Annotated in this window: 49 protein-coding genes (1 of these 49 running past the window's edge); 15 read left to right on the top strand and 34 right to left on the bottom strand. The window is 69.2% G+C overall.

Annotated features, from left to right (window positions below):
- On the bottom strand, positions 1-1,951 hold the 5' portion of the coding sequence (gene fusA / locus AC1D1T_RS01940) for an elongation factor G (protein ID WP_477824462.1). Its footprint begins 86 nt before the window's first position; only the first 1,951 of its 2,037 coding nucleotides appear in the window; its start codon is at positions 1,949-1,951; its stop codon lies beyond the left edge, outside the window.
- 421 nt (positions 1,952-2,372) lie between these two features.
- Here fusA and AC1D1T_RS01935 point away from each other — a divergent pair, with 421 nt between their 5' ends.
- Positions 2,373-3,110 (top strand): NAD-dependent epimerase/dehydratase family protein, encoded by a 738-nt coding sequence (locus tag AC1D1T_RS01935; protein ID WP_047503715.1) that lies wholly within the window; start codon positions 2,373-2,375, stop codon positions 3,108-3,110.
- A 350-nt stretch (positions 3,111-3,460) separates the two neighbouring features.
- Here the strand turns inward: AC1D1T_RS01935 and AC1D1T_RS01930 are convergent, their stop codons facing one another.
- Both AC1D1T_RS01930 and AC1D1T_RS01925 read right to left on the bottom strand, forming a co-directional pair.
- Positions 3,461-3,793: a hypothetical protein gene (locus AC1D1T_RS01930; RefSeq protein WP_047503712.1), complete on the bottom strand. Its 333-nt coding sequence runs from the start codon at positions 3,791-3,793 to the stop codon at positions 3,461-3,463.
- 10 nt (positions 3,794-3,803) lie between these two features.
- The gene (locus AC1D1T_RS01925; RefSeq protein WP_477824461.1) at positions 3,804-4,799 is read right to left on the bottom strand and encodes a threonine ammonia-lyase; all 996 of its coding nucleotides are present in this window, start codon (positions 4,797-4,799) and stop codon (positions 3,804-3,806) included.
- 58 nt (positions 4,800-4,857) lie between these two features.
- Here AC1D1T_RS01925 and AC1D1T_RS01920 point away from each other — a divergent pair, with 58 nt between their 5' ends.
- Entirely contained in the window at positions 4,858-6,042 is a 1,185-nt protein-coding gene (locus tag AC1D1T_RS01920) for a class I SAM-dependent methyltransferase (RefSeq protein ID WP_477824460.1), read from the top strand.
- A gap of 6 nt (positions 6,043-6,048) precedes the next feature.
- On the opposite strand, the gene AC1D1T_RS01915 is transcribed toward AC1D1T_RS01920, so the two are convergent.
- From AC1D1T_RS01915 to queA, 4 genes are all read right to left on the bottom strand, one after another.
- Positions 6,049-7,644, bottom strand: coding sequence for a GMC family oxidoreductase (locus AC1D1T_RS01915; protein ID WP_477991291.1), 1,596 nt, complete (start codon positions 7,642-7,644; stop codon positions 6,049-6,051).
- A 17-nt stretch (positions 7,645-7,661) separates the two neighbouring features.
- Complete coding sequence (locus AC1D1T_RS01910; RefSeq protein ID WP_477824458.1) at positions 7,662-9,983, bottom strand: putative bifunctional diguanylate cyclase/phosphodiesterase; 2,322 nt, start codon at positions 9,981-9,983, stop codon at positions 7,662-7,664.
- A 177-nt stretch (positions 9,984-10,160) separates the two neighbouring features.
- Positions 10,161-11,321, bottom strand: coding sequence for a tRNA guanosine(34) transglycosylase Tgt (gene tgt, locus AC1D1T_RS01905; RefSeq protein WP_477824457.1), 1,161 nt, complete (start codon positions 11,319-11,321; stop codon positions 10,161-10,163).
- Entirely contained in the window at positions 11,308-12,417 is a 1,110-nt protein-coding gene (gene queA / locus AC1D1T_RS01900; protein ID WP_477824456.1) for a tRNA preQ1(34) S-adenosylmethionine ribosyltransferase-isomerase QueA, read from the bottom strand. Before queA ends, tgt begins: the two co-directional genes overlap by 14 nt.
- An 81-nt stretch (positions 12,418-12,498) precedes the next feature.
- Here queA and recG point away from each other — a divergent pair, with 81 nt between their 5' ends.
- The gene (gene recG / locus AC1D1T_RS01895; RefSeq protein ID WP_477824455.1) at positions 12,499-14,583 is read left to right on the top strand and encodes an ATP-dependent DNA helicase RecG; all 2,085 of its coding nucleotides are present in this window, start codon (positions 12,499-12,501) and stop codon (positions 14,581-14,583) included.
- 102 nt (positions 14,584-14,685) lie between these two features.
- On the top strand, positions 14,686-15,897 hold the full coding sequence (locus tag AC1D1T_RS01890; protein ID WP_477824454.1) for a Yip1 family protein: 1,212 nt from the start codon (positions 14,686-14,688) through the stop codon (positions 15,895-15,897).
- Positions 15,898-15,979: 82 nt separating this feature from the next.
- On the opposite strand, the gene AC1D1T_RS01885 is transcribed toward AC1D1T_RS01890, so the two are convergent.
- Complete coding sequence (locus AC1D1T_RS01885; RefSeq protein WP_047503692.1) at positions 15,980-16,555, bottom strand: hypothetical protein; 576 nt, start codon at positions 16,553-16,555, stop codon at positions 15,980-15,982.
- Between the two features lie 174 nt (positions 16,556-16,729).
- On the opposite strand from AC1D1T_RS01885, the gene AC1D1T_RS01880 reads away from it, so the two are divergent.
- From AC1D1T_RS01880 to AC1D1T_RS01870, 3 genes are all read left to right on the top strand, one after another.
- On the top strand, positions 16,730-17,650 hold the full coding sequence (locus AC1D1T_RS01880; protein ID WP_047503690.1) for a LysR substrate-binding domain-containing protein: 921 nt from the start codon (positions 16,730-16,732) through the stop codon (positions 17,648-17,650).
- A 62-nt stretch (positions 17,651-17,712) separates the two neighbouring features.
- A complete protein-coding gene (locus tag AC1D1T_RS01875; protein WP_047503687.1) occupies positions 17,713-18,246 on the top strand; it encodes a Dps family protein in 534 nt (177 codons plus the stop codon).
- 31 nt (positions 18,247-18,277) lie between these two features.
- Positions 18,278-18,895: a DJ-1/PfpI family protein gene (locus AC1D1T_RS01870; protein ID WP_465110791.1), complete on the top strand. Its 618-nt coding sequence runs from the start codon at positions 18,278-18,280 to the stop codon at positions 18,893-18,895.
- 376 nt (positions 18,896-19,271) lie between these two features.
- On the opposite strand, the gene AC1D1T_RS01865 is transcribed toward AC1D1T_RS01870, so the two are convergent.
- The 5 genes from AC1D1T_RS01865 to AC1D1T_RS01845 all read right to left on the bottom strand — a co-directional run bounded on the left by AC1D1T_RS01865 (position 19,272) and on the right by AC1D1T_RS01845 (position 25,981).
- Positions 19,272-20,828 (bottom strand): SpoVR family protein, encoded by a 1,557-nt coding sequence (locus tag AC1D1T_RS01865; protein ID WP_047504089.1) that lies wholly within the window; start codon positions 20,826-20,828, stop codon positions 19,272-19,274.
- Between the two features lie 47 nt (positions 20,829-20,875).
- On the bottom strand, positions 20,876-22,153 hold the full coding sequence (locus AC1D1T_RS01860; protein ID WP_047503684.1) for a YeaH/YhbH family protein: 1,278 nt from the start codon (positions 22,151-22,153) through the stop codon (positions 20,876-20,878).
- Positions 22,154-22,187: 34 nt separating this feature from the next.
- Positions 22,188-24,110, bottom strand: coding sequence for a PrkA family serine protein kinase (locus tag AC1D1T_RS01855; protein ID WP_047503681.1), 1,923 nt, complete (start codon positions 24,108-24,110; stop codon positions 22,188-22,190).
- Between the two features lie 381 nt (positions 24,111-24,491).
- A complete protein-coding gene (locus AC1D1T_RS01850) occupies positions 24,492-25,385 on the bottom strand; it encodes a ParB/RepB/Spo0J family partition protein (protein ID WP_477824452.1) in 894 nt (297 codons plus the stop codon).
- A 17-nt stretch (positions 25,386-25,402) separates the two neighbouring features.
- Positions 25,403-25,981 carry an RBBP9/YdeN family alpha/beta hydrolase gene (locus tag AC1D1T_RS01845; RefSeq protein ID WP_477824451.1) on the bottom strand — a complete coding sequence of 193 codons (579 nt, stop codon included), beginning with the start codon at positions 25,979-25,981 and terminating at the stop codon, positions 25,403-25,405.
- A gap of 54 nt (positions 25,982-26,035) precedes the next feature.
- Here AC1D1T_RS01845 and argC point away from each other — a divergent pair, with 54 nt between their 5' ends.
- Complete coding sequence (gene argC, locus AC1D1T_RS01840; RefSeq protein WP_477824450.1) at positions 26,036-26,977, top strand: N-acetyl-gamma-glutamyl-phosphate reductase; 942 nt, start codon at positions 26,036-26,038, stop codon at positions 26,975-26,977.
- A 16-nt stretch (positions 26,978-26,993) separates the two neighbouring features.
- On the opposite strand, the gene AC1D1T_RS01835 is transcribed toward argC, so the two are convergent.
- Genes AC1D1T_RS01835 through mnmG form a run of 4 tightly spaced genes read right to left on the bottom strand, consistent with a single transcriptional unit; the run spans position 26,994 to position 31,036 of the window.
- A complete protein-coding gene (locus AC1D1T_RS01835) occupies positions 26,994-27,773 on the bottom strand; it encodes a ParA family protein (RefSeq protein ID WP_477824449.1) in 780 nt (259 codons plus the stop codon).
- A gap of 26 nt (positions 27,774-27,799) precedes the next feature.
- Positions 27,800-28,417: a LysE family transporter gene (locus AC1D1T_RS01830; protein ID WP_477824448.1), complete on the bottom strand. Its 618-nt coding sequence runs from the start codon at positions 28,415-28,417 to the stop codon at positions 27,800-27,802.
- Positions 28,414-29,067, bottom strand: a complete 654-nt coding sequence (gene rsmG, locus AC1D1T_RS01825; RefSeq protein ID WP_477824447.1) for a 16S rRNA (guanine(527)-N(7))-methyltransferase RsmG — start codon at positions 29,065-29,067, stop codon at positions 28,414-28,416. The genes AC1D1T_RS01830 and rsmG overlap by 4 nt, the downstream gene beginning before the upstream one ends.
- Positions 29,054-31,036, bottom strand: coding sequence for a tRNA uridine-5-carboxymethylaminomethyl(34) synthesis enzyme MnmG (gene mnmG / locus AC1D1T_RS01820; protein WP_477991289.1), 1,983 nt, complete (start codon positions 31,034-31,036; stop codon positions 29,054-29,056). The genes rsmG and mnmG overlap by 14 nt, the downstream gene beginning before the upstream one ends.
- Positions 31,037-31,165: 129 nt before the next feature.
- On the opposite strand from mnmG, the gene AC1D1T_RS01815 reads away from it, so the two are divergent.
- The 3 genes from AC1D1T_RS01815 to AC1D1T_RS01805 all read left to right on the top strand — a co-directional run bounded on the left by AC1D1T_RS01815 (position 31,166) and on the right by AC1D1T_RS01805 (position 34,668).
- A complete protein-coding gene (locus tag AC1D1T_RS01815) occupies positions 31,166-31,441 on the top strand; it encodes a YkgJ family cysteine cluster protein (RefSeq protein ID WP_477824479.1) in 276 nt (91 codons plus the stop codon).
- A 76-nt stretch (positions 31,442-31,517) separates the two neighbouring features.
- Positions 31,518-32,501, top strand: a complete 984-nt coding sequence (locus AC1D1T_RS01810; protein WP_047503661.1) for a Bug family tripartite tricarboxylate transporter substrate binding protein — start codon at positions 31,518-31,520, stop codon at positions 32,499-32,501.
- Positions 32,502-32,712: 211 nt separating this feature from the next.
- A complete protein-coding gene (locus tag AC1D1T_RS01805) occupies positions 32,713-34,668 on the top strand; it encodes a diguanylate cyclase domain-containing protein (protein ID WP_477824445.1) in 1,956 nt (651 codons plus the stop codon).
- Between the two features lie 287 nt (positions 34,669-34,955).
- On the opposite strand, the gene AC1D1T_RS01800 is transcribed toward AC1D1T_RS01805, so the two are convergent.
- The gene (locus AC1D1T_RS01800; protein ID WP_156154782.1) at positions 34,956-35,114 is read right to left on the bottom strand and encodes a hypothetical protein; all 159 of its coding nucleotides are present in this window, start codon (positions 35,112-35,114) and stop codon (positions 34,956-34,958) included.
- Positions 35,115-35,242: 128 nt separating this feature from the next.
- A complete protein-coding gene (locus AC1D1T_RS01795; RefSeq protein WP_047503655.1) occupies positions 35,243-35,938 on the bottom strand; it encodes a helix-turn-helix transcriptional regulator in 696 nt (231 codons plus the stop codon).
- Positions 35,939-36,126: 188 nt separating this feature from the next.
- Here AC1D1T_RS01795 and AC1D1T_RS01790 point away from each other — a divergent pair, with 188 nt between their 5' ends.
- The gene (locus tag AC1D1T_RS01790) at positions 36,127-36,498 is read left to right on the top strand and encodes a DUF4902 domain-containing protein (RefSeq protein WP_047593816.1); all 372 of its coding nucleotides are present in this window, start codon (positions 36,127-36,129) and stop codon (positions 36,496-36,498) included.
- Between the two features lie 28 nt (positions 36,499-36,526).
- Here AC1D1T_RS01790 and AC1D1T_RS01785 read toward each other — a convergent pair whose 3' ends face one another.
- The 5 genes from AC1D1T_RS01785 to AC1D1T_RS01765 are packed head-to-tail and all read right to left on the bottom strand — an operon-like array spanning position 36,527 to position 40,801.
- Positions 36,527-37,009, bottom strand: coding sequence for a GNAT family N-acetyltransferase (locus tag AC1D1T_RS01785; RefSeq protein WP_047503650.1), 483 nt, complete (start codon positions 37,007-37,009; stop codon positions 36,527-36,529).
- 9 nt (positions 37,010-37,018) lie between these two features.
- Complete coding sequence (locus tag AC1D1T_RS01780) at positions 37,019-38,191, bottom strand: ABC transporter permease (protein ID WP_477824443.1); 1,173 nt, start codon at positions 38,189-38,191, stop codon at positions 37,019-37,021.
- Positions 38,188-38,958, bottom strand: coding sequence for an ABC transporter ATP-binding protein (locus tag AC1D1T_RS01775; protein WP_477991286.1), 771 nt, complete (start codon positions 38,956-38,958; stop codon positions 38,188-38,190). Before AC1D1T_RS01775 ends, AC1D1T_RS01780 begins: the two co-directional genes overlap by 4 nt.
- Entirely contained in the window at positions 38,955-40,436 is a 1,482-nt protein-coding gene (locus AC1D1T_RS01770; RefSeq protein WP_477991284.1) for an alpha/beta hydrolase, read from the bottom strand. Before AC1D1T_RS01770 ends, AC1D1T_RS01775 begins: the two co-directional genes overlap by 4 nt.
- Entirely contained in the window at positions 40,433-40,801 is a 369-nt protein-coding gene (locus AC1D1T_RS01765) for a glutaredoxin domain-containing protein (RefSeq protein ID WP_047503641.1), read from the bottom strand. The genes AC1D1T_RS01770 and AC1D1T_RS01765 overlap by 4 nt, the downstream gene beginning before the upstream one ends.
- Before the next feature lie 128 nt (positions 40,802-40,929).
- On the opposite strand from AC1D1T_RS01765, the gene gstA reads away from it, so the two are divergent.
- Positions 40,930-41,535, top strand: coding sequence for a glutathione transferase GstA (gene gstA, locus AC1D1T_RS01760; RefSeq protein ID WP_477824440.1), 606 nt, complete (start codon positions 40,930-40,932; stop codon positions 41,533-41,535).
- Complete coding sequence (locus AC1D1T_RS01755) at positions 41,532-41,894, top strand: hypothetical protein (RefSeq protein WP_477824439.1); 363 nt, start codon at positions 41,532-41,534, stop codon at positions 41,892-41,894. Before gstA ends, AC1D1T_RS01755 begins: the two co-directional genes overlap by 4 nt.
- Position 41,895: 1 nt before the next feature.
- Here AC1D1T_RS01755 and AC1D1T_RS01750 read toward each other — a convergent pair whose 3' ends face one another.
- From AC1D1T_RS01750 to pabB, 3 genes are all read right to left on the bottom strand, one after another.
- Positions 41,896-43,515, bottom strand: a complete 1,620-nt coding sequence (locus AC1D1T_RS01750; protein WP_477824438.1) for a thioredoxin family protein — start codon at positions 43,513-43,515, stop codon at positions 41,896-41,898.
- Between the two features lie 84 nt (positions 43,516-43,599).
- The gene (locus AC1D1T_RS01745) at positions 43,600-44,331 is read right to left on the bottom strand and encodes a hypothetical protein (RefSeq protein ID WP_477824437.1); all 732 of its coding nucleotides are present in this window, start codon (positions 44,329-44,331) and stop codon (positions 43,600-43,602) included.
- The gene (pabB, locus tag AC1D1T_RS01740) at positions 44,328-45,737 is read right to left on the bottom strand and encodes an aminodeoxychorismate synthase component I (protein ID WP_477991282.1); all 1,410 of its coding nucleotides are present in this window, start codon (positions 45,735-45,737) and stop codon (positions 44,328-44,330) included. The genes AC1D1T_RS01745 and pabB overlap by 4 nt, the downstream gene beginning before the upstream one ends.
- A 27-nt stretch (positions 45,738-45,764) precedes the next feature.
- Here pabB and AC1D1T_RS01735 point away from each other — a divergent pair, with 27 nt between their 5' ends.
- The gene (locus AC1D1T_RS01735) at positions 45,765-46,292 is read left to right on the top strand and encodes a chorismate--pyruvate lyase family protein (RefSeq protein WP_465110059.1); all 528 of its coding nucleotides are present in this window, start codon (positions 45,765-45,767) and stop codon (positions 46,290-46,292) included.
- A gap of 3 nt (positions 46,293-46,295) precedes the next feature.
- Here the strand turns inward: AC1D1T_RS01735 and AC1D1T_RS01730 are convergent, their stop codons facing one another.
- The 7 genes from AC1D1T_RS01730 to AC1D1T_RS01700 all read right to left on the bottom strand — a co-directional run.
- Positions 46,296-47,153: a 2OG-Fe(II) oxygenase gene (locus tag AC1D1T_RS01730; RefSeq protein WP_477824435.1), complete on the bottom strand. Its 858-nt coding sequence runs from the start codon at positions 47,151-47,153 to the stop codon at positions 46,296-46,298.
- Positions 47,150-47,767 carry a hypothetical protein gene (locus AC1D1T_RS01725; RefSeq protein ID WP_477824434.1) on the bottom strand — a complete coding sequence of 206 codons (618 nt, stop codon included), beginning with the start codon at positions 47,765-47,767 and terminating at the stop codon, positions 47,150-47,152. Before AC1D1T_RS01725 ends, AC1D1T_RS01730 begins: the two co-directional genes overlap by 4 nt.
- Positions 47,764-49,122: a cytochrome-c peroxidase gene (locus AC1D1T_RS01720; RefSeq protein WP_477991280.1), complete on the bottom strand. Its 1,359-nt coding sequence runs from the start codon at positions 49,120-49,122 to the stop codon at positions 47,764-47,766. Before AC1D1T_RS01720 ends, AC1D1T_RS01725 begins: the two co-directional genes overlap by 4 nt.
- Positions 49,123-49,187: 65 nt before the next feature.
- Positions 49,188-51,497: an alkaline phosphatase family protein gene (locus tag AC1D1T_RS01715; RefSeq protein ID WP_477824432.1), complete on the bottom strand. Its 2,310-nt coding sequence runs from the start codon at positions 51,495-51,497 to the stop codon at positions 49,188-49,190.
- Between the two features lie 178 nt (positions 51,498-51,675).
- Positions 51,676-52,590, bottom strand: coding sequence for a hypothetical protein (locus tag AC1D1T_RS01710; RefSeq protein ID WP_477824431.1), 915 nt, complete (start codon positions 52,588-52,590; stop codon positions 51,676-51,678).
- Positions 52,562-53,680, bottom strand: coding sequence for a type IV toxin-antitoxin system AbiEi family antitoxin (locus tag AC1D1T_RS01705; protein ID WP_477824430.1), 1,119 nt, complete (start codon positions 53,678-53,680; stop codon positions 52,562-52,564). Before AC1D1T_RS01705 ends, AC1D1T_RS01710 begins: the two co-directional genes overlap by 29 nt.
- Before the next feature lie 99 nt (positions 53,681-53,779).
- The coding region (locus tag AC1D1T_RS01700; protein WP_477991278.1) for an ATP-binding protein at positions 53,780-55,862 on the bottom strand (2,083 nt) is incomplete at its 5' end.

Here is a 55,862-nt window from a genome sequence, read left to right as displayed (position 1 = left end):
ACAGCGCCCGCAGGCTGCCGATGTAGCCGAACATCTCCTTCAGCGGCACATGCGCCTCCAGCGCCGTCGCGTTGCCGCGCGGATGCTGGGCGCGCACGTGGCCGCGCCGGCGGTGCAGATCGCCGATGCTGTCGCCGAGGTAGTCGGCCGGCGTGACGACTTCCACCGCCATCACCGGCTCGAGCACCACCGGCGCTGCACGCGCGACGCCGTCGCGGAAGGCCGCGGCCGCCGCCAGCTCGAACGCCAGCACCGACGAGTCGCGCTCGTGGAAGCTGCCGTCGAGCAGCGTCACCTCGAGGTCGACCACCGGGTAGCCCGCCAGCACGCCGGTCTCTGCCGCGCGCTTCACGCCGGACTCGACGCCCGGGATGAACTCGCGCGGGATCGCGCCGCCCGTCACCTGGTTGACGAAGCGCAAGCCCTCGCCGCGCGCCAGTGGCGCGATGCGCAGCGTGACACCGGCGAACTGCCCGGGGCCGCCGCTCTGCTTCTTGTGCAGGTGGCTGACCTCGACCGTGCGCGCGACCGTCTCGCGGTAGGCGACCTGCGGCCGGCCCACCGTGACCTCGACGTGATGGCGCGTGCGCAGCTTCTCCAGCGTCACCTCGAGCTGCAGCTCGCCCATGCCGGACAGGATGGTCTGGCCGGATTCGGCGTCCTGGCGGATGCGCAGGCTCGGGTCTTCCTTCGCGAGCGCGCCCAGCGCCTTGCCGAGCTGCTGCTGGTCGGCCTGCGTGCGCGGCTCCACCGCGACGTGGATCACCGGTTCCGGGATCGAGATGCTCTCCAGCACGACCGGGTGGCGCTTGTCGGCGAGCGTGTGGCCGGTCGTCGTGTCCTTCAGGCCCACGAGCGCACCGATGTCTCCCGCCTGCAGGGCCGGGACTTCCACATGCTTGTCGGCATGCACTTCATACAGGCGCGCCACGCGCTCGGTGCGGCCGGTGCTCGCATTGAGCACGCTGTCGCCCGGCCGCAGGCGGCCGCGGTAGACGCGCACGAAGACCATCGCGCCGTGGTCGTCGGAGACGACCTTGAACGCGAGGGCCGCGAGCGGGCCGTCGGCATCCGACTCGGGTTGGCCTTCGGTGGCGATGTCGCCCGGCGCCGGCAGGTAGTCGACGACGGCGTCCAGCAGCGGCTCGACGCCGCGGTTGCGGAACGCCGAGCCGGCCAGCACCGGCACGAAGGCACCGGCCAGCGTGCCGGCACGCAGGCCCGCGCGCAATTGCTCGACCGAGGGTTCCTCGCCTTGCAGCCAGGCCTGCAGCAGCGCATCGTCGCGCTCGACCACCGCCTCGACGAGGCGGGCGCGCGCGATCGTCGCCTGCGCCTGCAGGTCGTCGGGGATGGCTTCGACGAGTGGCGGCTGGCTGGCATCGGCGGCCGGCCAGACGAGGGCGCGCCGGCCGAGCAGGTCCACGACGCCGCGGAACGAGTCCTCGGCGCCGATCGGCAGTTGCAGCGGCAGGGCTGTGACGCCCAGGCGCGACTCCATCATCTGCACGACGCGGGTGAAGTCGGCACCCACTCGGTCGAGCTTGTTGATGAAGGCGAGGCGGGGCACGTGGTACTTGTCGGCAAGGCGCCAGTTGGTCTCGGTCTGCGGTTCGACGCCGGCGACGCCGTCGAACACGACCACCGCGCCGTCGAGCACGCGCAGCGAGCGGTTCACCTCGATGTTGAAGTCGATGTGTCCGGGTGTGTCGATGACGTTGATCTGCGCACCATTCCAGAACACGGTGGTGGCCGCGCTGTTGATGGTGATGCCGCGTGCCCGCTCCTGCGGGTCGTAGTCCATCACGGTGTTGCCATCGTTCACATCGCCGATGCGGTGGTTCGCGCCGGTGTAGAACAGGATGCGTTCGGTGGTGGTGGTCTTGCCGGCGTCGACGTGGGCGATGACGCCGATGTTGCGAAGGAGCCGGGTGTTGTTGTTGCGGGTCATGACGAATCTTTCAAACTGGGGCGGTTTCGGCCGGCCCCGGCGAAGATCCGCCTGGGCTAGCCCGTAACTTGCATGGCTGGGGTGTTGTCGACGGACACGCCAAAGGACGAGCGCAAGCCTCCCGTGCTTTGGCGGTCCTGAATCGTGGCGATCAACTTGTCGTAGGTGCGCATGGCAGTAACGTGCAGACTGAAAAGCAAAAACCCCGGGGGCAGTGCCGACCGGGGTTTTGGGGACCGGAAGGCGCAAGGCCTTCCGATGTGGCGAAAGACCTGGAACTACACAGCGAACAGCAACACGTCGCCACGCGACGGTGCTGCTTGCGAAATGGCTTCAAGGTTCTTCAACATGGTTGCGATTGTCCTACCGACGCAGAGCACCTGTTGCCGGTGGGGCTACCGCTTTGGTGTGGAATGAGTTCATGACTGCTCAGAAGATTCTTCTCGCCGGTGCGACGGGTGTCGTCGGACGCCGGCTCGTTCCGCTGCTGGTCGGCGGCGGCTACAACGTGTTCGGCATGACGCGCAGCCAGGCGAAGGCAGCGTCGATCATGGCCGCGGGCGCCGAGCCGATCGTGCTCGACGTGTTCGATGCGGCCGCGGTGCGCGCGACGGTGTTGCGCCTGAAGCCCGACGTGATCGTGCACCAGTTGACGGATCTCGCACTGCTGAACGATGCGGCGACGCGCGACGAGGCGCTGGTGCGCAACGCGCGGCTGCGCACCGAGGGCACGCAGAACCTGGTCGATGCGGCGCTTGCCAGCGGTGCGAAGCGGATGGTGGCGCAGAGCATCGCCTGGATCTACGCCGCGGGGCGCGAGCCGCATGCCGAGAGCGATCCGCTGGACCTGAAGGCCGAAGGGGCGCGGGCCACCACGGTGGAAGCCGTGGCAACGCTGGAGCGGCTGGTGACGCAATCGCCGGGGCTCGAGGGCGTGGTGCTGCGTTATGGCCACTTCTACGGGCCGGGCACCGGGGTCGAGACGGCGGCGGGCAAGCCGTCTGCCTTGCATGTCGACGCGGCGGCGTATGCGGCGCTGCTGGCGGTCGACCGAGGCGCGCCGGGCATCTACAACGTGGCCGAGCCGAGCTGGCAGATCACGGGTGACAAGGTGCGGCGCGAACTCGGCTGGGATGCCGCGTTTCGTTTGCGGAGTTGACCGTCGTCTTTGGGCGCGAGCAAAGGCTCGGGTAGGCAGGGTGTGGCTCGCCGGTCGGTGCGGTCATCGCCCTGGGGGCGATGACTCCCCTGCGCTGACTGGTTTCATGGCCCGTCGTCGAAACTCCCTCCACTCACTTCGTTCGTTGTGGTCAAACAGTCGACGACAGTCAGTTGACGAAGCGTGCTGGCGCACGCGGGCCATGAAACCAGCCAGCTCCGGCGCCCCGCCCTGATTGGCGCTCCACACCCTGCCTACCCGAGCCTTTGCGGCCACCGTCCGTCTGTGTTTGGGGGAAAAGATTGAAGTGACCGACGAACGCGCGGACGCTCGCATACTTGTCGGTCACTTTAAGCCTGCCACACCCCGAACCCAGCCTCCCGAAGAGCAATCCCGAGCTCCACTTCCATGTCGCGCGCCCCGTCGTACGGCATCGGGTTGTAGACCTCGTACAGCTTCGGCAGCAACCGCAGCCCATAGGTCGTGACGAAGCGGTTCGCCTGGATGCCGGCCTTGTGCTTGTCGAACCTGACATCCGGGTCCAGGCCCGTCATGCCGACGTAGACGAAGGGCTTGCCCAGCTGGTAGTCGGGGTTCGCCTTGCGGAAGCTCGGCTCGTTCCACACCTGATCGGCCAGCTCCACCACGTAGACGCTGTAGTGATGCTTCGGCCGGCGCGGCATGTCCCGTCCGTCAGGCCGGCTTGCCGCGCGCCACCAGCTCGGCGTGGCGGGCCGCGTCGATGTTGCTGCCGCACATGACCAGGCCGACGCGGCGGCCGTCGAGCCGGTCCTTCAGCGGGCCGAACAGCGCGGCCACCGCGGCCGCCGGCGCCGGCTCGACCGCCAGCTTCATGTCGATGAACAGGTCGTGCATGCCGCGGCACATGTCGTCGTCGGACACGCGCACGATCTCGTCGACGAAGCGGCGGCACACGCCGTAGCTGTACGCCAGCGCATACGGTGCGCCCAGGCTGTCGGCGATCGTGTCGACCGCGTCCAGCTTCACCGGCTCGCCGGCCTGGAAGCTGCGGTACATCGCGTCGGCACCCAGCGGCTCGACGCCGTAGACGCGGCAGTCCGGATTGATCTGCTTGACGGCGGCGGCAATGCCCGAGATCAAGCCGCCACCGCCCACCGGCACCACCACCGCGTCGAGCTGCGGCACCTGCTGCATGAATTCCAGCCCGACCGTCGCGGTGCCTTGCGAGGTCAGCGGGCCGTCGAACGGGTGGATCATCGTGCGGCCTTCGTCGGCCACCAGTGCCTGCGCGCCGGCGAAGGCCTCGTGCACGTTGGCGACCAGCACCACCTTCGCGCCGAAACCCTCGCAGGTGGCGATGCGCAGCGGGCTCGCATGCTTCGGCATCACGACCGTTGCGCTGGTGCCGGCGATGCGCGCCGCGTACGCCACGGCGATCGCGTGGTTGCCGGCGCTCGCGGCGACGATGCCGCGCCGCTTCGCGTCGGCATCCAGCGCCTCGATGCAGTTCAGCGCGCCCCGCAGCTTGAAGCTGCCGGTGGTCTGGAAGAGCTCCAGCTTCAGCCAGACCTCGGTCACCGGCGCGAGCCGGGTCGCGACCGCGCCGCTCTGCCAGCGCCACGCGGGCGTTTCTCGCACCTTGCCGGCCAGGCGATCGGCGGTTGCGCGGATGTCATTCAGGGAGGGGAAGGGCGTGTCGGGGTTCATGGAGATGGATTGTCCGCGCAAGCGCTGCGGTGGCCGAGGGCCCGGGATAATGCGGCCGATGACGAGCAGCACGAGCGACGGCGACAGATTCTTCAAGCGGCTGGCCGACAGCCTGGACGAGCACAGCTTCGTCAAGCTGGTGCTGGCCAAGTACCGCGGGCCCGAGCCCGACCTGCTGCGCGCCACGCTGCGCCGCATCCAGGTGCGCGACGCCGACACCCTCAGCTTCGTCTACACCTACCGCACGCGCGACGTGACCCGCAACATGCCGCTCGCCGACGGCCTGCAGAGCCTGCGCGAACGGGCCGTCGAGCTGTTCGGCCACCTGCACCTGATGACCCGCAGCGAGGACGTGCAGCTGATGGTCAGCAAGAAGGGGCAACAGACGCTGCGCGTGGCGGCCGCCGAACACGAGGCCGACGACGCGGCCGGTGCCCACGACCGCGAGAAGCACCGCTTCGTCGACATCGCCCGCCCGTTCCTGACCGACCTCGGCGTCACGACGCCACAGCACCAGCTGGTGCCGGCGATGGCGCGCAAGTGGAAGCAGATCAACAAGTTCGTCGAGGTGCTCGACAGCGCGCTGAAGGCCTCGCCGCTGCGCGACGCGAAGGACGTGCGCGTGCTCGACTTCGGCGCCGGCAAGGGCTACCTGACCTTCGCGATGCACGAGTACCTGCACGCGACGCGCGGCATGAACGCGCAGGTCACCGGCGTCGAGCTGCGCGAGGACATGGTGCGCCTGTGCAACGCCGCCGCGCAGCGCAACGGCATGGCCGGGCTCGCGTTCCGCCACGGCGACGTGCGCACCCATGCGCGCGAACCGGTCGACGTGATGATCGCGCTGCACGCCTGCGACATCGCCACCGACTACGCGATCGACATGGGCATCCGCGCCGGTGCGTCCATCATCATGTGCTCGCCGTGCTGCCACAAGGAGATCCGCCCGCAGCTGCTGAGCCCGCACCCGCTGCGGCCGATCCTGCAGCACGGCATCCACCTCGGCCAGGAGGCCGAGATGCTGACCGACGGCCTGCGCGCGCTGCTGCTCGAATCGCAGGGCTACGACACGCAGGTGTTCGAGTTCGTGGCGCTGGAGCACACCAGCAAGAACAAGATGATCCTCGCGGTGAAGCGCACGCAACCCAGACCGGTCGACGAGGTGCTGGCGCAGATCCGCGAGATCAAGGCCTTCTACGGCATCCGCGAACACTGCCTCGAGACGCTGCTGGCCGCTGCTTGAACGGGTTCAGCCCGCGGCCAGGATCAGGTCGGCCGCCTTCTCGGCAATCATGATCGTCGGCGCATTCGTGTTGCCGCCGATCAGCGTCGGCATCACCGAGGCATCGACCACGCGCAAGCCTTGCACCCCGTGCACGCGCAGCGACGGGTCGACCACCGCCATCGGGTCGGTGCCCATCCTGCAGGTGCCGCTCGGGTGGTAGATGGTGTCGGCGCGGTTGCGGATCACCTCGCGGATCTCGTGGTCGCTCGAGACACCCGCCGTGAACATGTCGCGCTTCAGGCGCGACGCGATCGCCGGGGCCTGCAGCAGCCGCTGCGTCAGCTTCCAGCCTTCGACCAGCACCTCCAGGTCGTCGGGATCGTCGAAGTACTTCGGGTCGATCAGCGGCGCGTCGCGCACGTCGCCGCTTTGCACCAGCACCGTGCCGCGGCTGCGCGGCCGCAGCAGGCAGACATGGCATGACAGCCCGTGCCGCAGGTGCAGCTTGCGCGCGTGGTCGTCGACCAGCGCGACGACGAAATGCAGCTGCACGTCCGGTGCCGGCGAATCCGGCGACACCCGCAGGAAGCCGCCGCCCTCGGCGAAGTTGCTGGTCAAGAGGCCGCTGCGCTCGCGCCGATAGCGTGCGTACTCGCGCAGCGCGTTGATGCTGCCGGCCGGCGAGAAACCGAACAGCGAGGTGTCGGGCACGCGGTAGCCGAACGTGAAGTCGATGTGGTCCTGCAGGTTGCGGCCGACGCCCGGCAGGTGGTGCTTCAGGTGGATGCCGGTGCGCTGCAGGAAGGCGCCGTCGCCGACGCCCGACACCTGCAGCAGCTGCGGCGTCTGCAGCGCACCGGCGCACAGGATCACCTCGCGCCGCGCCATCAGCCGCTCGACATGGCGGCCGCGTGCCATCTCGATGCCGATGGCCCGCTTGCCGTCGAACAGCACGCGCAAGGTCTGCGCCGTCGTCAGCACGTGCAGGTTGTCGCGCGCGTCCATCACCGGGTGCAGGTAGGCGCGCGCGGCGCTCCAGCGTTCGCCGCGGTGCTGCGTGACCTGGTAGATGCCGATGCCGTCCTGGCTCGCACCGTTGAAGTCGTCGTTGAGCGCGAAGCCGGCTTCGCGTGCCGCCTGCAGCCAGCGCTGCTGCCACGGGTTCGCGCTGCGCAGCTCGCCGACGTGCAGCGGGCCGTCGCGGCCGTGGAACTCGTCGTGCAGGCGCTCGTTGTTCTCGGCCTTCCTGAAGTACGGCAGCACCTCGTCGTAGGACCAGCCCGCATTGCCGAGCGCGGCCCAGTGGTCGTAGTCGCTGCGGTGGCCGCGGGTGTAGATCATCGCGTTGATCGCCGACGATCCGCCCAGCGCCTTGCCGCGCGGCTGGTAGCCGCGGCGGCCGTTCAGGCCGGGCTGCGGCACGGTCTCGAAGGCCCAGTTGTTGAGCCGCGTCGGCAGCATCGTGACCGCGCCGACCGGCATCTCGATCAACGCGCCGCGGCCCTCGCCGCCGGCCTCGATCAGCGCGACGGCGGTCGACGGATCGGCACTGAGCCGGTTCGYGAGCACGCAGCCGGCCGAGCCGCCGCCGACGATCAGGYAATCAACCTCTCCCGTCATGCTGCCTCCCGTGTTCTTCAGATGAGGCTGTGACCGAACTGCGGGGGACCCGGCAACATCAGGTCCTCGATCGACGGCAGGCCGCCGAGCAGCATCGGCGTCCAGTGCTCGGCCGGCGCCGGCGCATGGAACAGGAAGCCCTGGTAGGCGTCGACGCCCAGCATCTGCAGGAAGCGCAGCTGCGCGCCGCGCTCGACCCCTTCGGCCACCACCTGCAGGTGCAGGTTGTTGGCCAGCGTGACGATCGAGCGCACGATGCGCTCGCGCCGTGCATTGCCCGGCAGGTCGAGCAGGAAGCTGCGGTCGATCTTCAGCACGTCGATCGGCAGGTCGGCCAGCTTGGACAGCGACGAGTAGCCGGTGCCGAAATCGTCGATCGAGATCTTGAACGACCATTCGCGCAGCAGCTTCAGCTGCGCGAGCGCCCGCTCGGGCCGCTCGGCGAGGAAGGTCTCGGTGACCTCCAGGTCGAGCGCGCCGACCGGCACGTCGTAGCGGCCGACCGCGGCCAGCACCGTCTCGAACAGGTTGTCGCGGTCGAGGTCGCGCGCCGACAGGTTCACCGCGACGCGCGGCGCCTGCGCGCCGGCCGCCATCCACAGCGCGAGCTGCCGGCACACCTCGTCGAGGATGTAGTCGGTGATGCGCGACACGCAGCCCATCTGCTCGGCCACCGGCACGAACTCGGCCGGCGACACCGCGCCCAGCGCCGGGCTGTTCCAGCGCACCAGCGCCTCGAAACCCAGCAGCTGGCCGTTCGAGCGCACCTGCGGCTGGTAGACGACATGCAGCTCGCGGTCGTCGATGGCCTGCTCGAGCGCCGATTCGATCGCGATGCGCCGGCTCACCGCGCGCTCGCTGATCGGCGTGCCGATCTCCTCGGCGGTGGCGCTGCCCTCGCGCGACAGCTCCATCGCGACGCCGCTGCGGTGCATCACCTCGGCGGCCTGTGCGCTGTCGATCGGGAACAGCGCGGCACCGAGCGCGAGCTCGACCAGCACATGGCCGCTGCCGACCTGCAGCTGGTGCGGCAGCGCCCGGCGCAGCCGCGTCACCGCCATCGTGGCCTGCACCGCCGGCAGCGGCGGCAGCGCGATGGTCAGCATCGAGCCGCGGGTGCGGGCGATGTAGCTGTCCTTGCCGCCGGCCTCGCGCAGCGCGTTCGCGAACGCGACGATGAATTGGTTGCCCTGCGCCATGCCGAAGCGCGCATTGACCTGGCGCAGCGAGCCCAGCCCGCACGACACCACCGGGATCACCATGCCGGCCTGCAGCGTGGCGCGTTGGCGATCGAGCCACTGCGCCATGCCCTCGGGGCGCGGCAGGCCGGTGACGACGTCGTGCGACGCCAGGTACTCGGCCTCGGCCTGGCTGCGCACCAGGTTGCGCTGCAGCTCGCGCAGTTCGGTCACGTCCTGCAAGCTGACCGCGAAATGGCGGTCGCCGCAGGCGAAGCGGCTGCGCACCACCACCCGGCGCTGCGTGCGGCCCTCGCCGGCCAGCCACTCGGTGCCGGCGTCGAAACTCGGGACAGCGCTACCCTCCGGGGCGGTCGAACGCAGCCAGCGGGACAGCGGCTGGTCGTCGATCACGCTGCCGGCGAGCTGCGCGAACAGCCGGTTGCCGCGCCGCACGCGGCCGTCGTCGCGGCACACGACGACGGCGGTGCCCTGGTTCTCGAACAGGTCCTCGTACAGGTCCTGCATGCGCTTCGCATGCTGCTGCGAGTGCTTGACCGCGCTCAGGATGCGGAACACCGCGAGCGGCAGGCAGAAGTTGAAGAAGGTGAAGAGCAGGCCGTGGATGTACAGCGGCGAGGTGTTGAGCGTGACGTCGATCCCGAACACGTTGGGCATCACGTAGCCCGAGGCCGCCAGGCCGAACGGCACCAGGTTCAGCGCCATCAGCGCGAGCGCGAGCCGGTAGCCGCGCAGCAGGCCGGCCAGCAGCGGCGCCGAGTAGCAGAACACGTAGCCGAGACGCTGCACCTCGGGAATGCGCACGCAGGTGGCGATCACCAGGCCGGCGGCGTAGACGATGACGATCAGGCCGTTGCTGGCCAGCCGCTGGTGCTGCGTCGACCAGCGGATCGCGGCCAGCAGCGCCAGGTAGAACGCGATGACGATGACGAGGATGTAGTAGACGCCGCGCTGCAGCCCGAGCCACGAGCTGTGCAGCGAGATGGCCGCCTCGAGCGTGATCCCGCTGAGCAGGACGATGCGCAGCGCGCTCAGCTGAACGCGGCTGTCGGTGTCCTGGGACGGGCGGCCTGGCAACTGCAGGAAGGCGTACATGGACGCCCACAGGCGCTCACCCGTCGAGATCAATCGGCGGAGCATCGGGTCGGGCTGGGGAGGCTGTCTGGCAAAGCTGTCGAGTGTGCCCGTCGCGGGTGTGCACGCGACGGCGGCGAGCGTGAACGACTTCACGGCAGGGTAGCCGACCCTGGTGGAAACCCGTGCATCCAGTGGCGAGGGCGATCATCGGCGTGGCGCTGCGCGATGGGTGGAGCCGGCTCAGCCGGGCGGGGCCTGTGCGGGTTGCGCCGGACCGAAGCCACGCGCGCGATCGATGGCGAACTGCCGCGCGAAGTCGGCGAAGCGGCCGGCATCGAGCGCCTCGCGCACCTCGCGCATCAGGTTCAGGTAGTAGTGCAGGTTGTGGATGGTGGTGAGCATCGGCCCGAGCATCTCGCCGCAGCGGTCGAGGTGGTGCAGGTAGGCGCGGCTGAAGCCCTGGCAGGTGTGGCAGCTGCAGGTCTCGTCGATCGGGCGCTCGTCGGTGCGGTAGCGGGCATTGCGCAGGCGCAGGTCGCCGAAGCGGGTGAACAGGTGGCCGTTGCGCGCGTTGCGGGTGGGCATCACGCAGTCGAACATGTCGACGCCGGCGGCGACGCCCTCGACCAGGTCTTCCGGCGTGCCCACGCCCATCAGGTAGCGCGGCTTGTGGGCCGGCAGTCGGTGCGGCGTGTGGGCCATGATGCGCTGCATCTCGGCCTTGGGCTCGCCGACGCTGACGCCGCCGATCGCGTAGCCGGGCAGGTCGAGCTCGACCAGCGACGCGAGCGATTCCTCGCGCAGGTTCTCGAACATGCCGCCCTGCACGATGCCGAACAGCGCGTTCGGGTTCTCGTTGCGCTGGAACTCGGCCAGGCAGCGGCGCGCCCAGCGCAGGCTGAGCTCCATCGACGTGCGGGCTTCGCGTTCGGTCGTGATGTGGCCCTTGCTCTCGTACGGCGTGCACTCGTCGAACTGCATCACGATGTCGCTGTTCAGCGCGTGCTGGATCTGCATGCTGGTCTCGGGCGTCAGGAACAGCTTGTCGCCGTTGACGGGCGAGGCGAAGCGCACGCCTTCCTCGCTGATCTTGCGCATCTCGCCGAGCGACCAGACCTGGAAGCCGCCGCTGTCGGTGAGGATGGGCTTGGTCCAGCCCTCGAAGCGGTGCAGCCCGCCGAACTGGCGCAGGATGTCGACGCCGGGGCGCAGCCACAGGTGGAAGGTGTTGCCGAGGATGATCTGCGCGCCCATCGCCTCGAGCGAGGCTGGCATCACGCCCTTGACGGTGCCGTAGGTGCCCACCGGCATGAAGATCGGGGTTTCGACGACGCCGTGGTTCAGCGTCAGGCGGCCGCGGCGCGCATGGCCTTCGGTCTTGAGGAGGTCAAACTGGAGCATGGGGGGATTGTCCGGCAATGGAAGGGCTCGAGCGCTCCAGCAGCATCGCATCCCCATAGCTGAAGAACCGATACCCCTGCGCGATCGCGTGCCGGTACAGCGCCATCACGTGCTCGTACCCGGCGAACGCGCTGACCAGCATCAGCAGCGTGCTCTTCGGCAGGTGGAAGTTGGTGACCAGCACGTCGACGACGAGGAACGTGAAGCCGGGCGTGATGAAGATGTCGGTGTCGCGGCTGCCGGCCTGCAGCGTGCCGCCGCGCGCGGCCGATTCCAGCGCGCGCAGCGTGGTCGTGCCGACCGACACCACGCGGCCGCCGGCCGCCTGCGTGCGCGCGATCGCGTCGACCGTGGCCTGCGGCACCTCGAACCACTCGCTGTGCATCGTGTGCTCGGCGATGTTCTCGCTGCGCACCGGCTGGAAGGTGCCGGCGCCGACGTGCAGCGTGACACTCGCGCTGCCGACACCGCGCTCGCGCAGCGCCGCCAGCACGCCTTCGTCGAAATGCAGCGCGGCGGTCGGTGCCGCGGCGGCGCCCGGCCGCGCGGCGAACACGGTCTGGTAGCGCCGCTCGTCATCGGCCTCGTCGCCATGCGTGATGTACGGCGGCAGCGGCACGTGGCCGTGCTGATCCAGCAGCGCCAGCGGATCGGACGGGAAGCGCAGGCGGAACAGGCTGCCGTCCGGCCCGCCGCGGCCCAGCACCTCGGCATCGAAGGCATCGGCGAAGCGCACCGTCTGGCCCGGCTTCGGCGACTTGCTGGCGCGCAGGTGCATCAACAGCTCGTTGCCCGGCAGCAGCCGCTCGACCAGCGCCTCGACCGCGCCGCCGCTGGCCTTGGCGCCGTACAGCCGGGCCTTGATGACGCGCGTGTCGTTGAAGACGAGCAAATCGCCCGGCTGCAGCAGCGCCGGCAGCTCGCGGAAGATGCGGTCGACGGGCGCGGCACCGCGCCCGTCCAGCAGCCGCGACGCGCTGCGTTCGGCGGCCGGGTGCTGCGCGATCAATTCGGGCGGCAAGGCGAAATCGAAGTCGCTGAGTGTGAAAGGACGCGTGAAGAGGCGCGGGGAGGAGGAGGACGAATCGGACGACATGGCATGCAGGCTGGACCGGCCTGGCGAAGATCTGCAGGGGACGGATTCTTTCATGGACGGTTGACGCGGCAGAATCCGCGCATGCCCGGTCGCGCCGCCTCGTCTCCCCTGGAATCTCCTGCTCCCGCTCCGGAACCCGCACGCGAGAAATCCGCGCCGCAGAAGGCGATGGAGAAGCTGGGCCTGGTGCGCGACATCGACCTCGCGCTGCACCTGCCGCTGCGCTACGAGGACGAGACCCGCATCACGCCGATCGCCGCGCTGCGCGACGGCGACAACGCGCAGGTCGAAGGCATCGTGCGCGAGTGCGAGATCCAGTTCCGCCCGCGCCGCCAGCTGGTCGTGAAGATCGACGACGGCACCGAGGAACTCTGGCTGCGGTTCCTGAACTTCTACCCGAATCACCAGAAGACGCTCGGCGTCGGCAAGCGCGTGCGCGTGCGCGGCGAGGCGCGTGGCGGCTTCTTCGGGCGCGAGATGGTGCACCCGAACTTCAAGGGCGTCGACGACGACACGCCGCTTGCGCAGGCGCTGACGCCGGTCTACCCGACCAGCGCGACGCTGCCGCAGGCCTATCTGCGCAAGGCGGTGGCCTCGGGCCTGCAACGCGCCGACCTGTCGGAGATCGTGCCGGCGGCGCTGCTGCCGAGCGGGCTGATGAGCCTGCGCGAGGCGCTGCGCTTCCTGCACCACCCGGCGCCCGACGTGAGCCTCGCGACGCTGGAAGACCACAGCCATCCGGCCTGGCAGCGGCTGAAGTTCGAGGAGCTGCTCGCGCAGCAGCTGTCGCAGCTGCAGGCCAAGCAGGAGCGGGCGCTGCAGCAGGCGCCGGCCTTCACGGTGCGCGCAGGCGGCCTGCAGGAGCGGCTGCTCGCGGCGCTGCCGTTCTCGCTGACGCTGGCGCAGCGCCGCGTCGTCGAGGAGATCGCGCTCGACCTGCAGCGCCCGGTGCCGATGCACCGGTTGCTGCAGGGCGACGTCGGTTCGGGCAAGACGGTGGTGGCCGCGCTGTCGGCCGCGATCGCGATGAACGAGGGCTGGCAGTGCGCGCTGATGGCGCCCACCGAGATCCTCGCCGAGCAGCATTTCCGCAAGCTCGTCGGCTGGCTCGAGCCGCTGGGCGTGCAGGTGGCCTGGCTGACCGGCAGCCGCAAGGGCAAGGCACGGCGCGAGATGCTGGCACGGGTGGCCTCGGGCGAGGCGGGGCTGGTGGTCGGCACGCATGCGGTGATCCAGGGCGAGGTCGAGTTCGCGCGCCTGGGCCTCGCGATCATCGACGAGCAGCACCGCTTCGGCGTCGCGCAGCGGCTCGCGCTGCGCGCCAAGCTGCAGCAGGGCGCACTGGAGCCGCACCTGCTGATGATGAGCGCGACACCGATCCCGCGCACGCTCGCGATGACGGTGTTCGCCGACCTCGACGTGAGCACCATCGACGAGCTGCCGCCCGGGCGCACGCCGATCGTCACCAAGGTCTTCAGCGATGCGCGGCGCGGCAACGTCATCCTGACGATCGCCGACGAGGTGGCGCGCGGCCGGCAGGTGTACTGGGTGTGTCCGCTGATCGAGGAATCGGAGACGCTGGACCTGCAGAACGCGACCGCCACGCACCAGCAGCTGTGCGAGGCATTGCCCGACGAGATGGTCGGCCTGCTGCATGGCCGCATGCCGGCGGCGGAGAAGGCGGCGGTGATGGCGCTGTTCACCGCGGGCGAGATGAAGGTGCTGGTCAGCACGACGGTGATCGAGGTCGGCGTCGACGTGCCGAACGCCTCGCTGATGGTGATCGAGCATGCGGAGCGCTTCGGGCTCAGCCAGCTGCACCAGCTGCGCGGGCGGGTCGGGCGCGGCTCGGTCGCGAGCGTGTGCGTGCTGGTCTACACGGCGCCGCTGTCGCCCACCGGCAAGGACCGGCTGCGCGCGATGGCCGAGACCAACGACGGCTTCGAGATCGCGCGGCGCGACCTGGAGATCCGCGGGCCGGGCGAGTTCCTCGGTGCGCGGCAATCGGGCGCGCCGCTGCTGCGCTTCGCCGACCTCGCGCTCGACGAGGCGCTGGTGCACCGCGCGCGCGCCGTCGCGACGACGCTGCTGGCGCAGCACCCGCGCATTGCCGAGCAGCACGTGGCGCGCTGGCTGGGCGGCAAGGCGGAGTACCTGAAGGCGTGAACACCCGCGACTGCGCGGGCATCCCCCTAGTTTCTCGAGCCCTCACGGTGGGAGGCGCGGGATAGCATCCCGGCGGCACCATCAACCGCGGAGGGCCTGCCCATGAACCTGATCCAGCGTGTTCAAGACATCCTGCTGAAGCCGAAGCAGACCTGGCCGGTGATCGATGCCGAGCCGGCGACACAGGCCTCGATCTACAAGGGCTACGTGTTGATCCTGGCGGCGATCCCGCCGGTCGCGGCGTTCCTCGGCATGGTCTTCTATGTCGGCCTCGGGTTCTGGGGGCTGTCGACGCTGGTGCTGGGCTACGTGCTGGCGCTCGTGAACGTCTTCGTGCTGACGCTGATCGTCGATGCGCTCGCGCCCAGCTTCGGCGGCACCAAGGGACAGGTCAGCGCGCTGAAGCTGGTGGCGTATGCGAGCACCGCCGGCTGGGTCGGCGGCGTGTTCCACCTGGTGCCGGGGCTGTGGATCCTGGGCATCCTCGCGTCGCTGTACGGCATCTACCTGATCTACCTCGGCCTGCCGGTGCTGATGAAGTGCCCGCAGGACAAGGCCGGTGCCTACACAGCGGTGGTGATCGTCTGCGCCATCGTGATCTACATCGTGCTGGGCGCGCTGACGGCGATGGGTGGGCCGATGCGCGTGGGCTCGTGGGGCGGTTGGGCCGGCTCGCACGGCAGCGCGGTGACGATCAAGACGCCGGGTGGCGAGGTCAGGGTCGACACCGCGAAGATGGATGACCTCTCGAAGAAATTGGAAGAGGCCGGCAAGCGCATGGAAGAGGCGCAGAAGTCGGGCGACCCGGCCGCCACCGGCAAGGCGATGGGCGAGATGATGGGCGCGCTGACCGGCGGCAACGGCCAGCCGATCGCGCCTGCGGACCTGAAGGCCGCGCTGCCCGAGGCGCTGGGCGACCTGAAGCGCGAATCGATCGAATCGCAGGGCGGCCAGGCGATCGGCATCGCCAGCTCGATGGCCAAGGCGGCGTACACCGCCGGCGACAGGCACCTGCAGCTGACCATCACCGACCTGGGCGGCACCGCCGGCCTCGCGGCACTGGCCGCCTGGTCCGGCATGACGATGGACAAGGAGACGGCCGAGCAGGTCGAGAAGGTCTACAAGCAGGGCGAGCGCACCGTGCGCGAGGAGTACCGCAAGGACGGCAGCCAGGGCGAGGTGACGGTGCTGCTGACCAATGGCGTGATCGTCGAGGCCAAGGGGCGGCAGGTGGACCTGGCGGCGCTGAAGAAATCGCTCGAGGCCGTCGGGCTCGACAAGCTCGAAGCCATCAAGCGGCCGACGAAGTCCTGACGCGGGCCGAGCGCCGGGCCGCCCCAAGCCGGCCCGCATCCCCACGGGGGATCGGTCGACGTACCCGTCGACCGAGGGGCCGTCATGTACCGAAGTGGATCTGGTAGCGGGCGCCGTCGGAGAACTGGCAGGCGCCGGTTCCGATGCCCGGGCCGGTGATCAGGTACTCGCACTGGGCGTTGACGCCCTTGCCGCCATAGGCGTTCGCGATGCCGCGGCGCCCGCTGAAGCTGCGCTGGTTCAGCCCCAGCACCTCGTTGTAGATGCGTCCGAAGGCGGCGTAGCTGGCATCGACGCGGGTGCTCTCGCCCTGCATCGTGTCGCCCAGGTAGGACAGCGTGAAGCTGCCGCGGCCAGTGTTGTTGTCGACGACGACGGCCGTCAGCAGGCCGCCCTTGTTGGCCTGCGTGTTCAGCGGGTAGAGGCGTGCGTTCAGCACGGTGGGCGCGGGCGGTGCCGCGGGGGCGGGCGGCGTCACGACGGTGACGCTGGCCGGTGGTGCCGTGCCGTCGCCGCGGCCGTCGGCCCGCTGGATCGGATAGCCCTGGCCGGTGCGCGGGTCGATCGGCACCACGTAGCAGGCGCTGAGGGCGGCTGACAGCGAGGCCACGGCCAGCAGCGAAGCGACGCTCAGGACACGTGAAGGGGGCTTGCTCATTCGGGGTCTTCCAGTGCGCGGCGGATGCCGCGGGCCGGAGAATCCGCCGCCGGTTCATCTGTCGCAAGCGCTACAGCCCGAGGTATCGCAAGGCGATGCCGGCAGGCGCATGACGCGCGCCCGGGTGTCGGATATTCTTCCGCTTCCTCCGTGCCGGGGTTAGAGCGGGATGCCATGACACTGACCGAGTTGAGATACATCGTTGCGGTCGCCCGCGAGAAGCACTTCGGGCGTGCCGCCGAGGCCTGCTTCGTCTCGCAGCCGACCCTCAGCGTCGCGATCAAGAAGCTCGAGGAGGAACTCGACGTCAAGCTGTTCGAGCGCGGCTCCAACGAGGTGAGCGCGACCCCGCTCGGCGAAGAGATCGTGCGCCAGGCGCAATCGGTGATCGACCAGGCGGCCGGCATCAAGGAGATCGCCAAGCGCGGCAAGGACCCGGTGTCGGGGCCGCTGCGCGTCGGCGTGATCTACACGATCGGCCCCTACCTGCTGCCCGACCTGGTGAAGCAGGCGATCGAGCGCGTGCCGCAGATGCCGTTGGTGCTGCAGGAGAACTTCACCGCCCGGCTGCTCGACATGCTGCGCACCGGCGAGCTCGACTGCGCGATCATGGCCGAGCCCTTCCCCGACACCGGCCTCGCGGTCGCGCCGCTGTACGACGAGCCCTTCGCCGTCGCGGTGCCCAAGGACCACCCGCTCGCCAAGCGCAAGCGCATCACCGCCGAGGAGCTCAAGCAGGAGACGATGCTGCTGCTCGGCACCGGCCACTGCTTCCGCGACCACGTGCTCGAGGTCTGCCCCGAGTACGCCCGCTTCTCGAGCGATGCCGAGGGCATCCGCAAGAGCTTCGAGGGCTCGTCGCTGGAGACCATCAAGTACATGGTGGCGTCCGGCATGGGCGTCACCGTGGTGCCGCAACTCAGCGTGCCGAAGGACCAGCAGCCGCATGTGCGCTACGTGCCGTTCGCGGCGCCCGTGCCCACGCGGCGCGTCGTGCTGGCGTGGCGGCGCACCTTCACGCGCTACGAGGCGATCGCCGCGTTGCGCAACGCGATCTATGCCTGCCCGCTCGAGGGCGTCAGCAAAGTGTCGTGAGGGGCCTTTGATCCCTGACTAGACTGCAATCCGAACCACCTTTCATTTCCGGAGATTCCCAGATGGCGAAGAAGACCAAGACCGCAGCCGTTGCCTCCGGCTCGACCGCCCCGAGCGGCAGCCTCGGCATCCACATCGGCATCAGCGACAAGGACCGCGCGGCGATCGCCGGCGGCCTGAGCAAGCTGCTGGCCGACACCTACACGCTGTACCTGACGACGCACAACTTCCACTGGAACGTCACCGGGCCGATGTTCAACACGCTGCACCTGATGTTCATGACGCAGTACACCGAGCTGTGGGCCGCGGTCGACCCGATTGCCGAGCGCATCCGCTCGCTGGGTCATCCGGCGCCGGGCTCGTACGGGCAGTTCGGCGCGCTGGCCTCCATCCAGGACGCACCGGCCGTGCCGCCGAAGGCGCTCGAGATGGTGCGCATCCTGGTGCAGGGCCATGAAGCCGTCGCCCGCACGGCGCGCAGCCTGTTCCCGCTGGCCGACAAGGCCGGCGACGAGCCGACCGCCGACCTGCTGACCCAGCGCCTGACGGTGCACGAGCAGACTGCGTGGATGCTGCGCAGCCTGCTCGAAGAGTGAGAGGGCCTGCCCGATGAACGGGCCCACCCCGGTGCGCGTCGCGATCGTCACCTTCGACGGCTTCAACGAGCTCGATTCGTTCATCGCGCTCGGCCTGCTGAGCCGCCTGCGGCCGGCCGGCTGGACGGTCGAGATCGCCGGCCCGAGCCAGCGGCTCACGTCGATGAACGGCGTGACGATCGAGACGCAGCAGCCGCTGGAGTTCGCCAACGAGGCCGACATCGTGCTGTTCGGCAGCGGCATCTACACGCGGGCGATCGCCGAGAACAGCGCATTGCTCGACCGGCTGCAACTCGACCCGGTGCGCCAGCTGATCGGTGCGCAGTGCTCGGGCACGCTGCTGCTGGCGCGGCTGGGGCTGCTGGCCGACATCCCGGCCTGCACCGACCTGACCACCAAGCCGTGGGTGGTCGAGGCGGGCGTGCGGGTGGTCGATGCGCCGTTCCATGCACGCGGCCCGATCGCGACGGCCGGTGGCTGCCTGGCCTCGCAGTACCTCGCCACCTGGGCGATGCTGCGGCGCGCCGGCGTCGATGCGACGGCGAAGGCGCTGCACTACGTGGCGCCGGTCGGTGAGAAAGAGGCCTACGTCGACAAGCTGATCAGCACGGTGCGGGTCTTCATACCGCCCGACGAGTTGCTGCTGTAGGTGTTCGTTCGTTCGCGCGGAAGGCGCGTGCGGGGAGGCTGTGGCTCGCCGTCAGGTGCGGTCTTCGCCCCTGTCGGGGCGAAGACTCCCCTCCACTGTCTGGATTCATGGCCCGTCGCCGAAACTCCCGCCACTCACTTCGTTCGTTGTGGTCAAACAGTCGGCGACAGTCAGTGCACGAAGCGCGCTGCGCGCGCGGRCCATGAAWCCAGCCAGCTCCGGCGCWMCTYCCTTATTGGCGCTCCMCAGMCTCCCCGCMCGCGCCTTCTGCCACCGCCCTGCCTTGYRGAGGTGACAAGCGAACAAWTGGGGRTTGATTCCCGGGTTGTCACCCGGGCTGCGAGCGCCGAACGCACGAGCGTAGCGACTGGGGGGCTCAACCAGGTGCTGGCACCGACCAGCGCTTCTGCACCTCGCCCGCCGAGTTGATGCTCTCCAGGTGCACGCCGAAGCCCCACAGCCGGGCCGCATGCTTCAGCACCTCTTGCGCGCTGTCGTGCAACGGCCGGTCGTTGTGCTGGGCATGGCGCAGCGTCAGCGAACGGTCGCCGCGCAGGTTCACGCTCCACACCTGGATGTTGGGCTCGCGGCTGCCCAGGTCGTACTGGTGCGACAAGGCCTCGCGCACGCGCCGGTAGCCGCTCTCGTCGTGGATGGCCGAGACCTCCAGCTCCTTGTCCTTCTCGTCGTCGACGATCGCGAACAGCCGGAACTCGCGCATCAGGTTCGGCGACAGGTACTGGCCGATGAAGCTCTCGTCCTTGAAGTTGCGCATCGCATGGTCGATCGACTCGAGCCAGTCGCTGCCGGCCAGCTGCGGGAACCAATGGCGGTCCTCGTCGGTCGGGTTCTGGCAGATGCGCTTGATGTCGGTGTACATCGCGAAGCCGAGTGCGTACGGGTTGATGCCGTTGTAGCCGCGGTCGCCGACACGCGGCTGGTACACCACGTTGGTATGCGACTTCAGCCACTCGATCATCATGCCGTCGCTCAGGTAGCCGTCGTCGTACATGGTGTTCAGCAGCGAGTGGTGCCAGAACGTGGCCCAGCCCTCGTTCATCACCTGCGTCTGGCGCTGCGGGTAGAAGTACTGCGCCACCTTGCGCACGATGCGAACGATCTCGCGCTGCCACGGCTCCAGCAGCGGCGCGTGCTTCTCGATGAAGTACAGCAGGTTCTCCTGCGGCTCCTCCGGAAAACGCCGCGACTCGGCCTCCTCCTGCCCGGCCTTGTCGGCCTTGCGCGGCAGCGTGCGCCACATCTCGTTGATCTGGCGCTGCGCATAGGCCTCGCGGTCCTTCGCGTCGGCCAGCTCTTGCGCGAGCGACTTGCGGCTCGGCCGGCGGTAGCGGTCGACGCCGTGGTTCATCAGCGCATGGCAGCTGTCGAGGAAGTTCTCGACCGCGTCCAGGCCGTGCCGCTCCTCGCACTCGGTGACATAGTTCTTCGCATAGACCAGGTAGTCGATGATCGACGACGCATCGGTCCACATGCGGAACAGGTAGTTGCCCTTGAAGAAGCTGTTGTGCCCGTAGGCCGCGTGGGCGATGACGAGCGCCTGCATCGCCATCGTGTTCTCCTCCATCAGGTAGCTGATGCAGGGGTCGGAGTTGATGACGATCTCGTAGGCGAGGCCCATGTGGCCGCGGCGGTAGTTCTTCTCGGTCGAGATGAACTCCTTGCCGTAGCTCCAGTGGCGGTAGTTCACCGGCATGCCGACCGACGCGTAGGCGTCCATCATCTGCTCGGCGGTGATGATCTCGAGCTGGTTCGGGTAGGTGTCCAGGCCGAAGCGCTCGGCGGTCGCCTTGATCACCTCGTGGTAGCGCTCAACCAGCTCGAAAGACCAGTCGGTGGGCGAGGGCAGCGGCTCGTGCGCACGCTTCGGTGCGGCCAGGTCGGAGGCACGGCGTTTCGGGAAGGCGGTCAGCATCTGTTTCTTGCGCCGCTCGGCGCCCCAGGGTGGAGTGGCGTGGAGGTTCATGTCGGTGCACCCTCCTTCTTGAACAGCTCGCGGAACACCGGGTAGATCTGCGAGGCCTCGGTCACCTTGCGGATCGCGAAGGCCTTCGTGTCGGCGGCCAGCGCCGAGTACTCGTCCCACAGGTTCTGCTCTTCCTCGGCCACCTGCACGTAGGCGAAGTAGCGGCACAGCGGAAGGATGTTGTTGGCCAGCAGCTCGCGGCAGCGGCCGCTGTCGTGGTGCCAGTTGTCGCCGTCGCTCGCCTGCGCGCCGTAGATGTTCCATTCGCTGGTCGGGTAGCGGGCCCGGGCGATCTCCTCCATCAGCACCAGCGCGCTCGACACCACGGTGCCGCCGGTTTCGGTGGAGTGGAAGAAGTTCTGCTCGTCGACCTCCTGCGCCTGCGTGTGGTGGCGGATGAAGACGATGTCGATCTTCTCGTAGTGGCGCGTCAGGAACAGGTACAGCAGGATGAAGAAGCGCTTCGCGAGATCCTTGCGCGCCTCGTCCATCGAGCCGGACACGTCCATCAGGCAGAACATCACCGCCTTCGAGGTGGGCACCGGCACGCGCACGCGGCTGCGGTAGCGCAGGTCGATCGGGTCGAGGTAGGGGATGCGCTTCAGGCGTGCACGCAGCGCCTCGATCTTCAGCTCGAGCGGCGGGATCTCGTGCGCGAACGGGTTCGGGTGCGGGTGGCGCTTGAGCTGCACCAGCTGGTCTTCGAGCTCGCTCAGCTCGTGCCGCGATTCGGCGCCGAGCGCGATGCGCCGGCCGATCGCGCCGCGCATCGAGCGCACCACATGCAGGTTGTTCGGCGTGCCGTCGCTGCTGTAGCCGGCACGGTGGGTCTTGAACTCGGGCGTGTCGGCGAGCGTCGTGCGCGCGAGGTTGGGCAGCGCCAGGTCGTCGAAGAAGACCTGCATGAACTCTTCCTTGCTGAGGTGGAAGACGAAATCGTCGTCCCCCTCGCCGGAATCGCTCGCCTGCCCCCCGCCGCCGCCGCCCCCGCCGCCCTTCGGCCGCTCGATGCGGTCGCCGCGCACGTAGTCCTGGTTGCCCGGATGCACCATCTCGCGCTTGCCGCCCTGGCCGTGGCCGAACACCGGCTCGGCGATGTCGCGCTTCGGGATGTGGATGTCCTCGCCCTGCGCGATGTCGCGGATGCCCCGCCCATCGACCGCGCGCTTGACCGCCTCGCGGATCTGGTCCTTGTGGCGGCGCAGGAAGCGCTCGCGGTTGCCGATGGACTTGTTCTTGCCCGCCAGCCGTCTGTCGATAATCTGCTGGAGCATGAGGGCCTTTCGTCGTCGATCGTCGGTCGGCGGGTCAGGAACTCTTACGCACGCGCAGGTACCACTCGCAGAGCAGGCGCACCTGCTTCGACGTGTAGCCCTTGGCGACCATCCGCGTGACGAAGTCCTCGTGCTTCTTCGCCTCGTCGGCGCTCGCCTTCGCGTTGAAGCTGATCACCGGCAGCAGCTCCTCGGTGTTCGAGAACATCTTCTTCTCGATCACCGTGCGCAGCTTCTCGTAGCTCGTCCAGACCGGGTTGTTGCCGGCGTTGTTGGCGCGTGCACGCAGCACGAAGTTGACGATCTCGTTGCGGAAATCCTTCGGGTTCGCGATGCCGGCCGGCTTCTCGATCTTCTCGAGCTCGGCGTTCAGCGAGCCGCGGTCGAACACCTCGCCGGTGTCGGTGTCGCGGTACTCGTGGTCCTGGATCCAGTAGTCGGCATACGTGACGTAGCGGTCGAAGATGTTCTGGCCGTACTCGCTGTAGCTCTCGAGGTAGGCGGTCTGGATCTCCTTGCCGATGAACTCGGCATAACGCACCGCCAGGTGCTCCTTGATGAACGCGAGGTACTTCTGCTCGACCTCGGCCGCGAACTGCTCGCGCTCGATCTGCTGCTCGAGCACGTACATCAGGTGCACCGGGTTCGCGGCGACCTCGGTGCTGTCGAAGTTGAAGACCTTCGACAGGATCTTGAACGCGAAGCGCGTCGAGATGCCGCTCATGCCCTCGTCGACGCCGGCGTAGTCGCGGTACTCCTGGAAGCTCTTCGCGCGCGGGTCGGTGTCCTTCAGGTTCTCGCCGTCGTACACCAGCATCTTCGAGTAGAGGCTGCTGTTCTCGGGCTCTTTCAGGCGCGTGAGGATCGCGAACTGCGACATCATCTTCAGCGTGCCCGGCGCGCAGGTGGCCTGCGCGAGCGACGAGCCGCGCAGCAGCTTCTCGTAGATCTTGACCTCTTCGCTGACGCGCAGGCAGTACGGCACCTTGACGATGTAGATGCGGTCGAGGAAGGCCTCGTTGTTCTTGTTGTTGCGGAACGCCTTCCACTCGCTCTCGTTGCTGTGCGCGAGCACGATGCCGTCGAACGGGATCGCACCGAACCCTTCGGTGCCCTTGTAGTTGCCTTCCTGCGTGGCCGTCAGCAGCGGGTGCAGCACCTTGATCGGCGCCTTGAACATCTCGACGAACTCGAGCAGGCCCTGGTTGGCCAGGCACAGCCCGCCGGAGTAGCTGTACGCATCGGGGTCGTCCTGCGCATAGGTCTCGAGCTTGCGGATGTCGACCTTGCCGACCAGCGACGAGATGTCCTGGTTGTTCTCGTCGCCCGGTTCGGTCTTTGCGATGCCGACCTGCTTCAGCACCGACGGGAAGCGCTTGACGATGCGGAACTTGCGGATGTCGCCGCCGAATTCATCCAGGCGCTTGACGGCCCACGGCGACAGGATGCGCTGCAGGTAGCGGCGCGGGATGCCGTATTCCTTCTCGAGGATGGGGCCGTCCTCGATCGCGTCGAACAGGCCGAGCGGCGACTCGTTCACCGGCGAGCCCTTGATCGCGTAGAACGGCACCTCCTGCATCAGCGCCTTCAGCCGCTCGGCGATCGACGACTTGCCGCCGCCCACCGGGCCGAGCAGGTAGAGGATCTGCTTCTTTTCCTCCAGCCCCTGCGCGGCATGCCGGAAATACGACACCACCTGCTCGATGGAGTCTTCCATGCCGTAGAACTCGGCGAAGGCGGGGTAGATCTTGATGACCTTGTTGGCGAACAGACGGGACAGCCGCGGATCGTTGCGCGTGTCGATGGTCTGTGGATCCCCGATCGCCTTGAGCATGCGCTCGGCAGCGGTGGCGTAGGCCACGGGGTTGCGCTTGCATTCGGCGAGGTACTCTTCCAGCGAGAGTTCCTCCTCACGCGTGCGCTCGAAGCGTGCGGCGAAATGGCTGATCACGTCCATGCTGACCTCCTGAGACATCGGGTGGGCGACAGCGAAGGGGCCACCTTCGCTGCCGTCTGGGGAAGTTCTGATGAAGTCCCGGTTGAGGGCTCCATCAGAGCTTTCCTGTGCGGTCAGCTGATCTCGTGATTCAAGCTTGCGTCATTTCGGGGTGTCGTGTGCGTGGAGATGTGGAGAAATAAGCCCGCTGTTCAACGCTTCGGTGATGTGAAGGTGTACAGCAAATAGTGTGCCCCTGTCTGTTGCAGCGTGTCACCCACCTGAGTGGATGATGCATGCAATGAGCCGTTGGAGGCCGGGGAAGTTCCTGATGCGGGGCTCAGGGATTCTGCGGACGGATCTGCGCAACGATGTGCGGTCCGGCGGTTGTCGATCGGCATGTCAGGTGCTGGTGAGTCCGAGCTTGTCGAGGAGTCCATTCAACTCCTCCAGCGAGCCGAAGGCAATGGCGACTTCGCCTTGTTCGCCCCGCTTGGTGCGCTTCTTGACGCGGATCTCGACCTGTGCCGTCAACGCATCGGAGAGCTCTTCCTCGATGCGTGCGATGTCGCGCGGCTTCTCTTTCGGCACGCGCAGCAGCGGCTGCTGGCGCGACGAGCCGAGCCGGGTCACGAGCTTCTCGGCCTCGCGCACGCTGAGCTTCTTCGCGACGATCTCGCCCGCGCCGAGGATCTGGTGCGCCCCATCGAGCGGCAGCAGCGCGCGGGCGTGGCCCATGTCGAGGTCGCCGGCCATCAGCATCTGCTGCACCGGTTCGGCGAGGTTCAAGAGGCGCAGCAGGTTGCTCGCGGCGCTGCGCGAGCGGCCGACGGCCTGGGCCGCCTGCTCATGCGTCAGGTGGAACTCGTTGACGAGCCGCGCGATGCCGTGCGCCTCTTCGAGCGGGTTCAGGTCTTCGCGCTGGATGTTCTCGATCAGCGCCATCGCGGCGGCCGACTCGTCGGGCACCTCGCGCACCAGCACCGGCACCTCGTCGAGGCCGGCCAGCTTCGCGGCCCGCGTGCGGCGTTCGCCGGCGATGATCTCGTAGCGGTTCGGGCCCACCGGGCGCACCAGCACCGGCTGCATGATGCCCTGCGCCTTGATGCTCTCGGCGAGCTCGTACAGCGAGCCCTCGTCCATGCGCGTGCGCGGCTGGTACTTGCCGGGCTGCAGCTGGGTCAGCTTCAGCGTGCGCGGCGTGCCGTCGTCGGCCGGAACAGGGGAGTCGCTGACCGTGGGGCCGAGCAGTGCTTCGAGGCCGAGACCGAGGCCTTTGGGTTTCTTGGTTGCCATCCGGGCATTTTCCCTGATCACCCGGCGCGGGCCGCGGGCGATCGAAGCGATTGCAGCAGCACGCGTCCCTCGGGCCAGGCGCCGAGCCCGGACTGGCTGTCGATGTGGCCGCGTGGGCCGATGTCGATTTGCCGGCTGCCCCAGGCGCGGGTCATCTGCGCGGCGCGTTCGGCGGCGCAGAACGGGTCGTCGCTGCTGACGACCGCGATGCTCGCGAACGGCAGGGCCTGGCGGGCGATCGGGCGCCAGGGCGTCAGCTGGGGCGGCATGTCGGGGCGCTCGATGTCGGGCGGCGCGACCAGCAGCGCGCCGCGCACGCGGGCCGTGTGCCGCGAGTGCGAGGCCCATGCGGCGACCAACTGGCAGCCGAGGCTGTGCGCCGCCAGCAGCGCGGGCCGCTCGTCCTGCAGCAGCACCTCTTCGAGGCGGGCCATCCAGTCGCCGCGTTTCGGCCACAGCCAGTCGGCCTGCTCGACGCGGAGGTCGCCGTGTTCACGTTCCCAGAGGCTTTGCCAGTGACCGGGGTCGGAGTTCTCCCAGCCGGGGAGCAGGAGCACCCGCACGTCGTGCAGGGCTTGCGGATCAGCGTTTGTCATGCAGGTGGCTTATCCTCGCGGTCCGAGTTCTTTTTCAGGCGGGTGGACGATTCAATGAAGCATCGCGTGTTTGTCGACGGCCAGGAAGGCACGACCGGTCTGCGCATCAACGAGTACCTGGCGGCGCGCAGCGACGTCGAAGTGTTGCGCATCGATGCCGACCGGCGCAAGGATGCCGCCGAACGCGCCCGCCTGCTGAATGCCGCCGACGTGGCCTTCCTGTGCCTGCCCGATGCGGCGTCGCGCGAGGCCGCGGCCCTGGTGACGAACCCGAACACCTGCCTGATCGACGCCAGCACGGCCCACCGCACGGTGCCGGGCTGGGTGTTCGGCCTGCCCGAACTGGCTGCCGACCAGCGCGCGAAGATCCGCGGCAGCAAGCGCCTCGCGAACCCCGGTTGCCATGCCAGCGCCTTCATCCTGCTGATGCGTCCGCTGGTGGATGCCGGGCTCGTGCCGGCGCCGCTCGGCGTCAGCGCCACGTCGATCACCGGCTACTCCGGTGGCGGCAAGAAGATGATCGAGCAGTACGAGGCGGGCGGTGATGCGCGCCTCGATGCGCCGCGGCCCTACGGCTTGACGCTCGCGCACAAGCACATTCCCGAGATGATGGCCCACACCGGGCTCACGACGAAGCCGGTATTCATGCCGATCGTTGGCAGGTTCTACAAGGGCTTGGCGGTGAGTGTGCCCTTGCACTTGGCAAGCCTGTCGGCGAGTGCGAGCCCGGAGTCGCTGCATGCGGCGCTGACGAAGCGCTACGACGGCGAGCGCTTCATCCGCGTGATGCCGCTGCGCGATGCGGCGACGCTCGAGGACGGCTTCTTCGACGTGCAGGCCTGCAACGACAGCAACCGCGTCGACCTGTTCGTGTTCGCGAACGAGAGCCAGGTGCTGCTGATGTCGCGGCTGGACAACCTCGGCAAGGGCGCCAGCGGTGCGGCGGTGCAGACGATGAACGTGCACCTCGGGCTGGACGAAGGGCTGGGGCTCTGAGTCGACGGGACGGGCGTCAGGCCGGCACGGCCTCGCGGGCCCGCGCGACCATCTCGGCCGCGAATTCGACGAAAGCCTGCGCGCCCCGCGAGGCGGGGTCGAACACCACGCCGGGCAGGCCGTAGCTGGGCGCTTCGGCCAGGCGCACGTTGCGCGGGATCACGGTGTTGAACACCTTGTCGCCGAAGTGCGTCTTCAGCTGATCGCTGACCTGTTGCTGCAGCGTGATGCGCGGATCGAACATCACCCGCAGCAGGCCGATCAGCTGCAGCTCGGGGTTCAGGTTGGCGTGCACCTGCTTGATGGTGTTGACCAGGTCCGACAGGCCTTCGAGCGCGAAGTACTCGCACTGCATCGGCACGACCACGCCATGGGCGCTGCACAGGCCGTTCAAGGTCAGCAGGCTCAGCGACGGCGGGCAGTCGATCAGCACGAAGTCGTAGTCGGTCGAGACCGCCTCGAGCGCGGTCTTCAGGCGCTTGTCGCGCCGCTCCAGCTTGACCAACTCGACCTCGGCGCCGGCGAGCTCACGGTTCGCGCCCAGCACGTCGTAGCCGACCTTGTCACTGCGCTGGCGGGCCTCGGCGATCGTGGCCGACTCCAGCAGCACGTCGTAGACGCTCAGCGACAGCGCGCGCTTGTCGATGCCCGACCCCATCGTCGCATTGCCCTGCGGGTCCAGGTCGACGACGAGCACGCGCTGGCCGATCTGCGCCAGGCCGGCGGCCAGGTTGACGGTGGTCGTCGTCTTGCCGACGCCGCCTTTTTGGTTCGCGATGCAGAAGATGCGGGTCATGGAGGAGGGCGCTGCTGGAAGAGGGATCAGTTGCTGCCGAGGCGGATGCCGAAGCCGATCAGGAAGATACCAGCCGCCTTCTGCAACCACGCGGCCCATCGGCGGTGCCGGCGAACTTTGTTCGACACCGACTGCGCGAAGGCGCACAGCGCCAGGCAGTAGGCGAGGGTGATCAGTGCGATCGTCGCGGCCATCGCGGCAAAAGTGACCGCGCCGCGCTGGGTGGCAGGGTCGATGAAAAGCGGGAAGAAGGCCATGTAGAACACGATGGCCTTCGGGTTCAGCAAGGTGATCAGGAAAGCCTGGCGTGCGTAGTCGCGCGGCTCGATGCGGATGGGCGAGGCGTCGCCGGGCCGGGCCAGCAGCAGCCGCAGGCCGATCCAGGCCAGGTAGGCTGCGCCGCCGTACTGCACCCACCGAAATGCTGTGGGGTGTGAGGCGAGCAAGGCCGCGACGCCGCCGACGGCCAACCACAGCAGCACCTGGTCGCCAGCGATCACACCGAGTGTGGCGGCCGCACCGGCACGGAATCCGCCTTTGGCGGTCGAGGTCAGCAAGGCCAGCGTGCCCGGACCGGGCAGGGCGAGGAACAGCACGATGGCCAGACAGAACGAGCCGTAGTCGGAGATGCCGAGCGCGCTCATTCGGCAGCCTTCGGGCGGATCCAGACCAGGCAGCGCTCGGCATCCAGGTCGGGAACGGTCAATGGTTCCACGTGAAACACATCGAGGGTGGCCGGCAGCTCGGCGATTTCGGCGGTCGGTGCCTTGCCCTTCATCGCCATCCAGATGCCGCCCGGGGCAAGGTGCTTTTCAGTCAGCCGGGTGAAGTCGCTCAGCGAGGCAAAGGCACGGGAGGTGATCACGTCGGCTTGGGCGGGTGGCATCGCCTCGACCCGTGCGTGCTCGGAACGCAGCTGCCGCAAACCCAGTTCGGCGGCAGCCTGCTGGATGAAGCTGGCCTTCTTGCCAACGGTGTCGACGCAGGTGATGCGCCACGACGGCTCGGCGATGGCGAGCACGACACCCGGGAGACCGGCGCCGCTTCCGACATCGAGCACCCGCAACGGTCGCCCGGCGGCATGCCGGCGCAGCGGCCCGACGACCGACAGGCTGTCGAGCAGGTGGTGCGTCAGCATCTCGGACGGGTCGCGGACGGCCGTCAGGTTGTAGACCCGGTTCCACTTTGCGATCAACGCCTGGTAGGCCAGCAGCCGAGCTTGCTGGTCGGCGTCGAGCGTGAGCCCGAGCCGGTCCAATCCGCGGGCGAGGGTATCGGCCTCAGGCGGCTGCATCGGTCGGCGTGCTGTCGTTGCCGGCGCGGTCGGCGGCCATGAACTCCTTGAAGCGACCCTTCTTCAGGTGGATCAGCAGCAGCGAGATCGCGGCCGGGGTGATGCCTGAAATGCGCGAGGCCTGTCCCAGGGTCTCCGGCCGGTGCTTCGCTAGCTTCTGGCGCGCCTCGAAACTGAGCGCGGTGACCTGGGCGTAGTCGAGCTCGGCCGGCAGGCGCAGGCTCTCGAAGTGGGCGGCCCGCTCGACTTCATCGTTCTGCTTGGTGATGTAGCCGGCGTACTTGATGCTGATCTCGGCCTGCTCGATCACGGTGTCGGCGAGCGTCTGGCCCAGTTCGGCATGAAGGGCCGGGCGCGAAACACCGGCCTCCGGCTTCGCGATGGAAGCGACGGCAGCGACTGCATCGAAATCCACCCCGGGCCGACGCAGCAGGTCGGCCAGGCTGTATTCGTGCTCGATGGCTTTGCCCAGCAGCCGCTCGGCATCCGCGGCCGGCAGCAGGTTGGGGTGCACCCAGGTCGAGCGCAAGCGCTCGGTTTCACGTGAAACAGCATCGCGCTTGCGATTGAACGCATCCCAGCGCGCGTCGTCCACCAGGCCCATGTCCCGGCCAGCCTCGGTGAGCCGGAGGTCGGCGTTGTCCTCGCGCAGCTGCAGCCGGAATTCGGCGCGGCTGGTGAACATGCGGTAGGGCTCGGTGACGCCCTTCGTGATCAGGTCGTCGACCAGCACGCCGAGGTAGGCCTGGTCGCGGCGAGGCGTCCAGGCGTCCTGCCCTCGCACCTGGCGGGCGGCGTTGATGCCGGCGAACAGCCCCTGGGCCGCCGCTTCTTCGTAGCCGGTCGTCCCGTTGATCTGGCCCGCGAAGAACAGGCCGCCGATGGCCTTGGTCTCGAAGCTGGCCTTCAGGCCGCGCGGGTCGAAGTAGTCGTACTCGATCGCATAGCCCGGCCGAAGGATGTGCGCGTTCTCCAGCCCTTGCATCGAGCGCACCGCGGCGAGCTGGATGTCGAAGGGCAGGCTGGTACTGATGCCGTTCGGGTAGAACTCGTGGGTCGTGAGGCCTTCGGGCTCCAGGAAGATCTGATGCGAGTCCTTGTCGGCGAAGCGGTTGACCTTGTCTTCGATGCTCGGGCAGTAGCGCGGCCCCACGCCCTCGATGACGCCGGTGAACATCGGGCTGCGGTCAAAGCCGCTGCGGATGATCTCGTGCGTGCGCTCGTTGGTGTGCGTGATCCAGCAGGGCAACTGCTGCGGATGCTGCGAGGCATGGCCCATGAAGCTGAACACCGGCACCGGATCGAGGTCGCCGGGCTGCTCGGTCAGCTTCGAGAAATCGATCGAGCGGCCGTCCAGCCGCGGCGGCGTGCCGGTCTTCAAGCGCCCCTGCGGCAACTTCAGCTCTTTCAACCGGGCCGACAGCGAGACTGCCGGCGGATCTCCGGCGCGGCCGCCCGCATGGTTCTGCAGGCCGACATGGATGCGCCCGTCCAGGAACGTGCCGGCGGTCAGCACGACGGCCCGGGCGCGGAAGCGGATGCCCACCTGGGTGACAGCGCCGACCACGCGATCGCCCTCGACGATCAGGTCATCGACCGCCTGCTGGAACAGCGTCAGGTTCGGCTGGTTCTCCAGCCGGTGGCGAATGGCCGCCTTGTAGAGGATGCGATCCGCCTGCGCGCGGGTCGCGCGAACCGCAGGGCCCTTCGAGCCATTGAGGATGCGGAACTGGATGCCGGCTTCGTCGGTTGCGGTCGCCATCGCACCACCGAGCGCATCGACCTCCTTGACCAGGTGCCCCTTGCCGATGCCGCCGATCGACGGGTTGCAGCTCATCTGGCCCAGCGTCTCGATGTTGTGCGTCAGCAGCAAGGTGCTGCAACCCATGCGTGCGGCGGCGAGCGCGGCCTCGGTGCCGGCATGGCCGCCGCCGACGACAATCACGTCGAAATCATGGGGGAACAACATGGGGGCTCCGGTTGGGGTCACGGCAGCAATGTCGGCTGCTGCAAACGCAGGGCGTGAGGGACGCCGGCGAAGGTCGGATTTTAGGCGGGGGGCGGCTTTCCGTCACCTTGGTTTCACGTGGAACAACCGATGAGCATGGGTTTGAAGTGCCGACCGACGTGTGGGGCGTGTTGCATCGCGCCGTCGATCAGCACGCCGATTCCCGGGATGCCGAATGGCAAGCCGGCGGGCGTGCCCTGCGTGCAGCTCGACGCGGATCTGCGCTGCAGGATCTTCGGGCACCCCGAGCGGCCGGCCGTCTGCGGCTCGCTGCAGCCCAGCACCGAGATGTGCGGCGCGGATGCCATCCACGCAATCCACTGGTTGACCCAGCTTGAACACCAGACCCGCCCCGCGTCGCCTTGACGCTGCGGCTACCCCCAATGCCCCGGCCGCCGAGGCTCTCTAGACTCGTTCATCCCTACTGCGCGGAGCCATCGACATGCGATTCCCATCCATCACCCGCCGCGACTGGCTGGCCGCTGCGGCGGCAGGCTCCCTTCCCACGATCGGCTGGGGGCAGGGCGCGGCCTGGCCGACCAGGTCGATCCGCTTCGTCGTGCCGTTCGCACCGGGCGGCAGCTCGGAGATCGTGGCTCGTTCAACGGCTGTCGAACTGAGCAAAGGCCTTGGCCAGACCGTCTACGTCGAGAACAAGCCGGGCGGCAGCGGCAACATCGCGATGGCCGACGTGGCACACGCCGACGACCAGCACACGCTGATCCTGGGGCACATCGGTACGCTCGCCGTGAACCCGTTCATGTACGACAAGCTGCCGTACGACCCAGTCAAGGATTTCCGCCCGATCACCTTGCTGGCCAAGGTGCCGAGCCTCTACGTCGTTCACCCGGACGTCCCGGCGAAGACCCTGAAGGAGTTCATCGCGCTGGTGCGCAGCAAGCCGGGACAAATGAACTTCGGCTCGGCCGGCAACGGCAGTGCAGGGCACCTGGCGATGGAGTACCTGAAGGCCGTCGCCAACCTGTTCATCGTCCATGTTCCCTATCGCGGCACCGGACCCCAGCTGACGGACCTGCTGGCGGGGCGGCTCGATGCGGCCTCGGTCGGCGCGCCGGCCATCCTGCAGTTCATCAAGGCCGGCAAGCTGCGCTGCCTGGCGACAGGCTCGAAGCAGCGCCTCGCGCAACTGCCCGACGTGCCGACCGTGGCCGAGCAAGGGTTTCCGAACTTCGAGATGACGCAGTGGTATGGGTTGATGGCCCCATCCAGCCTCGCGCAAACGTATGCGGACCGCCTCGCGGTGGAGGCGGCGAAGGCGATACGTTCGCAGGCCGCCAAGGAGCGCCTGGAGGGCGATGCGGCCGAGGCGATCGGCAACACCCCGGCGCAGTTCGCGCAGTTCATCGCCCAGGAGCAGGCGCGCTGGAAGCCGGTGATCACGCGGGCGCGCATCAAGCCGGACTGATCCGGCAAGGGCGGAACTGCACCGCGATCGACCCGCTTCCCGGCGTTTTGCCGCCTGGGGGTGCGTGGGAGCATCCGCGGGCACGGTTTGTCGGGCGGCGCTGGGTTGCCGCCGACACCGTGGGTTGGATCCGCTGTCCATGGTCTTGATGTTTCGTCAGCTGCTGCGTCGGGTTGCGTCCTCGGTCAAATTCAAGATCGTTGCCGCCGGCGTGGTCACTGCGGTTGCCGCCACGGCCGTCACGACGCACTTCGTCCTGTCGACCACGCAGAGCCGCTCGCGGCAGCAACTGCTGCTGCAAAGCGCCAATGACGTCGAGCGCACGGCCAACCTGCTGTCGAGCAAGCTCGAACTGCTGCAGACGGCGCTGCAGGGCGTCGCGAGCCAGGTGCGGCCCGAGATGCTGCGCGACCGGCCGGCATTGACGCAGTTCCTGGTCGACAAGCCGTCGGCGGGGCTGCTGTTCGATTCCGTTTTCATCCTGGCCCCGAACGGGGATCTGCTGGTGCGCCTCGAGAAGGGCGTGCCGGGCACCCAGTTTCCGAACCTGGCCGACCGCGAATACTTCCGGCGCGCGATGCGCGAGAAGCTGCCGGTGGTCTCACGGCCGCTGGTCAGCGCGATCAGCCATGCGGCCGTCCTGATCTTCGCCGTGCCGGTGCGGCAGGTCGATGGCCAGGTCACGGCCGTCGTCGGTGGCGCGCTGCGCCTGGACAAGACAGGGCTGCTGTCATTCCTGCGCGACTCGTCCGGCCGCGACAACTCGCGCGATCTCGTCATCGATCGCAGCGGGCAGATCCTCGCGCATGCCGATCCGAAGCGGATCATGGGCCATGCGCGCGACGAGGTCGGGCTGAGTGCGGAGTTCGAGCGCTGGACCCTCGACGGCAGCACGATCCACGTGGAGGGGGCGGCCTCGCTGGGCCATGGCTACCTGGTCGCGCTGGCCGGGGTGCCCGCTGCGGAATGGATGCTGATTCACGTCACACCGGAGGCGGACGCGATGCAGTCGCTCGCCGCGGCACGCGACACGGCGTGGCGCGTCGGCGCGATCGTGGGGCTCGCGGCGGCGCTGCTCGCGGGCTTGCTGGCCTGGTTCATCACGCGGCCCATCTCCCAGCTGCATGCGAGGGCGATGAGCCTGCTCGATGACGAGGCGGCCATCCGCGGCGACTGGCCGCGCGGTGAAGGGGAGATCGGGGCGCTGTCGCGCGCGTTCCAGCACGTCGTCGAACAGCGGGTGCTGCGGGGTCGTGAGACGCACCGGCTGCTGGTGCAGCTGCAGGCGGTTCTCGATGCGGCGCATGCCGGCATCGCGCTCACGCGCGAAGGGCGCTTCGAGCTGGTGAGCCGGCACTTCTGCGAGCTGTTCGGACGCGACAAGGCCGAGTTGCTCGGGCATGACACGCGGCTGATCTTCACGAGCGAGCTGCAGCACCAGCAGCTGAGCCAGCAGTCGCGCGATGCGCTCGACGCCGATGGTGCCTACGAGGCGGAGAGCCCGCTCGCGCGGCGCGACGGCAGCACGTTCCGGGCGCACATCCGCGGCAACCTGCTGCCCGGCAGCGACCGCCGCGCCGGCATCATCTGGATCATCGAGGACGTGACCGAGGCGCATGAGCGCAACGCGCGCCTGTCCTGGTCGGCCACCCATGACGCGATGACGCGCCTGGCCAACAGGGTGCAATTCGACCAGGTCCTCGAAGAGGCGACCCAGCGCGCCGGCGAGCAGCCGTTCTGCGCACTGTTCATCGACCTGGATCGCTTCAAGGCCGTCAACGACACGGCGGGGCATGCGGCGGGAGACGCGTTGCTGCGTGACGTCGCATCGCAATTGCAGGAGCGGGTGCGCCCGTCGGACACGGTGGCGCGCCTCGGCGGCGACGAGTTCGCGGTGTTGCTGCCGCACTGTCCGGTCAAGCGCGCGCTGGCCATTGCAGACAGCCTGAGGGCCGCGATCAACGGCTATCGCCTGGAGTGGGAAGGCCGCAGCCTCGGCGTCGGCGCGAGCATCGGGCTCGTGCAGGTCGACGCCAGCTTCGCGAATGCGGCGGCGGTGCTCAAGGCCGCCGACATGGCGTGCTACGCCGCGAAGCGCGATGGACGGAACCAGGTGGTGGTCTATACCACTGCGATGGCTGCGTCGCGGAATCTGGTGGGGGTTTGAAGGGCCGGCCTCGGGACCGAGGCGGCCGGGCCAAGCCTGTTGTCACTTCGACAATTCAAAGCGCAACAGACCTGGCTTGGCACGACTGACATTGACGAGATCAGGGACACCCCTGTCTCTTCGAGGGAACCTCGCTGCGGTGACAGCCGCTCACGGGTTCCTCTTCGATTTACTACTTCCTCCGCTGAGTTCGTTGCAGTGATCCCGGGAATTTGGAGCGCCCGACCACTGCTCGATCAACTTTTACTACGGTCACACACACACGACTGGACTTGCGTCCAGGAATCTCACCAAGTCTTGTTCGGCTGGTCGGTGCCGCCGCTGATCAAACGCAGCAACTTGCTGTCGAGAACGACGGGCTCATTGCGAACGATCTTCGATTCGTTTTCGAAACGAGCGTTGTCGTTCGATTGCGTCGAGGGGATCAGTGCGATTGCTTGTTGCATGAGGAGCTCCTGGCTTGCTGCGTGCACGCCAACTCGTGCACTGGCTCTATTGCAGCAGCCCCCCTCGTTTGCGGTAACTGTCAGCTCTTACAGGTATCGCTGCACGCCAAGTTCAGGCAGTGCAAAACTCAACGAATCAGACCCATGCGCAAGGCCTTCAAGACGGCCTGATGCTTGTTGACGCAGCCAAGCTTGTGCATTGCATTGTTCACATGCAGTACAGCAGTTCGCTCACTGATACCGAGGATGTTGCCGACTTCCCATGCGGTCTTGCCATCCATCGTCCAGCGCAAGGTTTCGACTTCACGTGGCGTGAGTGGCGACGTCCCTGGCTCCTGGGCCGTGGGGATGAGGATGCGTGATGCGGTCTCGTAGGCGTGCACGGTGAACAGCTGCAGGTCGGCGACGATGCGCGTCAGCTCCTGGCGGTCCGTCGGCAGCGGCTGATCCCGCTCGACACCGAACATGAAGTGTTTGCCGTCAGGCAGATGCAGCGTCAGCCCGATGCCGTGCGAATAGCCGAAGCGGGCTTGCTGCTCCCACTTCTCGCCCTGGCCCACCGAGGTGTACGTCTTCTGATCCCAGATGATGGGAACACTCTGTCGCTTGCAATGCTGCATCACCGGGTCGGTGCGGCCATTGCCCACCTCCTCGAACGAATCCCGGTACGCCGACGGCGCATTGTCGACGGCGATGAATTCCGGGTCGCCCAGGAAATGGTCGATGACCGTGATGGCGCTGACTTTCTCGAAGCCGAGTTGCTGTGCAAAGCGAACGATCTCGCCCTGGAACTCCTCGCGGGTTCCAGCTTGCAGCACCGACATGTACCCACCTTGCAGCATGGTCCTCTCACCTCGCAACCGTTTGCTCCGGCCTCACTACCTCAAGCGACCCTGACAGGTCTTACAGCTGACAGAGATTACAGCTGGCAAGGTTTACAGCTAGGCGCGACCGTGACTTGACCACATTATTGGCCAATCACAAAACTCAGGGATCAACACGATCAACCGCTATGACGCCTGCATGGACCATCTACGCCTGGCCGCCCGTCAAGTGGCAGGCGGACAGTACCCCCGATCTTCACTTCGTGCATTTGGGCACACGCGTGTTGAATCCTGGTGACGATGCCGGGCCGAGCACCGGCCAGACGCTGTGGGGCGGGCCGCTCTCCGAAGGCGCGGCCGGCGTGGCGTGGGACTGGGTGCAACTCGAGCAGGGGATCGTCGCGATGGCCGACCCGCTCGGCCTGATCACGAACCTGCAGTTGCTCGGTGCCGGTGGCGAGAAGCTGAGCGGCATGGAAGTGGCGATGCGGCTCAACGAGATCGTGCACACGCTGCCGTGGCAGAACGAGGTGCAGCGGGCGCTGGACCGCGCGGCCTGACACGCGGCCTGCGGGCCGCACCATCGATTCAGCCTGCGGCGAGCACCATCTCGGTGTGCGGGATGCCGTCTTCGAGGTAGCGCTCGCCGACCACCACGAACCCGAAGCCCGCATAGAAGGCCTCCAGCCGCGACTGCGCCGAGATGCGGATTCCGTGCCCCGGCAGCACCTCGTGCGCATGCGCGATCGCGCGCCGCACCAGCTCGCGGCCGAGACCCAGGCCGCGCGCGGCCTCGCTGGTGATCACGCGGCCGATCGACGGCTCCACGTACTTCGCGCCGGGCGGCAGCACTCGGGCATACGCGAACGGCTGGCGCTGCGCAGGCAGCCACGCGGCGAGGTGCCACGCCGCCTCGTCATGGCCGTCGACATCGAGGTAGGCGCAGTTCTGCTCGACCGAGAAGACCTGCTGGCGCGTCATGTAGATGTCGTGCAGCTCGCGCAGCGAGAGTTCGTCGAAGCGGCAGAAGCGCCATTGCAGCGCGTCGAGGGAAAGAGGTGAAGTGCTCATCCCCGCATGCTATCGAACGGCGGCAGCGCGCAGGTGCTTCGCCACGAAGACGACGCTCACCACCGTCAGCACCGTGCAGACCGCCAGCGAGACCGCCACCGGCTGCATCGCCAGCGCCTCGCCCTTCAGCACGCGCGTCATCAGCGTGAACTGCGCGAGTCCCGGCACCCAGGCGTGCCACCAGGCTTCGCCAGTCTGGTTGAAGAGCGTCATCAGCGGCAGCAGCGAGGCCGCGAGCACCACCACCGTGCTGTTCGCCTGGGCCTCCTTGAAGGTCTTGCAGCGGATCGCCACCGCCATCAGCAGTGCCGACAAGGCCGCCGCCAGCGGCAGCAGCAGCGCGATGAACAGCATCGCCTCGACCCAGCCGAACTGGAACATCGCCTGCAGCGTGTCGCTGCGCAGCAGCCACTGCGCCGGCAGGAAGCTCAGGCAGCACAGCACTGCGATCAGCATCGCGAGCGCGAACACCGCGCCCCATTTGCCGCCGACCAGCGCCCAGCGCGGTGCCGGGTTGGCCAGCAGGGGCTCCAGCGACCCCCGCTCGCGCTCGCCGGCAGTCGTGTCAAGCGCGGCGTTCAGCGCGCCGTAGACCACCGCCATGATCACGAAGAACGGCAGCATGCCGGTGAGCTGCGCGGCGCGGCCCTGCGCGCTCGCGAGATCGCGCTCCTCGACCTGCATCGGCTCCAGCAGCTGGGGTGAGACGCCGCGCAGCGCCAGGCTCAGCGCGCCGCGCTCGCGGGCATAGGCCGCGAGCAGCCGCTGCACGCGCCCGGCACCGGCCTCGGCCGCCTTGTTGCCGGTGTCGGAGACGATCGCAAGCGCCGGCTGCTCGCCGCGCAGCAGCGCGGCCTCGAAGCCGGGCGGGACCACCAGCACCGGATCGCCGAGCTTCTGCGCGCGCAGCTTCGCTTCGTAGTCGGCTGGCGCCGGCGTCACGACATAGCTCTGCCGCTCGATGAAGTTGCGCAGCGCCGGCGCATGCTCGATGCCCGACACGACCACCTCGCGCTTCTCGGCCTGCGCCTCCAGCGTCGCGATCAGGCTCGACAGCGCGACCAGCACCAGCGGCCCGAGCAGCACGCTCGAGATCAGCACGACGATCAGCGTGCGGCGGTCGCGCAGCGCATCGGCCAGCTCCTTGCGCAGCACGATCAGCAACAACGACAAACCGCTCATGCCGCGTGCTCCGCCTGTGCGAGCTCGTCAGCGAAAGCGAGCTTCACGAATGCCTCCTCGAAGTCCCGCTCGCCGGTCTGCGCGAGCAGCTCGCCCACCGTGYCGCTGGCGACGGTGCGCCCGTGCGACACCACCGAGACGCTGTCGCACAGCCGTTCCACCTCTTGCATGATGTGCGTCGAGAACACGATGCACTTGCCGCCGCCGGCCGGGCTGCGCAGGTGGCGCAGCACCTCGCGCAGTGCGCGCGTGGCGAGCACGTCCAGACCGTTGGTCGGCTCGTCCAGCACGATGTTCGCGGGGTCGTGCACCAGCGCGCGCGCCAGCGCGGTCTTCATGCGTTCTCCCTGGCTGAAGCCGTCGGTGCGGCGCTCCAGCAGCGGCTTCAGGTCCAGCGATTCGGCCAGTGCCTCGGCGCGCGCCTGGGCGGCGTCGCGCGAGAGCCCCTGCAGCCGACCGTAGTAGACGATGTTCTCGCGCGCGCTGAGCCGTGGCGAGAGCCCGCGCGCGTCGGCCAGCACGCCCATGCGCGCCAGCGCCGCCCGCGGCTGCGTCGCGACGTCCAGCCCGTCGACGGCCAGCCGGCCGGCGTCCGGCGTGATCAGCCCGGCCAGCATGCGCAGCGTCGTCGTCTTGCCGGCGCCGTTCGGCCCGAGCAGGCCGGTGATGCAGCCGTCGGGCGCGTGCAGGTGCACGTCGGCGACGGCCTGCACGCTGCGCCCGCGCGCGGCCGTGAAGCGCTTCGCGACGTGGTCGATGTGGATCATGGCGTCGCTCCGGTCTGCAAGGGGACGAAGGCCGGCGGGCGCGGCACCGCGACCAGGCAGCTCGTGTCGAGCGCGAGTGCCGCGGCATTGTCGGCCGCGTCGATGAAGCGCTGTATCAGGTCGCGCGCGCAGCCGACGCCCATCACGCCGTGGCCGGCATTCGGCACCACCACCGAGCGTGCCTGCGCGCCCAGCGCGCGCGCGACGCGGTCCGCATGGCGCGGCGGGGTGATCGGGTCGAGCCCGCCGCTGAGCAGCAGCACCGGCGTCGCGCTGGCCGCCAGGCGGTAGAACGCCTCGGGCACCGCACCGCGCGGCCAGCTGGCGCAGACGCGCTCGTACAGCGCACCCAGCGTGCGGCCGAAGTCGGCGCCGGGCGGGTCGGTGGCCTGCGCCATCCGCGGCACATCCTCCGCGCAGACCACGCTGAAATGCATGCCCATCGCGAGGCCCATGCCCTTGCGCGCCCCCAGCAGTCCGCCCAGCCCGACCAGGCCGTCGACACGACCCTGCGCCGCCTCGTGCAGCGCCGTCGGCAGCGCGGCGGCGATCCATGGCGCATACAGCGTGCCGCGCACCGCGCCCAGCACCATCTCGCGCGTCAGTGTGAAGCGCTCGATGCGGCCGGTGAGCGGGTGGGCCGCGCTGACCTCGCGCGGCAGGCCGGCGAGCAGTGCCTTCCAGTCGGCACGCAGCGTCGGATGCGCGCGCGTGCACTCCGCCTCGGCCTCGCAGGCGGCGAGCAGTGCGTCGAAGGCCTGCTGGCCGTCGGTCGAGAAGCTGACCGGCAGCACCATGTCGGCCGGCGCGACGCCGTCGAGCACGCTGCGCCGCAGCCGGTCCGGAAACTGCCGCTGGTACTCCAGCGCGGCGCGCGTGCCGTACGACGCGCCGAGCAGATTGATGCGCGGGGCGCCCAGCTGCGTGCGCACGGCATCGAGGTCCTGCATCGCGAGCGTGGTCGTGAAGAAGCCGAGGTCGGCCGGCGCGGCGAGCGGGGCACGCGTGGCGAGCCGGTCGCGGCATGTGGCCATGCGGGCGAACTGCCGCGCCGGGTCGGCCTCGTCGGCGAGCGCCGCCTCGCCGGCCTTCGCCTCATCCTCGCACGCGAGCGGTGCCGAGCGTCCGGTGCCGCGCTGGTCGACGAACACGATGTCGCGCCGGTTGTTCAGGCGCTGGAACAGCGGCATCACGCTGCCGGCCAGCGAGATCGCGCTCTGGCCCGGCCCGCCGGCCAGCAGGAACACCGGGTCGGGCAGCTTGCGGCGGGCCATCGCCGGCACGACGACGTAGTGCACGTCGATCTGCGGCCCGGCCGGCCGGGCCGGGTCGAGCGGCCGCCGCACCTGGCCGCAGCGCACCTCGTTGCGCAGCCCGGCCACGCGGCACGGTGTCGTCGCCTCGTCTGCGGCGCGCGCCGGCGCCGCCGCAACGGCGAGCAGGGCCACCAGCGCCGCGGCAAGCAGCGTGCGCGTCATTCGCCCAGCAGCCGCTTCAACTCGCCGCTGTCGATCAGCCGCTGCACGTCGGTCTGCCCGCCGACCAGCGTGCCCTTGACGAACACCATCGGGAAGGTCGGCCAGCCGGTCCACATCTTCAGCGCCGCGCGGCGCCGCCACAGGCTGAAATAGCTGCCGTACTCCAGGTAGTGGTGCGCGACGCCGGCGGCTTCGAGCGCCCGGCGCACGCCGCGGCAGTGCGGGTTCTGCGCCATGCCGACCACCAGCACCGGGTTCGAGGCGGCGGCCGCCTGCACGTTGTGGACGATGTCCGCGTTCAGCGTCGCGACCTTCTCGCGGATCGCCGGGTGCAATCGGGATTCTTCAAGGACTTGGCGCGGCATGCAGGCTCCAGGGCAGGTCGGTGCAAAGGCGGGAGATTAGCCGACACGGGCACCTCCTCGGCCCCGATGGCGTCGCTGGCCCGCCCGCTGTGTAATACCGGGTCCGCCACTCCCGACGAAGGCTCACCATGAAGCTCTACTACAGCCCCGGCGCCTGCTCTCTGTCGCCCCACATCGTGCTGCGCGAGGCCGGGCTCGCGTTCGAACCGGTGCTGGCCAGCACCAAGACGCACCAGCTCGCCGACGGCACCGACTACTACACGATCAGCCCGAAGGGCTATGTGCCGCTGCTCGAGCTGGACACCGGCGAGCGGCTGACCGAAGGCCCGGCCATCCTGCAGTACCTCGCCGACCAGGTGCCGACCAAGAACCTGGTGCCGGCCAATGGCACGATGCTGCGCTACCGGGTGCAGGAGTGGTTGAACTTCATCACCAGCGAGCTGCACAAGGGCTTCGGCGTGCTGTTCAACCCGGCGATGCCGGAAGAGGCGAAGGCGGTGATGCGCAGCAAGGTGCAGGGCCGCTTCGCGTGGATCGACGCGCAGCTGAGCGGCAAGGCCTACTTGATGGGCGAGCACTTCAGCATCGCCGACGCCTACCTCTACACCGTGAGCCGCTGGGCGCCGCGTGTGGGCGTCGAGATCGGCGGGCTGGCGAACGTGACGGCATACGTGGCGCGGGTTGGCGCACGGCCCGCCGTCAAGGATGCGTTGCAGGCGGAAGGCTTGACGTGATCCACCTTCGAAGCGCCTTCGCCGGGGTGTTTGCCGTGGTGGCGATGGGGGCGCAGGCCGCCCCGGCCCCCGGCCGTTACGAGGCGCAGCTGTGCGTCGCGCTGTCGGACACCGCGCCCACCTGCGGCCCGGCGCAGGTCGACTGGCGCAGCGGCCAGCGCGTGCGTGTCCAGCTCAGCGACATCGTCTACCAGCTGAAGCTGCACAGCAGCCAGCTCGATGTCGTGCTGAAGCAGGGCAGCATGCAACTCGACGAGTTCAGTGCCGACTATGCGTGGCAGGGCGACACGCTGCAGTTCGCCGACCGCGACAAGGACGCGCGCTACGAGCTGCAGCTCGGCGCGCGCCGGAAGAAGTAGCTCAGGCCGTCTTCTTCGGCGCCGGCTTCAGCAGCGCATCGCAGGTCGCGCGCTGGCTGTCACCGTCGGGCAGCTGCTTGCACACGCCGTCGAGTTGCGCCTGCAGCCGCTTGAAGGCCGGGCCGTGGCCGGGCGCGCGCTGCCAGGCCAGCAGCTTGTCGCCGGCGCGTTGCAGCGAGCGGGCGCTGCGCTCGTAGAAGGCGCCCGGCTGCTCCGCTTCCTTGAAGAGCTGCTGCGCCGCGCGCTCGATGCGCGCATCGTCCTGCGGCGACAGGTCGACCAGCGCCGCCAGGTAGCGCGCGCCCCATTGCAGACGGGTCGCCGGGCCCTCGCTCTTGTCGAACGATTCCTCGTACCAGTGCAGCGCGCCGACCTTGTCGCCGCGCTTCTTCGCGTTGGCGGCGAGGCCCAGCATCAGGTAGTACGGCGAATGGCTCTTCGCGAGGTTGGCCTTCAGCAGCGCGTCCGATTCGTCCAGCAGCCCGGCCATCTCCAGCATGTCGGCCGCGCTCGTGATCACGGCCTGGCGCTCGTAGCCGTCGGTGATCTCGCGGTCGGATCGCGCCGCCAGCTCACGCACCTCGGCCAGCAGCGCCTCGGGCATCGCCGGCGTCGCGTCCTTCGGGGCATCGATGCGGGCCAGGTCGACGCGCGCGATCAGCGCGGTCAGCCGGTCGGCACGCGACAACGTGGCGTCGGCCTGCAGCCCCTTCAGCGCCCCGTCGAAAGCGGTCAGCAACTGCGTGCGCTGCGGCGTCTTCGCGGCCGACAGCACGCGCACCAGGTCGGCGGCGCTGACGGTCAGCACGTCCATCTGCGCGCGGGCCGCCGCCGGATCGGCCAGCAGCGCGAGCACGCGCTCGCGGTCGGCCGGGGTCGCCTTCACCGTGGCGGCCTCTCCAGCGGTCAAGGCCTTCAGCAGCAGCCGCTGTGCCGTTTCCGGCTGGTCGGCGGGGCAGCCTTGCGCGAGCTGGCGCAGCACCGCCACCGATTGCGCCTTCGGCAGCACCTGCTGCTCGTCGGTCTCCCACGAGTAGAACGCGAGCAGCTTCCAGTCGTTGGCCGACAGGCCCGCGGCACCGGCGCGCGCATCGGCCAGCACCGCCTTCACCGGCCGCTGCGCGCTGATGCCCAGCGTCAGCACCTGCGTGTACTGGGCGGCATCGACCTCGCCGGGCAGGCGCGTCACCTCGGCGCCGGCCGGGTTGAACAGCACCATCGTCGGATAGCCGCGCACCGCGAAGCGGGTGCCGAGCTTCTGCGCGCCGGGGCTGTCGCCGTCGATGTAGACCGGCACGAAGGCGCGCGAGCGCTCGATGAAATCCTGCCGGTTGAACAGCGTGGCCTTGACCTGGTTGCACGGCGGGCACCACTTGGCACCCCAGTAGACGAAGACCGGCTTGTTCGCGGTCTTCGCGTCGGCGAAGGCTGCATCAACGTCGGCGTCGCTCGCGGCCTGGCGCCAGGCAATGCCGGGCTTCTCGGGGGCGTCGTGCGGTGCGCTCGCGGCGCTGACGACGGGGGCAGTGGCTGGGGCGGGCGAGGGTGGCGCTTCCTGCCGGGAGCAGGCGGCCAGCAGGGCCAGCAAGGTCAGGATCGCAAGGGGCGGGTGGGTTTTCATGGGCATCTCCCGGGCGCAAGACACGGAGTGTGGCGCATCCTGTGGTGCGTCGGCGAGGGGGAGATCCTCGAAATCCGGCCGACCTTATTCGTCCGGCAACGAAGCGTCCGGCAGCGAAGGCGGGGCCCCCAGGTGCGCCTGCGCGTCCTCGTCGCGCCAGCCCTCCAGCGGCGTGGCGCGCGCGAGCGCCATCCACAGGTGGAAGGGCATGCGCATCGGCCGCCGCGGCGCGGGCCGTTCGACCTCGAGCCCGCCGCCGCGCGCCACCAGCACGCCGCACTCGGGCGGGATCTCGTCGGCCTGCGCGATGCCGTCGGCCAGCACGTACCAGCACTCGCTGCTCAGCTGCAGGTAGGCCGCGCGCTTGGCGGCGCGGCGCAGGTCCGACAGCAGGTCGCTGCGATGCACCTTGACCTCGTGGACGATCGGTTCCAGGTAGGCCTCGACGGTGGTGTGGCGGATCGAGAACACGTCGGGCATCGCCATCACCCAGCCCTCGTCGACCTTCGCGCGCAGCGACAGCCCGCGCCACGCGAGGCGGCCGGCGCGTGTCATCTCGCGCGCGACGCGCTCCACCAGCTGCTCGTGCGCGTCGCGGCGTGCGCGGTTGCGCTGCAGCGTCTCGGCCAGCACCGCGATGCCGGCTTCGGTGACGCGCAGCGTCTCGTGGCCCGACACCTGCCGCACCCGCTCGAGCAGGCCGAGGAACAGCAGCTCGACCTCGACCAGGTCCTGGCACGGCCAGCCGGCCGAGCGCCAGACCTCGCGCAGGCGGCGGCGGTGCACGCCGGTCAGCAAAGGGGTCGCCTGGTTCATTGCAACGGGAGTGTCGACCCCTCGCGCAGGGCGTGCAACAGCAGCCGGCCCTTGGCCAGCGTCTCGTCGAGCTCCTCGCGCGGGTCGGAGTCGGCGACGACGGCGCCGCCCACCTGCACCATCACCCGCCGGCCGTGCACGACCGCGGTGCGGATCACGACCGACAGGTCCATGCCGCCGGCCGCGTCGAAGTAGCCGATCGCGCCGGCGTACGGCCCGCGCCGCACCGGCTCGATCGCTTCGATGATCTCCATCGCGCGCACCTTGGGCGCGCCGGTCATCGAGCCGGGCGGCCAGCAGGCGCGCAGCAGCTCGGCGGTGCCGGCGCCGTCGCGCAGGCGCGCGCGCACCGTCGACACCATCTGGAACACGCTCGGGTGTGCCTCGATCTCGAACAGGCCGTCGACGCGCACGCTGCCGACCTGCGCGACGCGGCCCAGGTCGTTGCGCATCAGGTCGACGATCATCAGGTTCTCGGCCCGGTCCTTGGTGCTGGCGACCAGCGCGGCACGCTGCTGCGCATCGGCCTGCGCATCGGCGCCGCGCTCGCGCGTGCCCTTGATCGGCCGCGCGCTCACCTCGCGGCCGTCGAGCCGCAGGAAGCGCTCGGGCGAGACGCTTGCGATCGCGCCGTCCGGCAGCGGCAGGTAGGCCGAGAACGGCGCCGGGTTCAGCGCGGTCAGCGTGCAGTACAGCGCGAACGGGTCGCCTTCGAAATCGCCCTCGAGGYGGTGCGACAGGTTGGCCTGGAAGATGTCGCCCTGCGCGATCAGCGCGAGCACCTCGCGCACCTGCTGCAGGTAGCGCGGGGCCGGCGTGCGCGAGCGCATCTCGCCGGCGCGGAACTGCGTGGCCGCCGGCATCGGCCCGGCCGCCSGGGCGAGCGTGGCGGCGTGCACCGCGTCGCGCGGCGGCAGCAGGCCGGGCAGCTGCAGGCGGGCTTCGTACCAGCGCTGCGTCGCGTGTTCGTAGGCGAGCACCTGGTCGCACAGTTGCAGCCGCAACGCGGGCAGGTCCGGGTCGGCGGCGGCGTGCACCGGCAGCCGTTCCACGTGGCGCGCGAGGTCGTAGCCCAGCCAGCCAAGCCAGCCGCCGGCGAAGTCCAGCCCGGCGGGGCGCCCGGTAGCGGGCGCGGCGCTGCGGGCCAGCAGCTCGCGCAGCGCATCGAACGGATCGGCCCACCGCTGCAGCACCTGCCCGTGCGCATCGCGCAGCCAGGTGCCCTGCGCATCGGTCTCCAGCAACGCGGCGGGCGGTCCGGCCAGGTAGGACCAGCCGGACAGGCCCGGCATCGCCTTGCTGCTTTCCAGCAGCGCGGCCGGGCCTTCGGCGAGCAGCCGGGCGCACAGGTCCTGTGGCCGGCCGGTGAGCGTCAGGGGTAGGATCGTCGACTTCGAATCGGCCACGCAGTACACGCACAGGACACAGGGCGCATGAGTGTAGAGCGGCAAATCTTCCCTCCGGCGGCGCGGCACGAGCCGCTGCGCCGGCTGCTGCTGGCGCAGGACGGCTCCACCACGCGCACCTGCTCGGCGATGTGCGGCCTGCCGGTGCAGGTGATGCTGCACCACCAGCACCGCACGGCCGAGGTGCCGCGCACGGTGGCCGAGCAGCTGGGCGGCACGGCCTGGCTGGAGCGCGTGACGAGCCTGGTGGCCGGCGGCCGCGTGCTGATGGACAACCTGTCGTACACGCGGCTCGATGCGGTGCCGGACTGGTTCCTGCGCGGCCTCGACGAAGGCGCCGCGCCGATCGGCCACCTGCTGGCGCGCCTGTTCGTGCAGCGCCAGGCGATCGAGAGCGAACCGGCGCTCGAATCGGGGCTGTGGAAGGTGGTCGGCCTGCCGGATCCGCGGGCGAGCCGGGCCTACCGCATCGTCACGCCCGAGGGGCCGCTGATGCTGATCTTCGAGGTGTTCCGCGGCGCGATGCTGCCGCAGGCGGAGTTGATCGCCGACTGATCGTCATTGGCTGATGAACGGCCGCTCGCGCATCCACTTCGTCGCCACCCACTTCTCGCCGGCGAGCACCGGCCGGCTCGCATGCAGCGAGCGCTCGTCCCGCCCGTCGTACTCGAAGACCACCGCGTGGCCGCGCTGCGGCGTCACCTGCAGGCCGCGTTGCGGAAAATCGGTCTCGCCGCCGCCGGCCACGTCGTTCAGGTAGCACACCAGCGTGCTGATGCGCTGGCCGCTGCGCGCGATGGACGCGCGGTTGGCCTCGTTGACCGGCTGCAGGAAGTCGAAATGCGGCGCACTGCCGGCGCCGACCGGGTAGTGCAGCAGCTGCAGGCCTTCGCCGTGCGAGGCGGGCAGCCCCATCAGCGCGGCGAGCCTGCTGTCCAGCCGCTCGATCAACGGCGTCTCGGCGGGCCGGAAGAACATGCCGAGGCTGGCGCGCAGGCCGCTGCGCACGTCGCGCCCGCTCATCGGGTCGACCAGCGTCGACGGCTTCAGGCGCGGCCGGGCGAGCGCGATCAGGGCCTCGCACTCATCGGCGTCCAGCACGCCCTGCAGAACGGCGATCAACGGCGCATCGGTGCGCATCGCGACGCGGATGCGGCGATCGTCCACTTCGATCACCGGCCCGTCGGCCAGCCGCGCGCGCGGCGCCTGCGCATCGACGGTGTCGATCGGCAAGGGCGTGCCGCGCTCGCGCGCCCGCACGAACGCGTCGACGATGGCCCGGGCTGCGTCCGGCGCCACCTGGCGCTCGCACATCGCGTCGACCAGCGCGGCAGGCGATTGCCCTTGCGCCAGGTGTTGCGCGACCCAGTCGCCGAGCGCCGGCGTGAAGCGCAACTGCGAGGCTGCGTTGCTCATGCGCCCAACAGGTCCACCGCGACCCAGCCCCGTTCGGTGCGCACGAAGTTCTCCTCCAGCTGCGTCGTGCCGGCCCCGCGCACCATCCCGGCCACCACCGGGAACACCTTCTGGATCTCGCTGTCGCCGGTCCACGGCGCGGCGTCGATCCGGTAGGTGTAGGTCACCAGCGCATGGGTGTCGGGGCCGCGCTCGCCGCGGTCGAGCTTCCAGCCGACGACGCGGTCCAGCGTCAGGTGCGCGGCGCAGAAATCGCGCGTCTTCGCATCGCGCTGCACCAGGTAGCGCCTGCCGGCGTCGGTGAGCTCGAAGCGGCGCACCTTCATCTCGTGCTTCGTGCCCTCGTCGTCGACGACGACCTCGGCGACGCTGGAGCTGACGAGGCCGAGCCGCTCCAGCGGCGGCATCTGCCGCGCATTGCGGCCGCCGACATCGATCTCGTGCTGCGTCACGTCGATCGGCCAGGTGGACTTGCCCAGGCACAGGTCGCCGCGCTGGGCGAGGTAGCTGTTCATCGCGGCCGTGAAGGTGGCCTGGTCGGGGGCCGGGTGGCAGCCGGCGATGGCGAGCACGGCGCCCATCAGGGCGAGCAGTCGAAGCGAGAGTGGGTTCATTGCGTGCAAGGTCCGGTGGTCGGGGCCGACGCGGGCGGCTGGTAGCCGTCGGTCAGCGTGTTCAGGAAGCAGATCAGATCGACGACGTTCTGTTCGCTCATCGGCGGTGCGCTGTGGGCCTGGCGGCCGTCCAGCGGCATCTGCGTGTCGATGTTGGCGACGAACTGCGGCGGCAGGTCGTCGTATTTCTTCACGGTGCCGCCGGTGTACTGCGTCGTGACGAGGCCGTAGGTCGGGAAGCCCGCATCGGGCTTGGCGCGCGGCTTGCCGCCGACCGTCGGGTACCAGATCTCCGGCCAGGTGTCGCGCGTGTTGTAGAAGCGGATCACCTGCTCCAGCGAGTGCATCACGCCGTTGTGGAAGAAGGCCTTGCGGGTCGCCACGTTGCGCAGCGTCGGCGCCTTCACCATGCCGCAGAAGGTGTTGCCTGCGGCCGGCGGGTGGTCGCTGCGCAGCGGGCCGCACAGGCCGAGGTCGACATACGCCGCGTCGGCATTGGCCGGGATCGCCGGGTTGCGCGGCACGCCGATCGCCTCGTACGAGAAGTCGGTGAACAGCGCCGAGCTGCCGTTCAGCCCCGCGCCCTGGTAGTGGCACGAGGCGCAGTTGCCCACCTTCGGGTCGGCGAAGACCTTGAGGCCGCGCACCTCGGCCGGCGTCAGCGTGCCGCCGATCTTGTTGGCGGCGTACAGGTCGTACTTGCTGGAGTACGGGTGGAAGCTGCGGTCCTCCAGCTGGTAGGCCTGCAGCGCGAGCCCGGCCTTCGAGAACGCGGCGGCGGTGTCGTCGAACACGCCGGCGCCGAAGGCTTGCCGGAACAGCTCCGCATAGGGGCCGGCCTTCAGCTTCGCGACCACCGCGGCCGCGTCGGCATTCGCCATCTCGTTGGCGGCCAGCAGCGGCATCTGCGCCTGCGCGGCCAGCGTCGGCGCGCGACCATCCCAGGCGAAACCGCCGCCCGGGCCGGGCACGCTGATGCCGTCGGGGTTGTCGAGCAGGTCGGCGTACGGCGGCGTGACTTCCTTGTAGCGCAGCGACGGCACGGCGCGCGTGCCGCTGGCCTTCAGGTCGGCGCCGCCGGCCTGCACCGCGAGGTCGTTGGACGGCGCGTGCGCATTCTTCGGGTCATGGCAGGTGGCGCAGGCCATCTGACCGGAGCCGGACAGCGAGGTGTCGACGAACATCTTCTCGCCGACCTGGGCGGCCAGGCTGAGCGAGCTGGCCGCGAGCGCGGGTGTCGAGGCGGCAGCCGTCGCCTCGGTCGGCGCGTTGCGCCCGCCGCAGGCGGCCAGCGCCGTTGCCAGTGCGAAGGCCGCGGTCAGTGCCGCGGCCCGGTGGAGCAGGGTGGTGTGCATGGTGGAGCGGCCGCCGGCCACGGGTTGCCGTGCCCGGCGGCGGTGCTGCGTTGCTGTCGGAGGAGTTACTTCAACGACCAGACGCCGGTCTGCTGGCTGTCCGGGCCGATCTGCGCCGCGGTCGTCACGTCGGCCGACTGCTTGGCCGTGTAGGTGGCCGGTGCGACGAAGGCGTGGTTGATCGGCCGCACCGCGTCGAAGTGGGTGTCGGCGCTGCCGGCGAACTCGGGCAGGTTCATGATGTTGGCCGCGATGAAGTGCTCGGTGTACTTCGAGCGGTTCATGTACGAGCCGTCCACCGCCGGGTCGGCGAGCTGGAACATGTCCTGGAAGGTGCGCACCAGCGAGAAGTGGCTGTAGGCGTCGCTGTCGCTGATGCCCTTCGGTGCCGCGGCCTGGTTGCTCAGGATGCCGAAGATGCTCTGGCCGTGCCCGCGGTTGCCGCGCGTGTAGTTGTTGATCGTCGCATCCGGCGAGAAGCTGCCGTCGGCGTTCTGCTTCAGCGGCTTGGCCACCGCGCTGTTGGCCACGTTCCAGCCGCAGCAGGAGTTGAAGCCGCTGGTCGCATTGCCTTCGTCGAACATCAGCACGATGGCCACGCGGCGGTTCGGGTTCTTCCAGATCGGCGAGGCCTGGATGCGCTTGACCAGCGCGTCCACATAGTTGTCGCCGCGGGCGATGATGTTGCCGCCGGTGGCCACCGGCACGTTGTTGGCCACGCTGGCGCAGTCGCTCGCGGTGACGCCGGTGGCGCCTCCCGCCACGTCGCCCTTGACGGTGATGCCGTGCATGTCGTCGCACTGGTCGGGCACCAGGAAGTTCAGCGTGCCGACGTTGCCGCTCGCGAGGTCGGTGCCGAGCTGGTCGACGTCGTAGTTGGCCGGCACGGTGTAGGCCGTGCCGTTCTTCAGCACCGCATCCCACTGGCCGCCGCCCATCGTGCGGTTGCTGTACTTCCATTCCGGCGCGCTGCGCACGTTCTGGTAGGCCATGCCCGGGTGGTGCTTGGTCTTGTACAGGCCGGCCGGCATCGGCAGGTTCAGGTTGGGGGTGCCGATCTGCACGGTGTTGCCGGCGAGCGTGCCCGGCGCGTACATGTGGTCGGCGGCGACCACTGCGGCATCGGCCACGCTGTCGGTGCGGTAGTCCTGGCCCGGGTTCATCGACTCGTTGTAGGTGCGCCAGGTCAGGCCGGCCGCGCTCAGTGCGTTGAACAGGTTCGGCGCGGTGATGTTGTGGTTCACGCCGACGGCCTGCGTGCAGGTGGCGGCGAACGGCGAGCTCTGCAGTCCGGCCTGGGTCTTGTCCGGCAACGGCAGGTCCTTGACGGCGTTGTCGCCGGTGGCGTCGCAGTTCCACTGGCTGTCGTCGGTGATGCCGAAGTCGTCGCCGCCGCCGAGCGCGGTGTAGTTCGGCTCGCTGGGGTTGCCGGTCGCGTAGTACGAGGTCAGCTGGTTGCCGGCCTTCAGCAGCGCGTTGATCTTCGGTGCGAAGGCCGAGCCGGCGATCGACGAGGTGGCCTTGTTCTCGAGCATCACGACGAACACGTTGTCGTAGCGCGGGATGCCTTCGAGGTTGAACGCGGCCTGCTCGGCCTGCGCGAAGGTGATCTTCGCGCGCGTGTCGGCCGCGGTCGGCGCGGTGGCCTGCGTCACGTTCGCGGCGCCGGTCAGGCGCGGGTCGCCGCCGGGGACGGCCAGCGCATCGGGATAGAGGTCGCCGCGGTCGAGCTTGGTGATCGCGAAGGTGAAGCGGTTGTCCAGCACCTTGGCCTCGGCGAGCATCGCGGCCTGCTCGGTGCCGGTGACGCCGTTGACATCGGCCAGCAGGTGGGCCGCGCTCACGCCGATGCGGTCGGCCAGGTTCTGCTTCTCGGCGGCGTAGGTGCTGCCGTTGGCTTCCATCGTGCGCAGCACTTCGGACGACAGCGGGCTGATCACGATCGTGCCGCCGGCCTGCTCGACGACCTGGTCGAGCGAGGCGCGCAGCACGTCGCGGCTGGCGACCTTGGCGCCGCTCGCGGTGTTGACGGCGTCGGTGCCGATGTCGGCGATCAGCGCGGCGTTGGTGGCCATCGCGATCGTGAACTTGCCGTTGGCATCGGTCGTGACCGGGTTCTCGCTCGCCTCGCAGAGGCCGTTCGCGTTGGCGTCGACGCAGACCTTGGCGCCCTGGTAGTAGGCGGCCTTGATGGTCGGCTCGGTGGCGCTGCCGGCGACGAAGTTCGTCGCGGTGACGACGCCGCTGACGGTGGGCGTGGGCGCGGGCGACGAGCTGTCGCTGCCGCCGCAGGCCGCGAGCACGGCGGCGGCGAGCAGGGTCAGCGAGGCGGTGCGGGACGTCGAGAGGGCTGGTGCGGTGATGATGCTTCGCATGGCAGGGTCCGGGTGGTGGGTGAGCGCGGCGGACTCTAGGGAGCGCGCATGACGGATCGGTGTCAGGAACCGCGTCCGTCCTCACCTCGGTCGGCGCCAGGCCGCATGGCGGCTCGCTCTGCGGGCCTTCGTAAAGTACTTGTGGGTTCGTGTGTCGCCGAATGTCGGCGTCGCGCCGTCAGCGGCGGGATGAGCGCTCGACGAGTTCAAGGAAGCGGGTGACCGCTCCTGCGGCGAAGAGGCGTTCCCTGGCACGTTCCTGCTCCAGATCCGGATCGTCGCCGTACAGGAACCGTGCGTACTGCATCGGCCCATCGCGTTCATGCCCTTCCACGCCATCTCCATCGCAGAATCGGCGGCGCAAGGTGGACAGCGTCTGCCGGAAGGCGTCAGCGTGAAAGCCGGTGGCCATGCGCTGCGCGAAGAGTGCAGCGGTTTCTTCGAGCGGGCCGGCATAGCGCAGCACGTGCAGCAGGTCCCCCACATCCTTCGGCTCGTTGCGTTGTCCGCAGGCCAGGGCCTTCAGCAGGATGAAGGCGACGAGATCGGCGAAGCGCACGACCTCGGTGGCCTTGCCGCCGCCATCGAAGAGCTCGGCGGTGATTTCGATCTCGCGGTACCACTGGTGGACCACGCCGCAGTGCGGGATGCGGACCGCCGAAATGCCTTCCGCCGGCACCGCGCCGACGCGGCGTTCGACGGGCTCGTCGAGCGGGTCCTGCAGGAACTCGACGACCACGTGCTGGTGATGTCCGACGCGCCGTTGCCAGCGCCAGTTCACGGGTACACCGGCGGCGTTTGTCGCGCGCTCGAACTTCAGGGCCTGCAACTGCTCGGCCAGCGTCGAGTACGCACCTTCATCGGCCAGGACCTGGAGATTCAAAACGACATCGACGTCCTGCGTGCCCGCATGGGCCGGCACGAAAGGGTCGTCCTGTGGCGGGGTCAGGTACCGCGGCACCAGGCCGCCGACGAGGCGAATCGTGTCCTTGAGGGTGCCGAAACCTCGCAACAGATTGACCAAGGCCTGTTCGCAGGCGAGGGTCTGCACCTCGGTGTAGCCGTCAGCGGTCGCCGGCTTGTTGCTCGTCATGGTCGGCCTTCTGATCGACGCTGAGCACGGTGGCTCGCAGATGCTGCGCCAGTTCGTTGTTGCGACCGCGGCCATCCAGCGTGTCGGCGTAGGCCACGATCGGGCTCGCGAAGTGGCAGGCGGCGTCGCCCACCTGGCCGGGCACCATGGACGAGCGGCCCGTCACGGCGCGTTCGATGAGACGCACGTTGAAGCCGGCTTTCGCAGGCTTGAGGCCGAGCGCCGTGGCGACGGTCTGCGAGGTTCCAGGCGGGACGACCACGTCGACCACGTCGATGTTCGTCAGCCACGGCGCGTGGTGGTTGGCCGCTGCCGCGCCGGTGATGAACGTTCCGGGCTCTCGCCCGATCTTCTCCGCCACGGCGCGAAGCAGCGCAGCTGGATCCTGCGCGAACAGATACCCGTGCGAAGTCGAGTCACGCCGGGATCGATTCGCCGCGACCCATTCGTCGAGAACCTTGCCGGGGTTGATCAGGCGGCGCTGCAGTGCGCGACCGGCGCCTTTCGTCTCGATCAGTTCCTGTCGGGCCAGCTCGTTCACCGTCTGCGACACCGTGAAGGTGGAGGTTCCGCTGCGGACGGCCAGCTCGCCTCCGGCGTACCAGGCACCGCGTGCTTCCAGCAGTGCGAGCACGACCGCGCCGCTGGCACCTTGGTAGATCGACTGCGTGCGGCGTGCTGCCTGCTTGGGCGACGGGCGGTCGATGTGGATCAACAGGTCGCCGAACGCCAAGTGCATGCTGCCGCTGCCGTCGAAGTAGCCGAAGTTGCTTTCGCGAAGCAGGGTGCGCGCCGCTTCCGTCAGGTGGGGGCTGAGCAACACCACTTGGTCGGCCGGGGGCTGGTTCGATCCCGTCGGCTTGCTCTGGCGTTGTTGCCGCTTGAAGACCACCTCGCGGACGTCGCGGGGATAGGTGGCGCGCCTGTACTCGAAGGCCAGGAGGTGCCCCGATTCCAGCCGCATCCACCCGTGGGGGCCATCGCTGTCGAAAGCGGCCTGCTTGAGGTCGACCGCCTTGCCTGTCGCCTTGCCGAGCGACAGCATGAACTGATCGAGCAGTTGGTTTGGTGACGCGGTGCCGATACCCATCGGCGCATTCTAGATTTGGATTTGCTGATCAGCAAATAAGTAAAAAACCCATAACTTATGCAAAAGTGGCTGATTTGCTGTTCAGCAAACAAGGGGGCTTCACATCTCGGTCAGCACCGACAGCAGAAGCTCCATCTGCGCCTTCACCTCGACGACCAACTCGGGTGGCACCGCCGTGTTCTGGCGCAGCAAGCCTTCCATGTGCGCCGCGGCCGTCGCCAACGGCACGGCGCCCAAGGTCGCTGCCGTCGACTTCAGGTCATGCGCCAGCCGCAGCACCTGTCCGGCGTCGCCGGCCGCCTGCGCCGCGGCGAAGCGGCCGTTCCACGCCGCGAGCGCGTCACGCGCCGCCTGCAGCACGCGCAGGTAGAGCGCGGTCTGGCCTTCCATGCGGGCGAGCGCCGTCGCGAGGTCGAAGCCGGGCAGGGCCGCCAGCGCCGGCAACGGCGGCGGCGCGTTGGCGAAGGCCGCGATCTCGGGTCGGTCGGCCGGCATCAGCTGCTCCGCCGAGCCGGTCAGCCGGGCGATCACGCGGCGCAGCTGCGCGCGCGAGAACGGCTTCGTCAGGTGCGCCTGGCAGCCGGCCTGCAGGCTGCGCCGCTCGTCGTCGGGCAGCGCGTTCGCGGTCAGCGCCACCACCGGCACCGGTGCGCTGCCGCGCCGCCGCTCCAGCGCGCGCAACGCGGCCGTCGCCTGGTAGCCGTCCATGCCCGGCATCTGCACGTCCATCAGCACCAGGTCGTACGGTTGCGCCGCAAAGCGCTCGACCGCCGCCGCGCCGTCGTGCACCACGTCCAGCCGGTGGCCCTCGCCTTCGAGGTAGGCCTGCACCAGCAGCACGTTCTGCGGGTTGTCGTCGGCCAGCAGGATGCGCAGCGAGCTCTGCATCACGCCGGCCGGCTCGGGCGTGCTGGGCGCCCACACCACCACCGGCGCCTCGGTGCTGACGGGCAGCGACAGCTCGACGTGGAAGCACGAGCCCTCGCCCTCGCGGCTGTCGACGCCGATGCGCCCGCCCATCAGAGCCACCAGCCGGCTGCTGATCGTCAGGCCCAGCCCGGTGCCGCCATAGGCCCGCGCGACACCGCTGTCGGCCTGCGTGAAGGCCTCGAAGATCGTGCGCTGGCGGTCGGCCGGGATGCCGATGCCGCTGTCGCGCACCTCGAAGCGCAGAACCCCCGGTGCATCCGCCACCCGGTGCACCGCCAGCGTCACGCTGCCGCGGTGCGTGAACTTGACGGCATTGCCCAGCAGGTTGCGCAGCACCTGCGCGAGGCGCGGCGCATCGCCGTTGACGACCGCCGGCAGCTCGGGGTCGAACTGCGTCAGCAGCCGCAGTCCCTTCTGCGACGCGCGCGCCTCGAACAGCACCGTTTGGCTCGCGACCAGCTCGACCAGCGAGAACGGCTGGGGGTGCAGCTCCAGCAGCCCGGCCTCGATCTTCGACAGGTCGAGCAGGTCGTTCAGGATCTCCATCAGGCTCGCGCCGGCCGACTGGAACAGCGCGACGTGGCGGCCCTGGCGCTCATCGAGCTTGGTCTGCGCGAGCAGCTCGGCCGAGCCGAGCAGCGCGTTCATCGGCGTGYGGATCTCGTGGCTCATGTGCGCGAGGAACTCGCTCTTCATGCGGCTCGCCGCCTCGGCACCGGCGCGCTCGCGCTCCAGCTGCAGCCGCTCGGCGCGCAGCACGCGCCGGCCCTGCCAGTGCGACAGCGCCGCGAAGCAGGCCGGCACCACCAGCACCGGCAGCAGGTTCGACAGCTGCGAGCGCCACAGCACGCCGGCTGCATCGAGCAGCAGCAGCCCGAGCAGCGTGACGGCGCTCCAGCCCAGGTCGGCATGCGAATGCAGCGCGCCGCGCCGCAGCGCGACCAGGCCGGGCAGCAGCGCGGCCAGCCACCACAGCGCATCGAGCGGGGGCCGCGGCGGCGCAAACAGCGCGCCGGTGGCCAGCGCCGACTGCACCTGCGCGAGCGCGGCCGGCGCCCAGCGTGGGCCGAGCGGTGTCTGCACGCGGTCGCTCAGCACGGCGCTCGCGCCGATCACGATGGCGCGGCCCTGCACCTGCTCGCGCAGCGCGTCGTCGCGCAGCGCGCCGCGTGCGGCCTGCACGACCGACACATACGGGCGCAATGCGACGGCATCGCCGCGCGCCGGCCAGCGCGGGCGCACGCGGCCGGCC

It is taken from the genome of Rhizobacter sp. P2_H3 (assembly GCF_056403355.1).
The sequence above is the reverse complement of the archived record's forward strand: the minus strand, read 5'-3'. Positions and strand labels throughout refer to the sequence as shown.

Coding starts and splice junctions, on each gene's coding strand:
- AC1D1T_RS01885 (WP_047503692.1), bottom strand. CDS start 16,555: ATGAGCAAGCCCCCTTCACGTGTCCTGAGCGTCGCTTCGCTGCTGGCC.
- AC1D1T_RS01855 (WP_047503681.1), bottom strand. CDS start 24,110: ATGGACGTGATCAGCCATTTCGCCGCACGCTTCGAGCGCACGCGTGAG.
- AC1D1T_RS01810 (WP_047503661.1), top strand. CDS start 31,518: ATGCGATTCCCATCCATCACCCGCCGCGACTGGCTGGCCGCTGCGGCG.
- AC1D1T_RS01770 (WP_477991284.1), bottom strand. CDS start 40,436: ATGACGCGCACGCTGCTTGCCGCGGCGCTGGTGGCCCTGCTCGCCGTT.
- AC1D1T_RS01710 (WP_477824431.1), bottom strand. CDS start 52,590: ATGACGAGCAACAAGCCGGCGACCGCTGACGGCTACACCGAGGTGCAG.
- AC1D1T_RS01925 (WP_477824461.1), bottom strand. CDS start 4,799: ATGAACCCCGACACGCCCTTCCCCTCCCTGAATGACATCCGCGCAACC.
- AC1D1T_RS01750 (WP_477824438.1), bottom strand. CDS start 43,515: ATGAAAACCCACCCGCCCCTTGCGATCCTGACCTTGCTGGCCCTGCTG.
- AC1D1T_RS01830 (WP_477824448.1), bottom strand. CDS start 28,417: ATGAGCGCGCTCGGCATCTCCGACTACGGCTCGTTCTGTCTGGCCATC.
- AC1D1T_RS01910 (WP_477824458.1), bottom strand. CDS start 9,983: ATGCTCCGCCGATTGATCTCGACGGGTGAGCGCCTGTGGGCGTCCATG.
- AC1D1T_RS01745 (WP_477824437.1), bottom strand. CDS start 44,331: ATGAACCAGGCGACCCCTTTGCTGACCGGCGTGCACCGCCGCCGCCTG.
- AC1D1T_RS01920 (WP_477824460.1), top strand. CDS start 4,858: ATGACGAGCAGCACGAGCGACGGCGACAGATTCTTCAAGCGGCTGGCC.
- AC1D1T_RS01780 (WP_477824443.1), bottom strand. CDS start 38,191: ATGAGCGGTTTGTCGTTGTTGCTGATCGTGCTGCGCAAGGAGCTGGCC.
- AC1D1T_RS01860 (WP_047503684.1), bottom strand. CDS start 22,153: ATGCTCCAGCAGATTATCGACAGACGGCTGGCGGGCAAGAACAAGTCC.
- AC1D1T_RS01720 (WP_477991280.1), bottom strand. CDS start 49,122: ATGCACACCACCCTGCTCCACCGGGCCGCGGCACTGACCGCGGCCTTC.
- AC1D1T_RS01795 (WP_047503655.1), bottom strand. CDS start 35,938: ATGTCGGTGCTGCAAGCTGGAACCCGCGAGGAGTTCCAGGGCGAGATC.
- queA (WP_477824456.1), bottom strand. CDS start 12,417: ATGTCGTCCGATTCGTCCTCCTCCTCCCCGCGCCTCTTCACGCGTCCT.
- AC1D1T_RS01790 (WP_047593816.1), top strand. CDS start 36,127: ATGACGCCTGCATGGACCATCTACGCCTGGCCGCCCGTCAAGTGGCAG.
- AC1D1T_RS01705 (WP_477824430.1), bottom strand. CDS start 53,680: ATGGGTATCGGCACCGCGTCACCAAACCAACTGCTCGATCAGTTCATG.
- AC1D1T_RS01850 (WP_477824452.1), bottom strand. CDS start 25,385: ATGGCAACCAAGAAACCCAAAGGCCTCGGTCTCGGCCTCGAAGCACTG.
- AC1D1T_RS01930 (WP_047503712.1), bottom strand. CDS start 3,793: ATGCCGCGCCGGCCGAAGCATCACTACAGCGTCTACGTGGTGGAGCTG.
- mnmG (WP_477991289.1), bottom strand. CDS start 31,036: ATGTTGTTCCCCCATGATTTCGACGTGATTGTCGTCGGCGGCGGCCAT.
- recG (WP_477824455.1), top strand. CDS start 12,499: ATGCCCGGTCGCGCCGCCTCGTCTCCCCTGGAATCTCCTGCTCCCGCT.
- tgt (WP_477824457.1), bottom strand. CDS start 11,321: ATGCTCCAGTTTGACCTCCTCAAGACCGAAGGCCATGCGCGCCGCGGC.
- gstA (WP_477824440.1), top strand. CDS start 40,930: ATGAAGCTCTACTACAGCCCCGGCGCCTGCTCTCTGTCGCCCCACATC.
- argC (WP_477824450.1), top strand. CDS start 26,036: ATGAAGCATCGCGTGTTTGTCGACGGCCAGGAAGGCACGACCGGTCTG.
- AC1D1T_RS01815 (WP_477824479.1), top strand. CDS start 31,166: ATGAGCATGGGTTTGAAGTGCCGACCGACGTGTGGGGCGTGTTGCATC.
- AC1D1T_RS01765 (WP_047503641.1), bottom strand. CDS start 40,801: ATGCCGCGCCAAGTCCTTGAAGAATCCCGATTGCACCCGGCGATCCGC.
- AC1D1T_RS01725 (WP_477824434.1), bottom strand. CDS start 47,767: ATGAACCCACTCTCGCTTCGACTGCTCGCCCTGATGGGCGCCGTGCTC.
- rsmG (WP_477824447.1), bottom strand. CDS start 29,067: ATGCAGCCGCCTGAGGCCGATACCCTCGCCCGCGGATTGGACCGGCTC.
- AC1D1T_RS01845 (WP_477824451.1), bottom strand. CDS start 25,981: ATGACAAACGCTGATCCGCAAGCCCTGCACGACGTGCGGGTGCTCCTG.
- AC1D1T_RS01890 (WP_477824454.1), top strand. CDS start 14,686: ATGAACCTGATCCAGCGTGTTCAAGACATCCTGCTGAAGCCGAAGCAG.
- AC1D1T_RS01865 (WP_047504089.1), bottom strand. CDS start 20,828: ATGCTGACCGCCTTCCCGAAACGCCGTGCCTCCGACCTGGCCGCACCG.
- AC1D1T_RS01935 (WP_047503715.1), top strand. CDS start 2,373: ATGACTGCTCAGAAGATTCTTCTCGCCGGTGCGACGGGTGTCGTCGGA.
- AC1D1T_RS01800 (WP_156154782.1), bottom strand. CDS start 35,114: ATGCAACAAGCAATCGCACTGATCCCCTCGACGCAATCGAACGACAAC.
- AC1D1T_RS01730 (WP_477824435.1), bottom strand. CDS start 47,153: ATGAGCAACGCAGCCTCGCAGTTGCGCTTCACGCCGGCGCTCGGCGAC.
- AC1D1T_RS01835 (WP_477824449.1), bottom strand. CDS start 27,773: ATGACCCGCATCTTCTGCATCGCGAACCAAAAAGGCGGCGTCGGCAAG.
- AC1D1T_RS01880 (WP_047503690.1), top strand. CDS start 16,730: ATGACACTGACCGAGTTGAGATACATCGTTGCGGTCGCCCGCGAGAAG.
- AC1D1T_RS01785 (WP_047503650.1), bottom strand. CDS start 37,009: ATGAGCACTTCACCTCTTTCCCTCGACGCGCTGCAATGGCGCTTCTGC.
- AC1D1T_RS01735 (WP_465110059.1), top strand. CDS start 45,765: ATGAGTGTAGAGCGGCAAATCTTCCCTCCGGCGGCGCGGCACGAGCCG.
- AC1D1T_RS01875 (WP_047503687.1), top strand. CDS start 17,713: ATGGCGAAGAAGACCAAGACCGCAGCCGTTGCCTCCGGCTCGACCGCC.
- AC1D1T_RS01715 (WP_477824432.1), bottom strand. CDS start 51,497: ATGCGAAGCATCATCACCGCACCAGCCCTCTCGACGTCCCGCACCGCC.